Annotated in this window: 52 protein-coding genes (1 of these 52 running past the window's edge); 18 read left to right on the top strand and 34 right to left on the bottom strand. The window is 54.7% G+C overall.

Translation table 11 applies throughout. From position 1 onward, the window contains the following. Together BMW31_RS02845 and BMW31_RS02840 are read left to right on the top strand one after the other, a co-directional pair. Positions 1–88, top strand: partial view of a DUF1573 domain-containing protein gene (locus BMW31_RS02845; protein ID WP_091820840.1) — the 3' portion only. 977 nt of this gene lie to the left of the window's left edge; the window shows 88 of its 1,065 coding nt (coding positions 978–1,065); its start codon lies beyond the left edge, outside the window; its stop codon occupies positions 86–88. Then, on the top strand, positions 85–951 hold the full coding sequence (locus tag BMW31_RS02840) for a 4-hydroxy-3-methylbut-2-enyl diphosphate reductase (protein ID WP_091820838.1): 867 nt from the start codon (positions 85–87) through the stop codon (positions 949–951). The genes BMW31_RS02845 and BMW31_RS02840 overlap by 4 nt, the downstream gene beginning before the upstream one ends. Before the next feature lie 596 nt (positions 952–1,547). Here BMW31_RS02840 and BMW31_RS02835 read toward each other — a convergent pair. The 7 genes from BMW31_RS02835 to BMW31_RS02805 all read right to left on the bottom strand — a co-directional run bounded on the left by BMW31_RS02835 (position 1,548) and on the right by BMW31_RS02805 (position 7,608). Continuing rightward, on the bottom strand, positions 1,548–2,525 hold the full coding sequence (locus BMW31_RS02835; RefSeq protein ID WP_091820836.1) for a sensor histidine kinase: 978 nt from the start codon (positions 2,523–2,525) through the stop codon (positions 1,548–1,550). A gap of 8 nt (positions 2,526–2,533) precedes the next feature. Continuing rightward, positions 2,534–3,193 carry a response regulator transcription factor gene (locus BMW31_RS02830; RefSeq protein WP_091820834.1) on the bottom strand — a complete coding sequence of 220 codons (660 nt, stop codon included), beginning with the start codon at positions 3,191–3,193 and terminating at the stop codon, positions 2,534–2,536. Positions 3,194–3,281: 88 nt separating this feature from the next. Then, complete coding sequence (locus BMW31_RS02825; protein ID WP_091820832.1) at positions 3,282–3,719, bottom strand: pyridoxamine 5'-phosphate oxidase family protein; 438 nt, start codon at positions 3,717–3,719, stop codon at positions 3,282–3,284. Beyond that, a complete protein-coding gene (locus BMW31_RS02820) occupies positions 3,719–4,174 on the bottom strand; it encodes a ferritin-like domain-containing protein (protein ID WP_091820830.1) in 456 nt (151 codons plus the stop codon). Before BMW31_RS02820 ends, BMW31_RS02825 begins: the two co-directional genes overlap by 1 nt. Before the next feature lie 704 nt (positions 4,175–4,878). Next, positions 4,879–5,358, bottom strand: a complete 480-nt coding sequence (locus BMW31_RS02815) for a dihydrofolate reductase (RefSeq protein WP_091820828.1) — start codon at positions 5,356–5,358, stop codon at positions 4,879–4,881. A 36-nt stretch (positions 5,359–5,394) separates the two neighbouring features. Continuing rightward, entirely contained in the window at positions 5,395–6,189 is a 795-nt protein-coding gene (locus BMW31_RS02810; protein ID WP_091820826.1) for a thymidylate synthase, read from the bottom strand. A gap of 21 nt (positions 6,190–6,210) precedes the next feature. Beyond that, positions 6,211–7,608, bottom strand: a complete 1,398-nt coding sequence (locus BMW31_RS02805; RefSeq protein WP_091820823.1) for a methyltransferase RsmF C-terminal domain-like protein — start codon at positions 7,606–7,608, stop codon at positions 6,211–6,213. A 141-nt stretch (positions 7,609–7,749) separates the two neighbouring features. On the opposite strand from BMW31_RS02805, the gene BMW31_RS02800 reads away from it, so the two are divergent. The 3 genes from BMW31_RS02800 (at position 7,750) to BMW31_RS02790 (ending at position 9,359) form a co-directional block, all read left to right on the top strand. After that, positions 7,750–8,415 (top strand): DUF6249 domain-containing protein, encoded by a 666-nt coding sequence (locus BMW31_RS02800; RefSeq protein WP_091821034.1) that lies wholly within the window; start codon positions 7,750–7,752, stop codon positions 8,413–8,415. 73 nt (positions 8,416–8,488) lie between these two features. After that, complete coding sequence (locus BMW31_RS02795; RefSeq protein WP_091820820.1) at positions 8,489–9,028, top strand: RNA polymerase sigma factor; 540 nt, start codon at positions 8,489–8,491, stop codon at positions 9,026–9,028. Further along, positions 9,018–9,359 carry a DUF5056 domain-containing protein gene (locus tag BMW31_RS02790; protein ID WP_091820818.1) on the top strand — a complete coding sequence of 114 codons (342 nt, stop codon included), beginning with the start codon at positions 9,018–9,020 and terminating at the stop codon, positions 9,357–9,359. The genes BMW31_RS02795 and BMW31_RS02790 overlap by 11 nt, the downstream gene beginning before the upstream one ends. 218 nt (positions 9,360–9,577) lie before the next feature. On the opposite strand, the gene BMW31_RS02785 is transcribed toward BMW31_RS02790, so the two are convergent. The 4 genes from BMW31_RS02785 to BMW31_RS02770 form a co-directional block, all read right to left on the bottom strand. Further along, a complete protein-coding gene (locus tag BMW31_RS02785) occupies positions 9,578–11,644 on the bottom strand; it encodes a PorE family type IX secretion system protein (RefSeq protein WP_091820817.1) in 2,067 nt (688 codons plus the stop codon). Between the two features lie 50 nt (positions 11,645–11,694). Next, the gene (locus BMW31_RS02780; RefSeq protein ID WP_091820815.1) at positions 11,695–12,768 is read right to left on the bottom strand and encodes an acyltransferase; all 1,074 of its coding nucleotides are present in this window, start codon (positions 12,766–12,768) and stop codon (positions 11,695–11,697) included. A 45-nt stretch (positions 12,769–12,813) separates the two neighbouring features. Continuing rightward, a complete protein-coding gene (locus BMW31_RS02775; RefSeq protein ID WP_091820813.1) occupies positions 12,814–14,925 on the bottom strand; it encodes a DNA topoisomerase 3 in 2,112 nt (703 codons plus the stop codon). A 70-nt stretch (positions 14,926–14,995) separates the two neighbouring features. Next, positions 14,996–15,631, bottom strand: a complete 636-nt coding sequence (locus BMW31_RS02770) for a lactate utilization protein (protein ID WP_091821033.1) — start codon at positions 15,629–15,631, stop codon at positions 14,996–14,998. A gap of 520 nt (positions 15,632–16,151) precedes the next feature. On the opposite strand from BMW31_RS02770, the gene BMW31_RS02765 reads away from it, so the two are divergent. Genes BMW31_RS02765 through BMW31_RS02755 form a run of 3 tightly spaced genes read left to right on the top strand, consistent with a single transcriptional unit; the run spans position 16,152 to position 18,837 of the window. After that, positions 16,152–16,889 carry a (Fe-S)-binding protein gene (locus BMW31_RS02765; protein WP_091820811.1) on the top strand — a complete coding sequence of 246 codons (738 nt, stop codon included), beginning with the start codon at positions 16,152–16,154 and terminating at the stop codon, positions 16,887–16,889. After that, the gene (locus tag BMW31_RS02760) at positions 16,886–18,259 is read left to right on the top strand and encodes a lactate utilization protein B (protein ID WP_091820810.1); all 1,374 of its coding nucleotides are present in this window, start codon (positions 16,886–16,888) and stop codon (positions 18,257–18,259) included. Before BMW31_RS02765 ends, BMW31_RS02760 begins: the two co-directional genes overlap by 4 nt. Then, on the top strand, positions 18,256–18,837 hold the full coding sequence (locus BMW31_RS02755; protein ID WP_091820808.1) for a LutC/YkgG family protein: 582 nt from the start codon (positions 18,256–18,258) through the stop codon (positions 18,835–18,837). Before BMW31_RS02760 ends, BMW31_RS02755 begins: the two co-directional genes overlap by 4 nt. A 559-nt stretch (positions 18,838–19,396) precedes the next feature. On the opposite strand, the gene BMW31_RS02750 is transcribed toward BMW31_RS02755, so the two are convergent. From BMW31_RS02750 to BMW31_RS02705, 10 genes are read right to left on the bottom strand one after another with little or no spacing between them, the layout of a single operon-like run. Then, positions 19,397–20,497: a DegT/DnrJ/EryC1/StrS family aminotransferase gene (locus tag BMW31_RS02750; RefSeq protein WP_091820806.1), complete on the bottom strand. Its 1,101-nt coding sequence runs from the start codon at positions 20,495–20,497 to the stop codon at positions 19,397–19,399. Positions 20,498–20,503: 6 nt separating this feature from the next. Further along, positions 20,504–21,442 carry a GNAT family N-acetyltransferase gene (locus tag BMW31_RS02745; RefSeq protein WP_091820802.1) on the bottom strand — a complete coding sequence of 313 codons (939 nt, stop codon included), beginning with the start codon at positions 21,440–21,442 and terminating at the stop codon, positions 20,504–20,506. After that, entirely contained in the window at positions 21,442–21,843 is a 402-nt protein-coding gene (locus tag BMW31_RS02740; RefSeq protein WP_091820800.1) for a sugar 3,4-ketoisomerase, read from the bottom strand. Before BMW31_RS02740 ends, BMW31_RS02745 begins: the two co-directional genes overlap by 1 nt. Beyond that, positions 21,840–23,021 (bottom strand): formate-dependent phosphoribosylglycinamide formyltransferase, encoded by a 1,182-nt coding sequence (gene purT / locus BMW31_RS02735; protein ID WP_091820798.1) that lies wholly within the window; start codon positions 23,019–23,021, stop codon positions 21,840–21,842. The genes BMW31_RS02740 and purT overlap by 4 nt, the downstream gene beginning before the upstream one ends. 1 nt (position 23,022) lies before the next feature. After that, complete coding sequence (locus tag BMW31_RS02730) at positions 23,023–23,322, bottom strand: hypothetical protein (RefSeq protein WP_143049134.1); 300 nt, start codon at positions 23,320–23,322, stop codon at positions 23,023–23,025. Further along, entirely contained in the window at positions 23,306–24,472 is a 1,167-nt protein-coding gene (gene rfbB / locus BMW31_RS02725; protein WP_091820794.1) for a dTDP-glucose 4,6-dehydratase, read from the bottom strand. Before rfbB ends, BMW31_RS02730 begins: the two co-directional genes overlap by 17 nt. Before the next feature lie 12 nt (positions 24,473–24,484). After that, positions 24,485–24,694, bottom strand: a complete 210-nt coding sequence (locus BMW31_RS02720) for a hypothetical protein (protein ID WP_091820792.1) — start codon at positions 24,692–24,694, stop codon at positions 24,485–24,487. Next, positions 24,691–25,203 (bottom strand): metallophosphoesterase family protein, encoded by a 513-nt coding sequence (locus BMW31_RS02715; protein ID WP_091820790.1) that lies wholly within the window; start codon positions 25,201–25,203, stop codon positions 24,691–24,693. The genes BMW31_RS02720 and BMW31_RS02715 overlap by 4 nt, the downstream gene beginning before the upstream one ends. An 8-nt stretch (positions 25,204–25,211) precedes the next feature. Then, positions 25,212–25,838, bottom strand: coding sequence for a cytidylate kinase-like family protein (locus BMW31_RS02710; RefSeq protein ID WP_091820788.1), 627 nt, complete (start codon positions 25,836–25,838; stop codon positions 25,212–25,214). After that, positions 25,813–27,198 carry an MATE family efflux transporter gene (locus BMW31_RS02705; protein WP_091820786.1) on the bottom strand — a complete coding sequence of 462 codons (1,386 nt, stop codon included), beginning with the start codon at positions 27,196–27,198 and terminating at the stop codon, positions 25,813–25,815. The genes BMW31_RS02710 and BMW31_RS02705 overlap by 26 nt, the downstream gene beginning before the upstream one ends. A gap of 523 nt (positions 27,199–27,721) precedes the next feature. Between BMW31_RS02705 and BMW31_RS02700 the strand changes: the two genes are divergently transcribed. From BMW31_RS02700 to trmB, 5 genes are all read left to right on the top strand, one after another. After that, positions 27,722–29,131 (top strand): S8 family serine peptidase, encoded by a 1,410-nt coding sequence (locus BMW31_RS02700; RefSeq protein ID WP_091820784.1) that lies wholly within the window; start codon positions 27,722–27,724, stop codon positions 29,129–29,131. Positions 29,132–29,146: 15 nt separating this feature from the next. Then, on the top strand, positions 29,147–30,373 hold the full coding sequence (gene xseA / locus BMW31_RS02695; protein ID WP_091820782.1) for an exodeoxyribonuclease VII large subunit: 1,227 nt from the start codon (positions 29,147–29,149) through the stop codon (positions 30,371–30,373). 6 nt (positions 30,374–30,379) lie between these two features. Beyond that, complete coding sequence (xseB, locus tag BMW31_RS02690) at positions 30,380–30,580, top strand: exodeoxyribonuclease VII small subunit (RefSeq protein ID WP_091820780.1); 201 nt, start codon at positions 30,380–30,382, stop codon at positions 30,578–30,580. A gap of 98 nt (positions 30,581–30,678) precedes the next feature. Then, a complete protein-coding gene (locus BMW31_RS02685) occupies positions 30,679–31,695 on the top strand; it encodes a branched-chain amino acid aminotransferase (protein WP_091820778.1) in 1,017 nt (338 codons plus the stop codon). 72 nt (positions 31,696–31,767) lie between these two features. Next, positions 31,768–32,538 (top strand): tRNA (guanosine(46)-N7)-methyltransferase TrmB, encoded by a 771-nt coding sequence (trmB, locus tag BMW31_RS02680; protein ID WP_091820776.1) that lies wholly within the window; start codon positions 31,768–31,770, stop codon positions 32,536–32,538. Between the two features lie 13 nt (positions 32,539–32,551). On the opposite strand, the gene BMW31_RS02675 is transcribed toward trmB, so the two are convergent. After that, positions 32,552–34,603, bottom strand: a complete 2,052-nt coding sequence (locus BMW31_RS02675) for a glycosyl hydrolase 115 family protein (protein ID WP_091820775.1) — start codon at positions 34,601–34,603, stop codon at positions 32,552–32,554. Positions 34,604–34,724: 121 nt separating this feature from the next. Here BMW31_RS02675 and BMW31_RS02670 point away from each other — a divergent pair, with 121 nt between their 5' ends. After that, the gene (locus tag BMW31_RS02670; RefSeq protein WP_091820773.1) at positions 34,725–35,828 is read left to right on the top strand and encodes an Mrp/NBP35 family ATP-binding protein; all 1,104 of its coding nucleotides are present in this window, start codon (positions 34,725–34,727) and stop codon (positions 35,826–35,828) included. A 338-nt stretch (positions 35,829–36,166) separates the two neighbouring features. On the opposite strand, the gene BMW31_RS02665 is transcribed toward BMW31_RS02670, so the two are convergent. The 5 genes from BMW31_RS02665 to BMW31_RS02645 form a co-directional block, all read right to left on the bottom strand. Then, the gene (locus BMW31_RS02665; RefSeq protein WP_091820772.1) at positions 36,167–37,462 is read right to left on the bottom strand and encodes an ABC transporter permease; all 1,296 of its coding nucleotides are present in this window, start codon (positions 37,460–37,462) and stop codon (positions 36,167–36,169) included. Between the two features lie 20 nt (positions 37,463–37,482). Next, positions 37,483–38,646, bottom strand: coding sequence for an ABC transporter permease (locus tag BMW31_RS02660; RefSeq protein ID WP_177166261.1), 1,164 nt, complete (start codon positions 38,644–38,646; stop codon positions 37,483–37,485). 87 nt (positions 38,647–38,733) lie between these two features. Continuing rightward, positions 38,734–39,720 carry an HlyD family secretion protein gene (locus tag BMW31_RS02655; RefSeq protein WP_091820770.1) on the bottom strand — a complete coding sequence of 329 codons (987 nt, stop codon included), beginning with the start codon at positions 39,718–39,720 and terminating at the stop codon, positions 38,734–38,736. A gap of 9 nt (positions 39,721–39,729) precedes the next feature. Next, complete coding sequence (locus BMW31_RS02650; protein WP_091820768.1) at positions 39,730–41,250, bottom strand: TolC family protein; 1,521 nt, start codon at positions 41,248–41,250, stop codon at positions 39,730–39,732. Continuing rightward, positions 41,251–42,123, bottom strand: coding sequence for a hypothetical protein (locus BMW31_RS02645; protein WP_091820766.1), 873 nt, complete (start codon positions 42,121–42,123; stop codon positions 41,251–41,253). It lies immediately after the preceding gene. A 178-nt stretch (positions 42,124–42,301) separates the two neighbouring features. On the opposite strand from BMW31_RS02645, the gene BMW31_RS02640 reads away from it, so the two are divergent. Genes BMW31_RS02640 through BMW31_RS02625 form a run of 4 tightly spaced genes read left to right on the top strand, consistent with a single transcriptional unit; the run spans position 42,302 to position 46,041 of the window. After that, positions 42,302–42,526 carry a DUF4492 domain-containing protein gene (locus tag BMW31_RS02640; RefSeq protein WP_091821030.1) on the top strand — a complete coding sequence of 75 codons (225 nt, stop codon included), beginning with the start codon at positions 42,302–42,304 and terminating at the stop codon, positions 42,524–42,526. A gap of 34 nt (positions 42,527–42,560) precedes the next feature. Continuing rightward, a complete protein-coding gene (locus BMW31_RS02635; RefSeq protein ID WP_091820763.1) occupies positions 42,561–44,174 on the top strand; it encodes a cytochrome ubiquinol oxidase subunit I in 1,614 nt (537 codons plus the stop codon). 14 nt (positions 44,175–44,188) lie between these two features. Continuing rightward, positions 44,189–45,331 carry a cytochrome d ubiquinol oxidase subunit II gene (locus BMW31_RS02630; RefSeq protein WP_091820761.1) on the top strand — a complete coding sequence of 381 codons (1,143 nt, stop codon included), beginning with the start codon at positions 44,189–44,191 and terminating at the stop codon, positions 45,329–45,331. A 26-nt stretch (positions 45,332–45,357) separates the two neighbouring features. Next, positions 45,358–46,041: a peptidylprolyl isomerase gene (locus BMW31_RS02625; protein ID WP_255404797.1), complete on the top strand. Its 684-nt coding sequence runs from the start codon at positions 45,358–45,360 to the stop codon at positions 46,039–46,041. A 190-nt stretch (positions 46,042–46,231) separates the two neighbouring features. Here the strand turns inward: BMW31_RS02625 and BMW31_RS02620 are convergent, their stop codons facing one another. The 7 genes from BMW31_RS02620 to BMW31_RS02585 form a co-directional block, all read right to left on the bottom strand. Next, positions 46,232–47,122: a class I SAM-dependent methyltransferase gene (locus BMW31_RS02620; protein ID WP_091820757.1), complete on the bottom strand. Its 891-nt coding sequence runs from the start codon at positions 47,120–47,122 to the stop codon at positions 46,232–46,234. A 107-nt stretch (positions 47,123–47,229) separates the two neighbouring features. After that, positions 47,230–48,879, bottom strand: coding sequence for a sigma-70 family RNA polymerase sigma factor (locus BMW31_RS02615; RefSeq protein WP_177166260.1), 1,650 nt, complete (start codon positions 48,877–48,879; stop codon positions 47,230–47,232). 725 nt (positions 48,880–49,604) lie between these two features. Continuing rightward, positions 49,605–52,013 carry an outer membrane beta-barrel family protein gene (locus BMW31_RS02605; RefSeq protein WP_177166259.1) on the bottom strand — a complete coding sequence of 803 codons (2,409 nt, stop codon included), beginning with the start codon at positions 52,011–52,013 and terminating at the stop codon, positions 49,605–49,607. Positions 52,014–52,308: 295 nt separating this feature from the next. Further along, positions 52,309–54,762 carry a hypothetical protein gene (locus BMW31_RS02600; RefSeq protein ID WP_143049132.1) on the bottom strand — a complete coding sequence of 818 codons (2,454 nt, stop codon included), beginning with the start codon at positions 54,760–54,762 and terminating at the stop codon, positions 52,309–52,311. 91 nt (positions 54,763–54,853) lie between these two features. Further along, complete coding sequence (locus tag BMW31_RS02595) at positions 54,854–55,657, bottom strand: GLPGLI family protein (protein WP_091820748.1); 804 nt, start codon at positions 55,655–55,657, stop codon at positions 54,854–54,856. Positions 55,658–55,930: 273 nt separating this feature from the next. Continuing rightward, positions 55,931–56,734, bottom strand: coding sequence for a GLPGLI family protein (locus BMW31_RS02590; RefSeq protein ID WP_091820746.1), 804 nt, complete (start codon positions 56,732–56,734; stop codon positions 55,931–55,933). Between the two features lie 204 nt (positions 56,735–56,938). Beyond that, positions 56,939–57,227 (bottom strand): IS30 family transposase (locus tag BMW31_RS02585; RefSeq protein WP_143049131.1); only part of this gene is annotated, 289 nt, incomplete at its 5' end.

Raw genomic sequence — 57,227 nt, 5'->3', positions numbered from 1 at the left:
GCGCCGCCGGCGTGCAAGGCCCCGCGTGCTCATGATAACCAACGACCCGGCACGCCCCAAGGTCGTTATCGTAATCCAGATAAAATGATTCAGATAGAAATAGACAATGGCAGCGGCTTCTGCTTCGGCGTGACCACGGCCATCAAGAAGGCCGAGGAAGAACTTGCCGCGGGCAAGACACTCTACTGCCTGGGCGACATCGTGCACAACGGAATGGAGGTAGAACGCCTCCATACACGCGGACTTGTGACCATCAACCACGAACAAATGAAGGAGCTACACGACGTCAAGGTACTGCTGCGGGCTCATGGAGAACCGCCGGAGACCTACGAACTGGCCAAGAGAAACAACATAGAAATCATTGATGCCACGTGTCCGGTGGTGCTGCAGTTGCAGCGGCGCATCAAGAAACAGTTCGACAGCAACCCGCAGGCGCAGCTCGTCATCTTCGGAAAGAACGGCCACGCCGAGGTGCTTGGCCTCGTTGGACAAACGCAGAGTAAAGCTATCGTCATCGAGAAGTTCGACGACGTGCGCCGTCTCGACTTCTCCCGCGACATCTACCTGTACTCGCAGACCACGAAGAATCTGGACGAATTCCACCGCATCATTGAGTATATACAAGACCATATCGCGCCAGGAGCCACCTTCCGGAGCTTCGATACCATCTGCAGACAGGTGGCTAACCGCATGCCCAACATAGCTCGCTTTGCCTCGAAGCACGACATCATTCTCTTTGTCAGCGGCCGCAAGAGCAGCAACGGCAAGGTTTTGTTCAACGAATGCAGGAGCGTGAACCCCAACAGTTACCAGATAGAACGGGCCGAGGAGATTGACATGGCCTGGCTGCAGGGCGTATCGACCATTGGCATCTGCGGCGCCACGAGCACGCCCAAGTGGCTCATGGAGGAGTGCCGGGACTACATCAGGCGCCGGGTAGGGTGCCAGTAGCCGGGCTCCTGCGGCTTAAAGACAGAGTAACAGAGTTCTAAAGACAGAGTAACAGAATAACTTCAAACAGCGAAAAATTATTCTGTTACTTTGTCTTTTTTGTTTTTCGACAGCGCTTCCTCCCTTTGGAAAGAGGCCCCGAAGAATGGGCCGTCACGCTGCAAAGTATGGCCTGCGCCTGCTGAACATCATCCCCTCCTAACCTCCCCTTTCCAAGGGGAGGAACCGCAGGGTGCATTTTAAATTATGAGTACGAACAATCAAGGGATAAACAGCAGAAAAGCAAACCGGTATCCTCCCCTTGGAAAGGGGAGGGTAGGAGGGGATGATAGGTCCAAAATTTATCCTTTCTGTAGTTAATCAACAAGCTATTGGAAATCAACCAGTTAAAGGCAATGACGTAAAAGGTATGCTTCAAGCCGATTGAAAGCATCCTTCAAGCGCCTTGAAGGTATGTTTCAAGAGGCTTGAAGCATAGCTTTTGCAACACAATAGATATTTCGGCTGTTTTCTGAAGCCATGCTCCAAGGAAACAAAAACACGTTTCAAACGGTTCGCCTTTTTGCAAAATACGAGAAAGGTGAACCGTTCTCCCGTCATTGCTTCTTGACATTTCGCCTGGCGGGAAGCCTTACTTGCACGATGGTGGGGCCTTCGCTGCTGCTCGTGAGCGACACTTTGCCGCCCAGCAGGTCAGTCATGCGGCGCACGATGGCCAGCCCCAGTCCGTAGCCTTTTACCTTCTGGCTGCCCGTGGCGATAGAACGGTAGAAGGGGTCGAACACCTGTTCGGCCTCTGCCTTGGGTATGCCCGGCCCCGAGTTTTCAACTTCCAGCAGCACGGAGTTCTTCTCCCGGGTGGCACGCAGGTTCACGTTTCCGCTCTCGTTGCAGTATTTGGCGGCGTTCGATATCAGGTTAGAGAGTATGGCCAGCATGGCCGAGCGGTCGGTCTGCATGGTGAGTGCGGCGGGCGATACGTCGACGCTTATCTTGATACGGCGCTGCATGAGCTGGTCGGCGTAGTTGCTGCAGGCCTCGGTCATGAGGTCAGAGACCGAGTAGTCGGCATATATCAGCTGCAGTTTGCCGCTTTCTACGCGCGTGAGGGTGAGCAGATTGTCCACCATCTCGTTCATTCGGTCCACTACCTGTATGCTCTCCGTAATCTTGCGGCGGTACTCCTCCTCCGTCCGTGGCTTGCGGATGAGCACTTCGAGCGACCCTTTGATAACGGCCAGCGGCGTGCGCAGCTCGTGTGAGGCGTAGCTGGTAAACGCCTTCTCGCGCTCCAGAGCCTGGGTAAGCGGCTGGATGCTCTCCCTTGCTGCATTGCGCGAGATGTAGTAAAGGGCAACGAGCGAGGCCACAGCACCGGCACAGATGGCGGCGCAGAGTATGAGCAGCATCTGGAAAATGTCGTTGTCGGTTACTGTTTGGCGTACAGCAACGTGCTTCACTTCCACGCCCACAACGACAAGAACGAAGAGGCAGAACAGTATCGTGATGCCTCCTGTGCGCAGCAATACCTTTCGGGCAATGCGTTCCTGGTATTTCTTTTGTTCTTCCATCATGTTTTCGGTTAGTCTTCTGCTATGAAGCCAACGCCGCGTACGGTCTTGATGTAGCCGTCGGCCTTCATGTCCAGCTTCTTTCGCAGGGCGTTCATGAACACGTCTATCACGCCGGTATCGTACTGGAAGTCGATACCCCACACGTTCTTGATGATGTCCTCGCGCGTGCAGACGTGTCCTTTGTGGCTGATGAAGTAGGCCAGCAGGTCGAATTCACGCCCCGTGAGTTTCACGTGTTTGCCGTTTCTGGTCACCTGATAGGTGGTTAGGTTCTGCTCAATGTCGCCCAACCGCAGCACGCGGTCGTCCTGCCGATTGCGGAAATGTATCTTGATGCGTTCGGCCAACTCATCGAACGAGAACGGCTTTTTGATGTAGTCGTTGGCGCCGGCACGCAGTCCGCTGATGGTTTCTTCTACTGTATCGCGGGCCGTAAGGAAGAGTATGGGCGTGGTGGTATCGCCGAGTCGGATGCGGTTGCATACCTCCAGGCCGTCCAGTACGGGCAACATCCAGTCCAGCAGGATGAGGTCGGGCCGCCATTCGGCATAAGCGTCGAGCGTTGCCTGCCCGTCGGTAGCCACGCGGGTCTGGTATCCTTCGTCCTCCAATCCTTCCTGCAGGAAGGTGTAAATACCCGGTTCGTCTTCCACTATGAGTATCTTCATGCTGCAAAGGTAATGATTAAGAATGAAAAGAGGTGCAAGTGAAGTATCTTATCACCCGCACCTCCATGAATCAAACGTCTGACTTTGTTTAAAAACTGTAGGTCTCTCCGCCCTCTGACAGGCCCTGGCTGATAACTGCAGTGGCATTGGTGACTTTCATCATCACGAAGTTCTGGTATCTTTCTCCGGCCACATCCTTCAGCGAAGGCATCTTCTCGGCCATGGCGTTGCGCACTTCCTGGCGGTCGTCCTCTGTCAGTTGGCAGGTAAGACGAAGCTGCTGGCCTTTGTTGAACGTTGCGATTTTGGCTTTGGGATTGCTTTTCAGCTGCTCCACGGCATTGGTTCTGCGGAATGCCATGATGTAGAGGTTGCCCTCGAAGAGCAGACTCGTGCCGTAAACACGCACGCGCGGCTGGCCGTCTTCTACTGTTGCAAGATAGTAGGTCTTGGCATTATCCAAGAATTCATATACTCTTTGTACAGCTTCCATGTTCTTAGTTCCTTTCTTGTTGGTTCTTTTCATTACAGCTGCCGGATGAGCCAGTTCTGCTCGCCGATGCAGTTGATGAGGCCAATCTGCTCCTGGCTCCAGTACAGGTCTTCCTCCTCGTCCTTTAGATAAACCTTCAGAATGTCGTATGTCGTTACGTCTTCCTTCACTTCTTCCATCTTTTGGCGCAGCAACTCAATGCCGTCAACGCTTACCTGGCAGTCGTTCTTGATGTATTCTATTGGGTTTTCTACCACCTGTTCAGGCTGAGTTGCCTCAATCTTTACCTGACCTCCGAGGTCCAGAATGCGCTGCATGAACTGGTCTACATAGCCTAACTCCTCGCTGGCGTGGTCGGCGTACTTGGTTGCCAGCTTGCTGAAGCCTAACGAACCGAATACTTTACCCTGCACGCGGTGGGCAAATGACTGGGCGTTTAGGCCTGTTGTAAAGAACTGTAATACTTCAATTGACTTTGTTGCATTCATGTTTTATTTCCTTTCTGTTATTTAAATTGTTTTCTATTGATGATGCAAAGGTACGCCGAAAGCGGCAAAGTAACCTTAAGATAGCCTTAACCTTTCCTTAAGATTTCATTAAAACGCAGTGCTGTCAGTACACACCTATTTATATATAGGCACTAAAAAAGAGAACCTCTTCTCCCGAAGAAGCCCTCTGCTAAAAAACAGTAATTAACTCAAAATTTATAATCTATTGTACTAACTTGCTTTATTTATGCTTGCAAATGTATGAAAAAGATTTGAAAGTTGAAAGCATTTGCGAAGAAAAATGCCGCTTCTTTAAGAAAAAACGTCATTATTCGGATTATTTGTTATAATCTTGCAGAGAGAATAAATTAAACTTCCAATGAGAGAGATATACCTGACCGGCGCTTGAAGATGAAGCCGTTGGCGCCCCTCTACCGTTTTTGATAAACGGCTTCGGTGGTTTTCTGTGGTCACCTTCGCCTTGTTTTCCGTCCGCTGAAGGTTACTTGTGCTGCACCATCAAATGCGGGAAAGAACTTTCGACACTTGTCGCATAATCGTTCGACAGGTGTCACACAATCGTGCGACAAGTGTCGAAAGTTCCTGAAGGATAGCTTTTAGCTCCTGATAAAAAGTGTTTGAGCACTTGCGCGGCCGTCTTTTCCGCTCTCAAAGTGCAGCTTCGCAGCAAGTGAATGGCGGCTTTACCTCACGTAGTCCACAAATGCGTAGCGGTAGGCATGCTTCTCGTCGGGCTCATGTTGCTCTCTGCCGGCCTCTTTCCAGTCATCATAGGGCGGGAAGAAGGCATCGGCCTGAGCCGGCGTATCGTCCACTTGGGTTAGGCAGAGACGGCTGGCAAGGCCCATGGCCTGCTCGTACACGCTGGCTCCACCTATTATATATATGTCCTCTTCGGCGTTGCAGTGGGCCAAGGCTTCATCGAGCGAGGCGTAACAGTCGCACCCCTCAAAGTGTTTCTTGCTCCTGCTAAGCACGATGTTGCGCCTGTTTGGCAGCGCTCCTTTGGGCAACGACTCGAACGTTTTGCGCCCCATGATGATGGTGTGGCCCGTGGTGAGCGCCTTGAAACGTTTGAGGTCGTTGGGCAACCAGTACAACAGGCGGTTCCGGTAGCCAATGGCACGGTTGCCGGCCACGGCTGCAATGATGGTGATGGTCATTGTTCTTGCTTCTTTTAAGTTTGTTTTTGACGGCCGTCAGACCGATACCTGGGCCGAAATGTGCGGCCACGGGTCGTAGTCAGTGAGCTCAAAATCCTCGTACTTGAAGTCGAATAGGCTCTTTACTTCGGGGTTCAGGTGCATGTGAGGCAGCGGTCGGGGCGTGCGGGAGAGCTGCAGTTGGGCCTGACTGATGTGGTTCAGGTAGAGGTGAGTGTCGCCCGTGGTGTGAATGAAGTCACCTGCCTTGAGCCCGGTTACCTGCGCCATCATCATGAGCAGCAAGGCATAAGAGGCGATGTTGAACGGAACGCCGAGGAAAGTGTCGGCCGATCGCTGGTAAAGTTGCAGGCTCAGGCGCCCTTGAGCCACGTAGAACTGGAACAGACAGTGGCAGGGCGGCAGCGCCATCTCATCGACTTCGGCCGGGTTCCAGGCCGAAACAATCATGCGACGGGAGTCGGGATTGCGGCGCAGAGTTTCTATTACGTTCTGTATCTGGTCAATGGTGCCGCCCTTGTAGTCGGGCCACGACCGCCATTGATGGCCGTACACGGGGCCAAGTTCGCCGTTCTCGTCGGCCCACTCGTTCCATATTCTCACGCCGTGTTCCTGCAGGAAGCGCACGTTCGTATCGCCTTTGAGGAACCAGAGCAGCTCGTAGATGATGGATTTGAGGTGCAGTTTCTTTGTTGTAAGCAGCGGGAAGCCGTCTTCGAGGTTAAACCTCATCTGGTGGCCGAACACGCTCTTGGTGCCTGTTCCGGTGCGGTCGCCTTTTTCAACGCCTTCGGTGAGGATGCGGTTCAGTAAATCGAGATATTGTTTCATTGTCTTTTTGGTTTTCTGTTCTTATTCAGTTGGGGTGCCGAGTCGCAGGATGCAGGGCTCTGCAGGTATGTGGCTGCTCTTTATCTTCCACTCGGCAGGGTAGAGATTGTTGGCCCTGTTGCCTATGTTTTTTACGAAGCCGAGGGGCTGGTGCTTGTAGGTGAGCAGCGTGAAGCCCGTGGGCACGCCGGCCGGCAGCGTGACCGCCTCCTTGCGCAGGTAGCTGATGGCCTCGCTGTAGCCTACGTCTGCGGTGGTGAAAGCATTGCGGTTGAACCTCGTGGAGAGTGCCAGGCGCTGGTCGGGAATGAGAGTCTTGCCCTTGCGTGAGCCCAAAGTGATGCCTGCCTGGATAACCCGCAGGTTCCGGCAGGCCTCGTTGTAGGTTGCTGCCCATCGCCGCGGAATGGCCGTCAGCGTGTCTTGCTTCTCGTAGAGTGTGTAGTCTTCGGGGTTCAGAATCCAGTCTGAGGCGAGCTTCCGGCCAGCTTCCTTCTGCTTGGCCGGATGCTGGGGCGCGGCGTCAGCAGGCTTTCCGGGCTTGCGGAGCACGGCCATGAAGAGCCCTTCGCCCTGCGTCAGGCCCGGGATGAAGCGGTACACGGGGCCTTGATGGGCAAGAGCACCGGTAATGTTCCATGCCTCTTCCACCTCTACTTCAACCAGTTTGGCCCCAAACTCCTCAATTATCCACGCCACGTTGTCCTCGTTTTCCCTGGCGTTAAACGTGCAGGTGGAGTAGAAAAGCAACCCACCGGGCTTCAGGGAGCTCCATACATCGGCTATGATGGTGCGTTGCAGCCTGCTACACTCGTCCACATGCTGCGGGTTCCACTCGCTTACGGCATTCTCATCCTTGCGGAACATGCCCTCGCCAGAGCAGGGCACGTCGGCCAGAACGACGTCGAACTGCAGCTTGCTGCGGCCGAAGTCGCGTGGAAAGTTATTGGTTACAACCACGTCCTCATGGCCAAACTTGCTCATGTTCTCGGCAAGTATGTTGGCGCGGGCACGCATCGGTTCGTTCGAGAACAGCAGACTGCCGGCCGGTAACACCGACAGCGCCGCAGTTGACTTGCCCCCCGGAGCTGCACAGAGGTCGAGCATGGTAACGGGAGTGGTGACGAGTTGCTGCACGGCATGGCAGAGAAACATGGACGAGGCCTCCTGAACATAGTACATGCCCGCATGCAGCAGCGGGTCGAAAGTAAAGTTAGGACGGCTCTGCAGGTAAGCTCCCAGCCGGCACCAGGGCACTCCGCCCGCCTTGCCGGCTATCTCCGCCCGCTCCGTACACTTGAACGGATTGAGCCGGATGCTTACCGGAGGCTCTTCGCCGAGCCCCTTTTCCAGCCGGCTGTATAGCTCCTGGCCCATCAGCCGGCAGGTGTAGGATGTAAATTCCTTAGGTAATGTCATGCCGTTTGGTCTTGGTGAGGCGGCAGCCGACGGCCTCCGCGCTCCAAATTGCTTGCAAATTTAAAAAAAAAATCGTTCCTTTGCAACTAAAACAGGCCCTGTTCCGTCTTACAGACAGAAAAAAGATAAAGGCACATGATTATGAAACAGTATCTTATAGCATTCGCACTGATGCTCACTCTCAGTGCAACCACCACCAGCGCAGCACCCAAGCACCGCCACCACACACCAACAACAGCGGTGGCGAAGCCCGACACCACGAAGGCCGATGAAGGCGTGGAGGCTTACTCGGACACAACGAGTACGGCGGCGGACACGGTGGTTTTGGACTCTGCTAACCAGTACTCGCAGCCAGGTTACTACAGTTACGACGACAGAGACTGGGAGGAAGACCTCGTGGAGCAAATCATCGGCGGCGGCTTAGGTTTCGGCGGAGTGCTCCTGGCCATCTGTATAGTGCTGGCGGTGCTCATCTTCCTGCTGGCTCCGTTCATCGTTCTGGCGCTCATCCTGCGCTATCTCATCAGGCGGCATAACGACCGCGTGATGCTTGCACAGAAGGCAATGGAGACCGGGCAGCCCATTCCGGAACCGTTGCAGCCGGTAGACAAGCAGACCGACGAGTACCTCTGGCGCCGTGGAGTGAAGAATGTGGCCGTTGGTGCGGGCCTGGCACTGATGTTCTCTATATGGGATGCCGACGCACTGGCTGGTGTAGGACTGCTCATACTGTGCTATGGGGCCGGCCAGATGTTCCTCGGACGCACCAGCCGTAAGAAGAATCAGAACGACAAACCCGAATTTTAGAGCGCATGGCGGGAGGCTACTAAGGTGACCTCCCGCCCCGGGCAAAGAAGAAACTGACCAAAACCAACGGATAGTGAACGCTCAAAACGATATCTCTCTCGTTACTCAGGTGGCTGTGTTTCATAACAGGCACGCTTTCGATCAGCTTGTCCGGAAGTACCAGTCACCTATCCGGCGCTTCTTTCTGAGCCAAACCTTGGGAGATACTCAGCTCAGCGACGACCTTGCACAGGACACTTTTGTCAAGGCGTACCTCAGCATCGGGAAGTTCAGAGGCCTCTCCAGCTTCTCCACCTGGCTGTATCGCATTGCCTACAACGTGCTGTACGACCACGTGAGAAGCCGCAAGCCGACGGAGGATATCGACGCTCCGGCCGTGGCGAGGCAGAACGCCGGCGGCGGCGACAGCAACCTGAAGATGGACATCTACGATGCACTGAAGATACTGACCGACAACGAGCGTACCTGCATCACGCTGCAACTGATGGAGGGACAGCCCATAGACAAGATAACGGAAATAACAGGCATGGCCTCCGGTACGGTTAAGTCGCACCTCTCGAGGGGCAAACAGAAGCTGGCAACCTATTTAAGACAGAACGGTTATGACAGATAACAACGATGAAAAACTGATAGCTCGGTTCTTTGAGGAGAACCGACCAGAGATAGCAGACAACGGTTTCAGCCGCCGGGTAATGCGCAGGCTGCCCGCCAGCAAGCGCAACCTGAGCAGGCTGTGGACGGCCCTGTGCTCGCTTGCCGGGCTGGCTTTCTTCCTGCTATTCAATGGATTTGCCGACCTGCGCGTGGCTTTGGGCAACGTGTTCGGCGACTTCGTGGGCGCTCTCTTTTCTGCCGAAGGGGCCAGCCTTTCGCCTCTGATGTTCCTCATAGCCCTCTTCACGCTCGGTGCCGTTACGGTTTTCAACCTGGCCAATGCCCGGTAAACGCTCAAAAAACATGCTATATGGAAGTCGTTGAGTATCAACGACTTCTTTTGTTTCTGTCATCCACGTTTCTTGAAGGTATCCTTCAGCGTCCTTGAACGATACCTTTAAGGCTGTTGAAGGATAGCTTCAAGCGCCTTGAAGGACACATCCAAGAAACCGACTGCAAAAAAGCAGGAAACCGGCTTGCCAATAGCAAGGTGCCTGATGCTGGTTCATCAGTTAAAAAAAACGTTAATCTCGTCGTCTTCCTTCTTCTCTGTTTCGGGCTTGCGGGTCTTGAAGTCCTTTTTCAGATTGCCCTTCTCGTCGAACATGCCGTAGGTAGTCCGCAGCACGGTGAACTCCGTCCGGCGGTTCAGTTGGTTGCATATTTCCTGGTGTTCGTCGTTCTGCTGTTTGATAAAGTCCTCTGTCAGCACGTCGTTTTCCTTGAGCCAAGGATATTTCTCCGTTACTTTCTTGCGAATGGTCTTGGGCTTTTCCTTGCCGTAACCTACGGGGGTAAGGCGGTCGCGGGCCACGCCGTGCTGCACGAGGTAGCTTACCACGGCCTCTGCCCGTCGCTGCGAGAGCCGCTTGTTGTATTCGGCGCTGCCCTTGTAGTCGCAGTGTGCGCTCAGTTCTATTGTTACATTGGGGTTCTGCGCCAGCAGCTTGACCAGCTCGTCGAGTGCCTGCTGCGACTCCGGACGCAGGGTTGCCTTGTCAAAATCGTAGAAGATGTTGTCTATCAACACGGGTGCCGTGATGGATGCAAGGGGGAACTGCAGCACTGTTTCTTCCGATTCGTCGGCCCGGCGGATGCTTATTTCCTCCTTGTGGTTGAGGAATCCCTTGCACGTTGCCAGTATCACGTAGTCTACGCCGGGCTTTACAACCTGCGTGAAGGAGCCGTCGGCCTTTACGTTAAGGCGTAAGTTGGTGCCGTCGTTGCCCACCATGAACACCTGTGCAGCGGGCAGTTCGTAGCCATCTATCTCGTAGACCCAGCCTTTAACGGTCTGAACAACCTCCGGATTCTCGAACCCGAAGATGTGGTCGAAGCCTCTCCCGTCGTTCCGGTTGGATGAAAAGAAGCCGCGGTTGTAGGCTCCCTCGAACGTCATTCCGAAGTCATCGCCCTGCGAATTGAGCGGGTAGCCGGGGTGTTCTATGCCATAATGCCCCGTTGCATCTACCCGGGCAATGAAGATATCGAGCCCTCCCAGGCCCGGATGGCCGTCGCTGGAGAAGTAGAAGTCGCCGTTCGGGCGGAAGGTAGGGAACTCCTCGTTGCCTTGAGTGTTCACGGGTTCGCCCAAATTCTCCACGCCCCCGAAGCCCGACGGCGTGATGCGGGCGCGCCAGATGTCGAGACCGCCCTTGCCTCCGGGCATATCGGAGGTGAAGTAAAGCCACTCGCCGTCGGGCGAGATGGCCGGATGGGCGAAAGTGGAGAGCGTGTCTCGGGTGAGTTTCAGGGGCGATGCCTTGCTCCAGGCGGCGTCAGCGCGGTTGGAAACAACAAGCTGCGCGTAGCGCGGAGATGCGGGGTCGGTGAGGCATTGGGTAAGATACATCTCGCGTTGGTCGGCAGAGAAGGAGCATGCTCCCTCGTCGTAGGCCGTGTTGAGTCCGCCCGTAACGGGCTGGGGTCTGGTCCATCGGCCTTGTTCATCTTTCTCCGAAACGAAGATGTCGCCTGCTTTGGTGCCCGTGATGCCGCTCATTTCATCGCCCGCAGCCTCGTTACGGGTCGACGTGAAGTAGAGTTGATTGTAGTTGTCGCCTGCCAGCATGGGCGAGTAATCATCCCTGCGCGAGTTGAAAACGTCCATTCGCTTCACGGTGTAACGGCTTCCCAGCTCCTTGATTTCGGGTGCCCGGAGAGCCGACTGCAGCCCTGCCTGTGCCAGTTCGTTATCGGGCAGCGAGTCGAGAACAAGTCGGAAGACCTGTCCGGCCTCCTTGTAATTGCCGTTCTTGAGCAGCTGCCGGCCGAACGAAAGCTGCCGGTTGATGTCTGCCTGGCCGTATCTGATGGCGTTGCGATAGGCAGCAATGGCCTTTGGTGCTTGGTTTATCTTCTCGTAACAGGCTGCCATCTTGAGGGCGACCTGGCCCCGTCGCTCCTTGTCTTTTGCCGGTAAACGGGTATAGGCACGCTTGTACTCGGCGGCAGCATCATAATATTCGCCCAGTGAGAGGTACTTGTCGCCTCTCTTCAGATTGCGGTCAACGCCGCAACTCGTCATGGCGGCCATGACAATAAGGATGAACAGAAGATGAAAACTGCGTTGCATGCTTTTTTATTTAACAAACGTCTGGGCGGCTCGAATATTGTAGCAGCCCGTCAGTCTACGCCAAGCCAGTACCTTGATTTGGGCAACCGGGCCAGTAACAGTACGATAACGTAGGTTGTAACGAACGTGCAAACGCTGATGAGTGGTATCTTTACCAGGATGGAAGCAAAGGAGCTGTCGAACAGGTCGTGGTAGAAGTTGAGCAGCATGATGTGTGCCAGGTAGATGGCATAGCTGCACACGGAGATGCTTGTAATGAGTCGGGCCCACCGATTGCCTGCATCCATCTTTACATGGCTCACCAGCGAGAACATGGCATACGTCATCATGGCCACGTTGACGGCACAGAAATCCCACGGAATCTCGGCCTCCACGGCTCCCGAAGCGTAGGGTATGCGGGCATTGAAGACAAGAGCCGTGGCGAGATAGCCCGCTACCAGCAGCGCCAGAGAGGCAAACGCAGACAAGTGACCGTACTTACGCACGTAGCTGCCCAGTACGAGATAGCCTCCGAACCCGGTGAAGTAATAGAGTGCGGGCGATACATTCCACGTGCATTCGCCCCACACCAGCGGCCACACGAGGTGGATGTAAGGCAGGAAAGTGGTAGCAGCCCAGATGCCGAGGTACACCTGCATCTCCCTTTTCGAGCTGTTGCGAACCCACGGGGAGAGTACAGGAACGAGCAGATACATGCCGATGAGCATGTAGATGTACCACAGGTGGCCCACCTCCACGCCCCAGTTAACGGGTATGTGGGCAATGTTGAGCAGGCACGCAGCAAGCGAGTCGCCCCGGTAGAACACGTAGTAAACGGCGTAAACGATGCAGAAGAATATCCACGGCCACAGTATCCGGGCGAAGCGCTTGCGGAAGAAGGTGCCCGTGCCGGTCTTCATCGGGAGCAGAAAATAGCCCGATATCATGACGAAAAGAGGCACGCAGATGCGCGACAAGCTGTTAAAGAAGCCCAGCGTGTAGGCATTCTCCGTAATCAGAGACAGGTTGTTGCCGATGTAGTAGTACTCGCTGGAGTGCTGCCAGAGCACCAGGAAGATGGCGATAACGCGCAACAAGTCGAGTGCTACGTTACGTTGGCCGGTGGTTTTTGTGTTGGTTTGCATTGTTTGTATGGTTTGTCAGTTTGATAATATGCTTGGAGTGTAAGTCTAATCCTGCTGCTTTTCGTCGAACGGTAGCTTGAAGTCGCAGCCGTTCTGCCAGTTACTGCAGCCGTAGGCCGTGCGCCCCTTGATGATGAAACCTCTGCCGCAGATGGGGCAGGGCTTGCCGATGAGGCTGTCGTCGGGCTTCATGGTCGATATGTCGAACGTGGGTTGCGGGTCGTTCTCCGTACCCTTGTCGGCCTTGTCGTTCGTTTTCTTCGGTGCTGCCTTCTTCTTCGGAGCCTTCTTCTTCAGGTCTTCTTCGGTGGTGATGGCGATGTGGAGGTTGCTGCCATCGGTCATCACGTCGTTCACTATCTGCGTTATCTGCTCCTTGAGTTCGTCTATGAACTGCGCCGGGTCATACTTGCGGTGCTCGATGTCGCGCAGTTTCTTCTCCCAGATGCCCGTCAGTTCGCAGCTTGTAAGCAGCTTTTCGTGGATGGTGTCAATCAGTTGGATGCCTGTGGGGGTGGCCAGCAGGTTCTTGCGTTCACGCCGGATGTAGTGGCGCTTGAACAGAGTTTCGATGATGCCTGCACGTGATGAGGGCCTTCCAATTCCGTTTTCCTTGAGTGCTGCACGCAGTTCTTCGTCTTCAACGAACTTTCCGGCGGTCTCCATGGCCCGCAGCAGCGTTGCTTCTGTGTAGTATTTGGGCGGCGTTGTTGTCTTTTCGGTCAGTGTGGGGGTGTGAGAACCGCTCTCGCCTTTGCTGAACGCGGGCAGTGTACGTTCCTCTTCGTCTCTCTTAACGTCCTCTTCGTCGTCCGTGCCGGCGCCGTCAGCATCCGTCTTTGCGGCTGCCGACTGGTAAACTACGCGCCATCCGGGGCTCAGAATCTCCTTTCCGCTCACCTTGAACTCCACTTCTTCCACCTGCCCGAGTACCGTTGTGGTTGAAAACTTGCAGTCCGGATAGAACACACTGATAAACCTTTTGGCTATGAGTTCAAAGACTTTCCACTCCATATCAGTGAGTCCGACAGGTGGAACGCCTGTAGGAATGATGGCGTGGTGGTCGGTCACCTTGCTCGTATCAAACACTTTCTTGCTCTTGGGCAGCTTTTTGCCGCCCAGCGGTTTCACGAGTTCGGCGAACGGTTGCTGCCCCTGGCGCTTCGTCTGGTACACACCGTTGAGTATGCCGGGGCACTTCGGGTAGATGTCATCACTCAGATACTGGGTGTCTACACGCGGATAAGTGGTCACCTTCTTCTCGTACAGGCTCTGTATCAGGTTGAGAGTAGTCTCTGCGGAGTAGCTGAACTTGCGGTTGCAGTCTACCTGCAGCGAGGTGAGGTCATAGAGATGAGGCGGTGCCTCGGTACCTTTCTTCTTCTGAACGTCGGTCACCGTGAACGGCTTGTCGGCAATGGTAGCGAAGGCTTTCTGGCCTTCCTCCTTGCTTGTAAACTTGCCTTTGGTGGCCGTAAACGTAGTGTCGCGGTACACGGTGGCCAGCATCCAGTAGGGCTCGGGCCTGAAGTTGTCAATCTCCTTCTGCCTGTTCACGATGAGGGCCAGCGTAGGCGTCTGCACCCTACCTATGCTCAGCACCTGCTGGTTCTGCCCGTATTTGAGCGTGTAGAGGCGGGTGGCGTTCATGCCCAGTATCCAGTCGCCGATAGCACGGCTAAGTCCGGCCAGGTAGAGGGGCTGATAGTTGTCCTGTTCCTTGAGTTCCCGGAAGCCCTGCTTGATGGCCTCATCGGTCATGGACGAAATCCACAGCCGCTTTACAGGGCACGTTGCCTGCGCTAGCTGCATAACCCAGCGCTGTATGAGTTCGCCCTCCTGGCCGGCATCTCCGCAGTTAATGATGCCGTCGGCGGCCTGCATGAGGCGGCGGATGATGCCGAACTGCTTGCGTATGCCGCCGTCGTCGATGAGCTTGATGCCAAAACGCTGCGGTATCATGGGCAGCGCCGCCAGGCTCCAGTGCTTCCAGTTCTCGCTGTAGTCGTTAGGTTCCTTGAGGCAGCACAGGTGGCCGAAGGTCCATGTTACTTGGTAACCGTTACCCTCCATGTAGCCTTCGTGCGATCGGTTGGCGCCTATGATGCGGGCTATATCTTTGGCCACGCTTGGTTTCTCGGCAATGCAAACTATCATCTCTTCAAAAACTTAGAACTGCAAAGTTACGCATTTTAATTGGGAAACCCGCTTTTCGGCGGGCATTAATTCAATAACCAACGGGCTCGGACGTGAGGAGCACGATGTGCCGTTTGGCCGGATGGCTCATGCGCTGGATAGAGATGTAGTTGCAGATGGAGTCGGGCGACTTGCAGTCGTGGCACACCCCGTCCGCCTGGCAGGGCGTGCGGAAGTCGAACCGGGCCATGTTCGTGGGCGCTGCCACGGAGCGGGCGCGCTTTACGGCGGCGTCAACGTCGCGGCAAACCTTGTTCAGTCCCACCACCAGAATAACGTGCTGCGGCCCCCAGGTGATGGCAGCCACACGGTTGCCGTTGCCGTCTACGTTCACGATAACGCCGTCTTCGCTCATCGCGTTCACGCTTGCAAGGTAGTAGTCGCACTCCATCGCCTTGCGGTAAATGCGCATTTTGTCCTCCTGCGTGTTCACGTCGTCGCGGTCGTACACCCGGTAGTCGCCCGCTTTAAGCATCTGCGTAATGCCCGTATCGCGTATGCTGGCCGAGCCGCCCCACGAGATGGTGCTGCCCGCAGGTATCAGTTCCTTCACCTTATTTAATAGGTCATCGTTGCTTCTGCAGTAATAGGCGTCGTAGTGACGCTGGTTCAGGCTCTTGATGAGCTTGGCGGCAAGCCGCTCGTTTCTCAGTTCTTTTGCATCCATCTTGCTTTTGTATTTATCGGTTTGGTTTGAAGTTACATCTTGTGTCGGCAGCATCTGGCTACCCGGCGTGAAGGCAAAGATAAGCATTATTTTTGAAAACGGCACCATCTTCGGTCTCTCTCTGGCCACTTTGTCACCTTTTCGGCATGCCCGGAGCTATGCTTCGCGAACTTTCGACAAGTGTCGCACAATCGTGTGACAGGTGTCGAATAATCGTGCGACACTTGTCAAAAGTTCCTGACACTATCTTTCGGCACCGCGAAGCCAATCTTTCAACACCCTCGCAGACAGCATTTTACACGCCCGTTTTACGCTTTACGTGCTGCCGGATGGTTTGATGCAGCTGCCCGAACGATGGCAAACCTTGCGGCCGCACGTGTATTGCGGGCGGCGGCAGACTGCCGGGAAGCCGGTAATGTTAAAGAAGTACAATCGTGAAACTTTTACAGTTGCGGGCATGACTGTTTGGAGTTTTTTACTTACATTTGCAGAAACAGAATTTTAGCGAACAGATTATAACATGAAAATCGGATTGTTTATCCCTTGCTACGTGGATGCCCTGTATCCCGAAGCGGGCGTTGCTGCCTACAAACTCCTGAAGTATCTGGGGCTTGATGTCGAATATCCGGAGAAGCAAACCTGCTGCGGACAGCCCATGGCGAATGCCGGTTTCGGGCGGATGTCGGTGCCCCTGGCCCGTAAGTTCGATGAGTTGTTCCGTGGCTACGACTATGTTGTGGCGCCGTCGGCATCGTGTGCGGCCTTTGTTAAGGAGTTCTACCCCCGTTTGCTGCAGGGAGAACACGAGTGTGTAACCTCAAATAAAATCATGGATATCGTGGAGTTTCTGCACGATGTGATGAAAGTTAGCTCGCTGCCCGGCAAGTTTCCCCACGTGGTGAGCGTTCACAACTCCTGCCACGGCGTGCGTGAGCTGGGGCTGTCGGCTCCTTCAGAGTGCCACGTACCGCAGTATAACAAGATTATAGACCTGCTGAAGCTCGTCGAGGGCATAACTGTCAAGGAGCCTGAACGCAAGGACGAGTGTTGTGGCTTCGGCGGAATGTTTGCCGTAGAGGAGCCCGATGTCTCCATCCGTATGGGCGAAGACAAGATTGCCAGGCACATGGCAACGGGCGCCGAGTACGTTACCGGGCCCGACAGTAGCTGCCTGATGCACATGGCGGGCATAGCTAAAAGGCAGCATAAGCCTATTCAGTTCATACACGTAGTACAGATTTTAGCAGCAGGATTATGAGCACGAAACATTCATTGGCAGCCCACGAGATACTCAAAGACAAAGAACGCGTGACGCGGCATGACCAGACTTTCTGGAGCGTTCGCATGAAGCGCGACCTCATGGCGTCGCATCTTCCCGAGTGGGAGGAACTGAGAAACCACGCCAGCGACATCAAGAAACACACCATTACGCACCTGGCCGACTATCTGGAGCAGTTTGCAACGAACCTGGAGAGCCGTGGCGTCATCGTTCATTGGGCCAAGGACGCCGACGAACTCAATGAGATGGTGTACGGAATACTTGAAACGCACAAGGTGACAAAGATGGTTAAGTCCAAATCTATGCTCACAGAAGAGTGCGGACTCAATGACTTCCTGATACAAAGGGGCATCGACGTGGTTGAAACCGACCTGGGTGAACGTATCCTCCAGCTCATGAACGAGCACCCGGCGCACATCGTCATGCCGGCCATTCACATCACCCGCGAGGAAGTGGGGCGCATGTTTGAGGAGAAAGGAATATCAAAGGAGACCGGCAACTACGACCCCACGTACCTTACCCGGTGTGCCCGCCACCACCTGCGCGAGGAGTTCATGGAAGCGCAGGCAGGCCTCACGGGCTGCAACTTCGGCGTAGCAAAGACCGGAGACATCGTAGTTTGCACCAATGAAGGTAATGCCGACATGAGCACTTCAATGCCTAAGCTGCACATAGTGACCATGGGACTGGAGAAACTCGTGCCCGATTACGAGAGTCTTGCTGTGTTCCAACGCCTGCTCTGCAGATGTGGAACGGGCCAGCCTACCACAACCTACACCTCTCACTTTCGTCAGGCACGCCCTGGAGGGGAAATGCACGTGGTGTTGCTCGATAACGGCCGGAGCGACATTGTTGCCGACCCGCAGCACTGGGAGACGCTGAAGTGCATCCGTTGCGGCGCCTGCATGAACACATGTCCTGTGTACCGCCGCTCTACGGGAGCCAGTTACACCTACTTCATACCCGGCCCCATCGGCGTAAATCTCGGCATGCTGAAGGACCCGCAGCAGCATTCGGAGAACGTATCGGCCTGCACGCTCTGCCTAAGTTGCGACACCGTGTGCCCTGCCGAGGTAGCTCCGGGCTCGCAGATTTACTATTGGAGGCAGAGTCTTGAGGCCATTGGCAAGGCCGACAAGCTGAAGAAGATGATGTCAACGGGCATGAAGATGCTCTACAGCAGCCCATCGCTCTACACCACTGCACTCAAGTTTGCGCCTCTGGCCAACTATATACCCGAGAAACTGACACATTTCAGCACGCTCAACCCGTGGGGAATAGGCCATGCAAAGCCCGTTTTTGCCAAGAAATCGTTCCATGAAATGTGGAAGAAAGGAGAACTAAAATGAACAAGGAAGAACTATTCAGCAAGCTGAAAGCCAACACCCGGGAGCAGTACGACATGCCCGACATGCACATCAACGGCATCACCTATCCCGATACTTGCCGCCAATTCAAGGAAATGACGGAAACTGTGGGCGGCAAGGTCGTGGAAGCCAAGAAAACCGACGACCTGAACCTCATCATCCGCAACATCTATCCGGAGGCGCAGACCTTTGCCTCCAACCTGCCGTTTATTGACATTGCGCAGAAGAATCCGGATACAGTAGCCGATGCCAAGGAGCTGAACGGAACCGACGTGGGCATCATCCAAGGCGAGCTGGGCGTAGCAGAAAACGCCTGCGTGTGGGTTCCGCAAACGATGAAAGAGAAGGCCGTGTGCTTCATTTCGGAGTATTTGGTCATCCTGCTCGACAGGCAGAACATCGTGAACAACATGCACGAGGCCTACAGCCGCATTGAGATGAACTCGGAATACAACTTCGGCACCTTCATCAGCGGCCCCTCGAAGACGGCCGACATAGAGCAGGCGCTCGTGATGGGGGCGCAGGCCGCCAGAGGCGTTACGGTGCTGTTGCTGGATTAAAGACCTGCATTTGCGGGTGCAGAATATAATCGCGGGGGTGCCAGAGGCATGCTCCGCGAATGTGCGACACTTGTTAGAGGATGCTTTAACAGGTGCCGCACTTTCGTTTAATAGGTGTAGAAAGCGCCGGACTGCATTGGTTTGAACTCCCGGCAGTTGATGTTCTGCTACCTTGAAGTATAGCTTCAGAAAGCAAGGTATAATACATTGTGTTACAAAAGCTATGCGTCAAGCTGCTTGAAGCATACCTTCAAGGCGCTTGAAGGATGCTTTCAAGAGGCTTGAAAGGCACCTTTTACTTCTCTGCTTGTAACTTGCTGATTTGTAATAGTTTGCAGTTTGTTTTTTGAAAGGATAGATTGGACCGTTATCATCCCCTCCTAACCTCCCCTTTCCAAGGGGAGGATACCGATTAGTCTTTCTGCTATTATTATCCTATTTGTAATTACCGGTGGATGAAAACGCAGCCAGCAGTTCCTCCCCTTGGAAAGGGGAGGTTAGGAGGGGATGATGTGTGGCAGGCTTAGGTTATACTTCGCAAAGTGCCATTCACTTTTTATTAAGGCCTAAACGAATTGATGGCCTGCACAATGTGGGCTGCTTCATCATCGGTGAGGGCGGGATGGCAGGGGATGCTCAGCTCCTGTTGGTGTATCAGCTCCGTAACGGGCAGATTCCTGTTGTGCCACTCCTTGTAGGCTCCTTGCTTGTGGGGAGGGATGGGGTAGTGAATGGCAGTGCCGATGCCAAGGTCTGCGAGATGGCGTTGCAGTGCATCGCGATAAGGGCAAAGGATGGGGAAAATGTGGTAAACGCAGTCGGCCGAGGCATCTGCAGGCAGGCTTACGGCCTCGTTACGGATGTTGCGATAGTAATAATCGGCAATCTCCCGCCGCCGCAGGTTGTCGCTGTCAAGGTACTGCAGCTTCACGTTCAGCACGGCGGCCTGCACCTCGTCCATCCTGCTGTTGATGCCTTTGTAAGGGAAGACGTATTTTTCGGACGAACCGTAGTTGCCCAGTGCGCGCACCACTTCGGCCAATTCGCCGTTGTTGGTGGTAACGGCGCCGGCATCGCCAAGGGCCCCGAGGTTCTTCGTAGGGTAGAAGCTGTGGGCTGCGGCATGGCCTATGCTGCCGGTTCTTCTGCCCTGGAACGTGCACCCATGAGCCTGCGCATTGTCCTCTACGAGCAGCAGATGGTGCCGTTTGCATATCGCTCCGATGGCTGCCGTGTAGGCGCAGCGCCCGTAGAGGTGAACGATGAGGATGGCGCGGGTGCGGGGCGTGACGGCGCTCTCTATGAGCGAGCCGTCAATTTGCAGCGTTCGGGCGTCGGGTTCCACCAATACGGGCTTCAGATTGTTGGCCGACAAGGCGAGAATACTGGCTATGTAGGTGTTTGCAGGCACAATGACTTCGTCGCCGCTTGACAAGAGTCCCAGCTCCATGTAAGCCTTGAAGATGAGCGTCAGGGCATCGAGTCCGTTGCCGCAGGCCACACATTGGGTGGTTCCTGTGTAGCGGGCGTAGGCTTCCTCGAACCGTGCGGTCTGCCGGCCGCGCAGGTAGCTGCCGCTTGCCAGGGTGGTGCCGACGGCTTCCTCAATCTCGTCCATGTACCTGGCGTTTATCTGCAGGAGTGGTAAATAAGGTATCATACGGTGTTATAAATCCCATTCGTAGGTGTCGTAAACCACGGCCCGGCCTCCATATCCTTCCTTGTTGCCGATGAGTCCGGGGTTCAGCATGCGCCCGTGGTCCTCTGTCGAGGTGCCGAAGTCCATGTACAGGCGTGTTGGATAGTCACAGCAGGCTATCTGACTGCAGATGGCTTCGGCGGCGCCGAGCCGCTTCCCCTCGCTGTTGGTTGATAGGTACTGGGTGTGAACCACCTGCGGCGAGAGGTAGAGGGTGATGCCCCCGATGATTGTACCATCGTGGTAGGCGCTGTATTGGATGATGTTTTGGGGAAAACGAGCCTGCAACAACTGTATTTCCTGCAGGCTGTGAACGGGGCGGGCGTGGTAGCGCTCGGCCAGATTGGCCTCGAGCAGCGGCCAGAACTCGGCCAAATCGGCGCCGCGCTTCACGGTAACGCCTTGGTTTTCGGCCTTCTTGAGCATGTAGCGATGGCCGTTGCGCCAGCGCACTTGCTGCTGTATGGGCAGGGTGGTGCTGATGCTGCGCTCCGCCAGTCGGGCGTGGCACTGTTGGAAAATGGCGTACAGGTCTTCTTCCGAAGGCAGCCGGTGGTAAATCCAGGGGATGGGTCGGTAGAGCACATGGAGATAGCCGTGGCCGCGCAAGTAGTCGTTCAGCTCGGCAAAGAGGGTGCAGGTGTCGGCTGCAGTGACGTGGGCATCCATGATGAGGCCACCGTACGTGAGCCCTGAGTGTGAGCAGAAAGTCTGCTGCACGCTGTGGGCGGGGAGCAGGGAGTGGAGCTTCCCGGCGCGGTAGAACATGAGCGAGCAGTCTGAGTAGCGGCAGGCATGGTAGTCCATGTAGTCTCTGTAGAACAGGAACGTGGCATTTCGCGCCGCAGAGACATAGGCGTCCCATTCCTGTTTGCGTTCGGCCGAGTATCTCCTTATCTCGAACATCAGCGCTGCTTGTATTTCAGAAACTCGTCGTAGTCGTAGATATAGTCCTCTTCATCAAACAATTCGGAGGCCAGCACCAGGCATACGGCGCCGCTGGAAAAATCGTCGAGCGTGCGCCAAGTGCCCGTATCGACAAGCAATCCCTGGTAAGGATGGTTCAGGAGGTAGGTGTGCGTGCTGGTTCCATCGGTGAGGGTAACGGTAAAGGAGCCGCCAACGGCCACGATGAATTCCCTGCAGCGGCGGTGTGCATGGCCTCCGCGGCTCTCTCCTGCAGGCACATCATATACCCAGTACACTCTCTTGACGTCGAAAGGTACGTGCTTCAGCTCTTCGGCCACGGTCAGATTGCCCCGTGGGTCGGCTATCTTGGGCAGATTGATGATGTGTCCCGGTTTCATTTCTTCATGTAAGGGTCGGTGCCGAGCACGCTTCTGGCAACGGCTTTGGCCTTGCTCCGCAGGGCATCCATGTTGTCGCCCACTTCGCTGTAGCACAAAACTACGCCCATTCGCCGGCCGATGTGAGCCTCGGGCTTGCCGAAGATGCGGATGCGGGTGCGGTCTTGTCGCAGGGCGTCGAGAAGGTTGTAGTTGAGCGGTTCGCGGCTTTCAACGGGCGAGAGGATGACGGCCGAGCAGCCGCAATGCTCCAGGTGGATGGCCGGGATGGGCCAACCCATGACGGCGCGCAGGTGGAGTTCGAACTCACTCAGGTTGGTGGTGTGGGCCAGGGTGACCATTCCCGTGTCGTGCGGACGCGGACTCAGCTCCGAGAAAACAACCTCTCCGCCCTTGGTAAGGAAGAACTCAACGCCCCAGATGCCGTAGCCCGTGAGTGCCTGGGTAACCTTGTCGGCCATCTGCTCGGCGCTTTTCAGGGCCTCGTCAGGCAGTTGGCAGGGTTGCCAACTTTCCCTATAGTCGCCTCCCCGCTGTACATGACCGATGGGAGGACAGAAGAGCGTGGGGCCGTTTTGCTGCGTGACGGTGAGCAGGGTGAACTCGGAGGCAAAGTCGATGAACTCTTCGATGATTACTTCCTTGACGTCGCCGCGGCCTTCCTCCATTGCTTCACGGAAGGCTTCGTGCAGCTCCGCGTCGTTGTGAACGTAGCTCTGGCCGTGGCCGCTGGAACTCATAAGAGGCTTGACCACGCAGGGGAAGCCGATGTCATCGGCCGCCTGCCTGAACTCCTCGAATGTTTTGGCATAGTGATATCTGGCCGTCCGCAGCCCCAGTTCCCTGGAGGCAAGGTCGCGTATGGCCCTGCGGTTCATGGTGTAGTTCACGGCGCGTGCCGACGGAACAACCTGTATGCCCTGTTGCTCGAACTCAATGAGCTTCTCGGTGCGTATGGCTTCAATCTCCGGAACAATGATATCGGGCCTGTGCTTCCTGACAACAGCCTCCAAGGCATCACCATCGAGCATGCTGAAAACTTCTCTTTCATCGGCTACCTGCATGGCCGGGGCGTTGTCGTAGCGGTCGCATGCGATGACGTAAAGCCCCGCCCGCTTGGCTGCGATGGTAAATTCCTTGCCCAATTCTCCTGCTCCGAGGAGCATTATCTTCTTCATTTTACTTATGTGTTGACGGTTTTATCATTTGCCACTCGGGCGTTACGGCCACCCTGCGCAGGCATGCGGCAATCTGGGTAGATACAGCTTCGGGTGTTGTTCCACGCCTGCGGGCCATTTCCTCGAGCGGAACAGCCGTGGTACCGAACAGTCCGTAGTGCTCTTTAAGTAGTTCCTCATCGGCTGGGGGCAGCAGTTGGAGGATGCGGCTCATGTAGTCTGCCATCTTGCGGTCGGTGATGTGAGCGGCCTTACCCATGTGAACAAGGTAGTCGTTTAGCTCTTTAGAGAGTGCGTCCATGGCGTTCCTGACCGTACATAGCATCGTAGTACTTCTGGTATTCGCCCGAAGTAACCTCCTGAATCCATGCCTGATGCTCCAGATTCCACTTGATTGTCTTCACTATTCCGTCAGCAAACTTGGTCTCGGGGAACCATCCCAGCTCGTTCTTTATCTTCGTGGGGTCGATTGCATAGCGCTTGTCGTGGCCCAGACGGTCGGCAACGTGCGTGATGAGGTCGTTGTTTATCCAGTCTATGCGGATATCTCCGTGGGCGTCGGTCTCCTGTTTCTTGAGCACGCTACGCAGTTCCTTGTTCTCTGCCATCATGTCATGAATGGTCTTGATGGTTAGCTTCACGATGTCGATATTCGTCATTTCGTTGTGGCCACCCACGTTGTACACTTCTCCCTCACGGCCTTCTCGCACCACCATGTCAATGGCTTTGCAGTGGTCTTCCACGTAAAGCCAGTCGCGAACGTTGAGCCCTTCGCCGTAAACGGGCAGCTTCTTGCCTTCGAGAATGTTGTTGATGATGAGCGGAATGAGCTTCTCCGGGAAGTGGTAAGGGCCGTAGTTGTTGGAGCAGCGGGTAATAGAAACGGGCATGTGGTAGGTGTCACGATAGGCCATTACGAACATGTCGGCGCTCGTCTTGCTTGCACTGTACGGGCTGTGTGGGCAGAGCGGCGTGCTTTCTGTGAAGAAGCCGTCGGCTCCGAGGCTGCCGTAAACCTCGTCGGTTGATACCTGATGATAGCGTTTTCCGGGCTTCCAGGTTGGATAACCCTGCTCATCCTTGCCCGTAACCCACGCCCGGCGGGCTGCGTCGAGCAAGTTCTGCGTGCCCAGGATGTTAACGGAGAGGAACAGCTGCGGGTCCTCTATCGAGCGGTCTACATGGCTCTCGGCCGCAAAGTTCACAACGTAATCGATGTCGTTCTCGGCAAACAGCCTGTCTGCCAGTGCCCTGTCGCGGATGTCACCCTTAACAAAGAAGCAGCGTTTGTTGTCGATGTCGTCCTTGATAGTTCCCAAGTTGCCGGCGTAGGTGAGGGCATCGAGGATGATAACCTTGATGTCCGTGTCCTTGTATTTCCTGTAGAGAAGGTACTTTACGTAGTTGGCACCGATGAAGCCGGCGGCTCCCGTGACCAGATAAGTCTTCATAAGCGTATGTATTTAATATGTATTTTCGTTGTTGATGCCGTCCTTCGGCGGAAGTTTCCTGATGATGTAAAAGATGATTACGCATGAGATGACGCCGAGATTTATCAGCAGCATGAGGAACATTGTTAGGCTGAAGAAGCCTGAAATGTACAGGACGGCGAGGGCGGCGAGCAGCAGAAACTCGACGATACTCCAGCTAATGATGGCTTTTTGTCGTGTCATAAAGGCTGTTTATTTGTCTTTCCTAATGTTATAACTTCGCAATCAGTGAATTTATTGCCTTCGATGGTCAATCTTACCAAAGTTCTTTCCGGATGCCACCCCATGTAGCCGGCAGCGCCGGGGTTGATGTGCAGCAGCCCCAGAGTTTTGTCATACTTCACCTTCAGGATGTGAGAGTGGCCGCTGATGAAGAGATTTGGCGGCGACGCATAGATGCGGCTCTGTATCGACCGGTCGTATTTGCCGGGATAGCCCCCTATGTGTTTCATCAGTACATCTACGTCCTCGCACCTGAATCGCAGCACTTCAGGGTAGCGTCTGCGCAGGTCGCCGCCGTCGCAGTTTCCGTACACGGCCCTGAAAACGGGCTTCATGGTCTCGAAGTTGTCAGCAACATCGGTGCTGCCTATATCGCCCGCATGCCATATTTCGTCGCACTGGCCGAAGTAAAGCTCGTATTTCTCGTCCCAGCAGCCATGCGTATCGCTGATGATACCAATCTTCTTCATCCCTTACCTTATTCTATATGGAACCTCAGTTTGATGAAGGCAGCGAGCAGACGCTCCGTTTCGTCGATGCCCACGAGGCTCGAATTGATGCACAGGTCGTAGCTCTCGCTGTAGCCCCAGCGCTTGCCGGTATAGTAATTGTAGTACGACGAGCGGGCATCCTCTTTCTGGCTGATGTACTTGCGGGCTGCCTCGGCGTCCATGTCATGGCGCTTGCACACCCTCGACACGCGCTCCTCAAGGTTGGCGGTGATAAAGATGTTGATGGTGTTCGCGTAATCGCGCAGCACGTAGTCGGCCGTGCGGCCCACGAAAACGCAGCTTCCGGCGTCGGCCGCCTTGCGTATGGCGTCGCACTGGAACTTGTATAGACTCTCCTGAGAGAAGTCGTTGGTGTAGAAATCACTTTCTCCCAGCAGCGGGACATGAAAGTGGAAGCGCGACCGGAGGAAGCCTTTCCGCTCGTCGTTCTGCTCGAAGAACTTCTCACTGAAGCCGCTCTCCTTGGCTGCCAGGTTCAATAACTCGCGGTCGTAGAACGTTGCACCGAAGTCTGCTGCCAGCTTCTGGGCGATGACGCGGCCGCCACTGCCAACCTGCCGGCCTATGTTAATGATTATCTTCTTGTGTTCCATGCGATGCTTCTTTATACTGATGGTTGAGTTTCTTCATATATACCGCCATGACGCAGGCAGCCACCGTGGCCGCTGTAAGGTCCGATACGGGCAGTGAGTACCAAACGCCGTCGATGCCGAAGAACCGCGGCAGCACCACGAGACACGGCAGCAGGAACAGCAGCTGGCGCGAGAGTGAGAGGAAGATGCTTATCTTCACCTTCCCGATACACTGGAAGAAGTTGGTTACAACCATCTGGAACCCGATGACGGGAAACATCACCTGGTTTATCCGGATGGCCTTCACGGACAGCGCCACCAGCGTATCATCGGTGGTGAACAGCCGTGCGCAGTATTCCGGTATCAGCATGGCGATGAGCCATCCCACTGTCATGACGGCCGTGGCACCGTAGATGGCCAGCCTTACTACGCGCATCATGCGGTCTGTCTGCTGGCTTCCGTAGTTGTAGCCCGCTATGGGCTGCATGCCCTGGTTAATGCCCATCACCACCATAATGAACACCGTCGCTATGCCGTTTGCAATGCCGTAGGAGCCTACACTCAGGTCGCCGCCGTAGCTTACAAGCTGGTTGTTCATGAATATTACGATGATGCAGGCGCACACATTCATCAGGAACGGCGACACGCCGATGCCCACTATCATCTTTACCAGGTTGCCCTTGAGCCGGTAGATGCCCCGCTTGAGGTGCAGCAACTGCCCTTTGTCGGCAAAGAGGTGCATCTGCCAGACGAGTGCCAGCGCCTGGGAAATCATGGTGGCAAAGGCCGCTCCGCGGATGCCCCAGTGCCACCACCAGATGAAGATGACGTCGAGCAGGATGTTCATGGCCACCGTGAAGATGGTGGCAAACATGGCCTGCTTGGGCTTGCTGGCCGCACGCAGCACGGCGTTCATGCCAAAGTACATGTGCGAGAACACGTTGCCGGCCAGTATTATCTGCATGAAGTCGCGGGCGTAGGGCAGCGTCTGGTCGCTTGCACCGAAGAACTTGAGGATAGGGTCAAGGAAGATGAGGCACAGCAGGCCTACGCTCAGGCCGATGATGAGGTTCAGCGTAACCGTGTTACCCAGCATGTTTTCGGCCGTCTGGTAGTCTTTCTGCCCCAGCTTTACCGATATGGCGGTCGACGAACCCACGCCTATGGCGGCTCCGAAGGCACCTGTAAGGTTCATGAAAGGGAAGGTGATGGCCAGGCCCGATATGGCCAGCGGGCCTACCACCTGCCCGATGAAGATGCGGTCGATGATATTGTAGAGCGACGAAGCCGTCATGGCGATGATGGCCGGTGTGGCATACTGCACGAGCAGCTTGCCCACGGGCTTCGTTCCGAGTTCGAGTGTAGCTTTCTTATTATCCATTCACGTCAACTGACTTTGTAGTGCTTTGATGCGGTTGGGCAGCACCGTACAAGGCGGTTGTCACACCGACGAGCGCCTTAAACTGCATGCAAAGATACAGCAAACTGATTGGAATAGCAAGAAAAACAGAATTTTTTACCTTATTAAATAGATATTGAGCCGGCGAGCGGCTGCGCTGAACGGATGCGGTTGCCGCTTCGCAAGTTCCCGTGGCCGTGCCTTCGGCGTCTTGAAGCTATGCTCCAGGAACTTTCGACAAGTGTCGCACATGAATTCGACACTTGTCGCACAATCGTGCGACACTTGTCGAAAGTTCCTGACCACATTGTTCATCACCCTGAAAAGAACGCCCCGCGACCTGCGGATGACGGGAGTAAGGATATGATTTCACGCCGTTTACAAATCCCGGCGGTTGTTTTACTGCGGCCCGAACTGCCGGATAACGGATAAAATGGAGGCATAATTTGCTTATTCAGTTATTTTCTACTACTTTTGCAAGAGAAATATTTAGCTGCAATTGTACATGAAGAAATCCATATTCAGCCTCCTTTTGCTTTTGGCCTTGCTCCTCCCGGGGGCGTTTTTCTGCCTTCCGGCCGGTGCCAAAGCCCCTCTCTCGGCCGGCTATACGCTCTACCGCATCTATCTGAAGGACAAGAAAGGCACGCCCTGCAGCCTGCGCCATCCGGAGCAGTTCTTGTCGGAGCGGGCGCTGCAACGCCGCAGCCATCAGGGCTTGGAGGTCGATGAGACCGACCTGCCCGTGTCGCCCGTCTACCTCTCGGCACTGCGCGAGGCCGGCTTTACTATCGTGAGCCGGAGCAAATGGAACAATACCGTGGTGGTGCGGTTCCCCTCGGCCACGGCCGAGAGTGCCATCCGCCTGCTCAACTTCGTGCGCGATGCCAAACGGCTCTACACCTACGATGGCGCTGCTGCTAAGCCCACGGGCCGCAGCTTCCTTAAAATCGTGGAGCCCAAGGACTCCTTTACCGCCACAACCGGTTACGGCAAGGGCGAAGCCCAGATACGAAACCTGAACGGAATACGGCTGCATGAGGCCGGATTTCGCGGTCAGGGCAAGCTCATAGCTATTCAGGATGCCGGTTTCATGAATGCAGATTCCATCGCATACCTGTCTAATGTCAACATCGTTGATACCCGGAGCTTCGTCTATCCGGTAAACAACAACCTCTACGACGACACCTCCGACCACGGTACAATGGTGCTCTCGTGCATGGCGGCCAATGTTCCGGGCCGGCTGGTGGGCACGGCTCCCGAGGCCCGGTACGTGCTGCTGCGCAGCGAATACACCCAGGCAGAGTCGCTGGCCGAGGAAGATTTCTGGGCCGCAGCGGCCGAATATGCCGACTCGCTGGGCGTTGACGTCATCAATTCATCGCTGGGCTACAACGTCTTCGACGACAAATCGACCAACCATCTCTACCGTGAGCAGGACGGCGAGACGGCACTCATCTCCCGTACTGCCTCCATGCTGGCCGGCAAGGGCATCATTCTGTGCAACAGCGCGGGCAACGACGGGGGTAACGCATGGAAGAAAATAAACTTCCCGGCCGATGCTAAGGAGATACTGACCGTGGGCGCGCTGGCCAACGACAGCACCAACGCGGTGTTCAGCTCGGTAGGACCGTCGGCCGACGGGCGCGTGAAACCGGACGTGATGGCCTACGGCAACCCCGCTGCAGTCATCAATGGGCGGGGGCACATCACGCGTGCCAACGGCACGTCTTTCTCCTCGCCCGTCACTGCGGGCATGGTGGCCAGCCTCTGGTCGGCCCTGCCCGGCAAGACAGCCCGTGAGATTATGGAGCTCGTCCGCCGCTCGTCGAGCCGCTTCGATGCCCCCGACAACATCTTCGGTTACGGCATACCTGACTATTGGAAGGCCTACGAAATGGGCCTGCAGCACTGATAAAACAACCTGACTATGCACCAGACACTGTCTTTATACGAGCTGAACGGACGCGTGCGCGAGGCCATCGAGACCGGCATGGACGGCGAGTACTGGGTGGAGGCCGAACTGTCGGACATCCACGAGCGCGGCCATTGCTACATGGAACTTATCCAAAAGGACGAGCGCAGCCGCACGCCCGTGGCCAAGGCCCGTGCCACCTGCTGGGCCAACCGGTGGCTGCTGGTGCGCTCGTACTTTGAACGCGTAACGGGACAGGAGCTGCACGCCGGCATGAAAGTGCTGCTGCAGGTGCGCGCCACCTTTCATGAAGCGTACGGATTTGCGTACAACGTGACCGACATAGACCCCACTTTCACCCTCGGCGACATGGCCCGGCGGCGGCAGGAGATTATCAACCAACTGAAGGAGGAGGGCGTATTCGAGCTACAAAAGGAACTGCAGATACCGCTGTTTGCACAGCGTATAGCCGTTATCTCGAGCGAGACGGCCGCCGGCTACGGCGACTTCTGCAACCAGCTTGCCAACAACGAGTACGGCTTCGCATTCACCACGCGCCTCTTTCCGGCCGTCATGCAGGGCGAAAGGGTAGAGGCAAGCGTCATTGCAGCCCTCGACCGCATCTTTGAAGTCGAAGACCAGTTCGACGTGGTGGTCATTATCAGGGGCGGAGGCGCCACTTCCGACATGAGCGGATTCGACACCCTGGCGCTGGCGGAGAACGTGGCAAACTTCCCGCTGCCCGTCATCACCGGCATCGGTCACGACCGCGACGAGAGCGTTCTCGACCTGATAGCCAACACGCGGGTAAAGACGCCCACGGCTGCTGCGGCCTTTCTCATCGACCATTTGGCCGTGGTCTACACGCGTATCGTAAAAGCACAGGAGGCTGTAGTAGACAGTGTGCGGCACAAAATGGAAGTGGAAAAGCTGCGATTAGGCCGGTTGGAGGACAAGATACCCGTGGCATTCTCCGTTGTTAGAACCCGTCAGGAGGCCCGTCTTGAACAGCTGAGGCTGCAACTCATAGCCGGCATGCGCGGTAAGCTGGCTGCGGAGCGTCACCGCGGGGCGCTGCTGGCCCAGCGGGTAGCAGCAGCCGACCCCGAAAAGCTGCTCGGCCGCGGCTACAGCATCACTCTGTACAAGGGTAGGGTGCTGCATGATGCACATTCGGTACAGCCGGGCGAGGAGATAGAAACCAAGTTGCAGAAAGGCAGTGTGAAATCAATCATAAAATAAAAGAATATGGCAAAGACGATGAAATACGAAGAGGCGGTGCGTGAGTTGGAAGCTATTGTGGACAAGCTGGAGAACGACGAGCTGGACATAGACTCCATGGCAGAGCGCCTGAAGGAAGCCCAGAAACTCATCAAACTGTGCAAGGACAAGCTCACCAAGACCGACGAAGAAATCAAAAAGTTGCTGAATGGTGACGAAAAACAATGATTTCGTAGAATAGCAGCTCACTTTGTTGCGGATAATACATTTTATTTGTACTTTTGCGTTTGGATATATTGGTGTTGAAAATATAATTTTTTAAGATTATGAAGAATATAGATTGGGCCAACCTGACATTCGGTTACGTGCCTACCGACTACAATGTACGCTGCTATTACCGCAACGGCAAGTGGGGTGAAGTAGAAGTTTGTTCTACCGACCAGATATCAATGTCGATTGCGGCAACCTGTCTGCACTACGGTCAGGAGGCTTTCGAAGGACTGAAAGCCTATCGTTGCCCGGACGGAAAGATACGCGTTTTCCGTATGGATGAGAACGCCGCACGTCTTCAGAGCACAAGTCGGGGCATCATGATGCCCGAGGTTTCGACCGCATTATTTGAGGAGATGGTGGCTAAAGTGGTTCGTCTGAACCAGGAGTACGTGCCTACCTACGAGAGCGGAGCAACGCTGTACATCCGTCCCTTGCTGCTTGGGGTAAGCGCGCAGGTGGGCGTTCATCCCTCACGTGACTACGTTTTTCTCATCTTCGTGACGCCAGTAGGCCCCTATTTCAAGGGCGGTTTCTCGTCAAATCCTTACGTAATCATCCGCGATTACGACCGTGCGGCTCCGCTGGGAACGGGCATCTACAAGGTGGGAGGCAACTATGCAGCCTCGCTCAAGGCCAATCATATTGCGCACGAGAAGGGTTACGCCAGCGAATTTTACCTCGACTCGAAGGAAAAGAAGTACATGGACGAGTGCGGAGCAGCCAACTTCTTCGGCATCAAGAACAACACTTACGTGACTCCGAAGTCAAGTTCCATCCTGCCGTCCATTACCAACAAGAGCCTGATGCAGCTGGCCGAAGACCTCGGAATGACCGTGGAACGCCGCCAGATACCCGAAGAAGAGCTGGCTACTTTTGAAGAGGCAGGAGCCTGCGGCACCGCTGCCGTCATCTCGCCGATATCCTATATCGACGACCTTGATAACGGGAAGCGCTACAATTACGGTGAAAAACCGGGCCCGTGGTCCAAGAAACTCTACGACACTCTTACCGGAATACAGTACGGATTGATAGAAGATAAGCACGGATGGACGACAGTCGTCGTGGAATAACTTATAAAAAAGGGGCGCTGCAGCGTCCCTTTTTTGTTTTATCCGGATTTATTCAGTAACTTTGCAGGCGTTATGGGTAAAGGTAAATTAGCTAAATTTGCAGAGATGGAGACATTCAGCAATGTCTTCCAGTATCCCTTCTCGGTTATCGACAACGTGCCTTTTGCCATGCAGGGGCACTGGGGCGAGCAGTATTTCGGCAACAATCATCCCATTGTCCTGGAGCTTGGATGCGGCAAGGGTGAGTACACCGTGGAGCTTGCCAGACTCTGTCCGGAGATGAACTTCATAGGAGTTGACATCAAGGGAGCCCGCATGTGGACCGGTGCCAAGCGTGCCTTGGAGGAAGGATTGCCCAATGTGGCATTCCTGCGGACGAACATCGAGATTATTGACCGCTTCTTCTCGGCCGGCGAAGTGCAGGAGATATGGCTCACCTTCAGCGATCCGCAGATGAAGAATGCCCGCAAACGCCTCACGTCCACTTACTTCATGGCGCGTTATCGCCGCTTTCTGGCCGACGGGGGAACCATCCATCTCAAGACCGACTCCAACTTCCTTTACACCTATACGTGGCACATGGTGCAGGCGAACGGCCTCCCGCTGCTTTTCAACACCGATGACCTGTATCATTCCGAAAGCCTCGATGCCGAGACGAAGAAGATACTCGGCATCCGCACTTACTATGAGCAGATGTGGATAGAGCGCGGTCTGAACATCCGCTACCTCAAGTTCAGCCTGCCTGCAGCGGGTGAACTGGTGGAGCCGGAGGTAGAGATACCGCTCGACGAGTACCGCAGTTACCACCGCCCCAAGCGCAGCGGACTGGCTACGAGCAAGTAAGCAGGGGCGTTGTTTATTTGGCACTGTTGACCGGGAACATGTAGAAGAGCCTGTCGACATCGTAATCTATCATCCACTGGTCGATGATGACACCTTCGCCAAGGGCGCGAACGGTGAGCTTGTGGCTTCCTCTCGGTATGCGATAATAGCGCAGGGAAACCACTGCCTGACCTCTTTTTACAGCTTCTTTCCATTCTTTCGAGCCTTTCTTGAGGTTGATGCTGAGCTCCGTCGGACTGTCTCCGTCGATGGAGACCGACACCTTCAGCTCATTGTCTTCGAGCGGATGAGTGGGTATGAGCGCCACCCGAAGCACGGCGCCGGTGCCCCTCTCGCCGTAGAAGTTGTAGGTGGCAAGCCCGTAAGGCGGCAGCTTTACGGCCTTGGTGCTGTGCCCCAGGAAAGGTATCTGCTCCGCTCCTTGCGATATGCTCCGGTAGTCAGTGGCGTTCTGAACCACGCTCTTGTCGGCGTCCAGACGTGAGTAGATAACCTCGTTGCTGTTGGAATACTCCTTGATTTCCTTTGCCGAGAGCTTGTCGGGCAAGTTTGGCTGGCCGAAAATGGTTGAGTTGGTCTCCGTGTTGAGCACCCCTTTCCACTTGCCGTCGGCCATGTCGTCGTACTGCCGGGCCAGTGCAAGAACCTCCTGCCAGGCATTCCAGCTGCGCACGGCCGAGGAGAGCGCCTCCTCGTCGTGGTGAAACGACTGCGGACGGGCTATGTGCCGCGCCTCCTGAGCCTGCAGTTCCTTGGTTGCAACGGCCGCAGCGGTGCAGACGGGATACTTGATGAGGGCGAAGAAAGCATCCTTGCGGTTCGGTGCGATGGATTTTTCTGCCTGCTCTACGGCCCGTTTCAGGTTTCCGTAATCCTTGATGTAGCGTTCCAGCTCGTTGCCGAACTCATCGGCGGCAAACAGTTCCGTGTCCATGTATTCGGGCTTGCGGATGCCTGCGAGGTGGTAGAACTGCTTCACAAGGGGCATGATGTTGCGTGCCGCCGTGCTGCCCAGCTGCTCCTGCAGCCAGAGGGCGAGGTGGCTCTGCACATCGGTTACGGCCGCCGGATTCCACGCCATGTCCATGAAAAGCTGCAGTGCATAGGCCGCAGTCTTGGGACTGTGCAGCTCGGCTACCCACATCCTGGTGCAGCGGAACTTTACGGCAGCCTCCAGTTGTGTATGTATCAGTCCCGGCTGAATGGTGGAATACCAGGTGTTGTCGCCCTGACTGAGGTGGTAGTAGAGCCCACCCTCCTGTCCTTTATGCAGCTCCTGCGGCGGCAGCAGATAGCCGAAGCCGTCGTCCTGCAGGTTGATGGCAAAGCCGCCGTCCTTTTTCTCCTTGTGTCCCTTGGTCTTCTTGGCAGTCTGGAGCAGCGGACGGGAGGGCGAGGAGCCCACGTGCATGTCGTATTTCTCAACCAGTGCGGCACTCAGGTCATGCTGGTTTTCGGGCCAGATGGTATTGGCCTTGAGGCGCAACATGAGCCTGAAGATGTCCTCGTAGCCATAGGGACGGTGGCGGATGTCGGCATCGCTGAGCGCAATACCGCGGTACTCAACCTGTGGAACCTGTATGGTCCGGAAGCCGTCTTTCAGTGCCAGGAACCTTTTTCGTTCGGGTTTTACGTCTCCCCACCATGTCCAGGCCGACACGCCGGCCATGTGCGAGAGTTCGAGTATGCCGTAGGCAGTGCCGCGGGCGTTGCTGCCGATGATGACAACGCGCCCGCCGCGGTTGCCCATATAGTAGGCATCGCTCTTTGTAATAATCTGATTGATGGGGTAGCTGCCCTTGCTCAGCCTGTCAAACTCCTTGTCGTTGAGCTTGTCGAGCTGGTAAATCTGTATGCTGCCGTTGCTTTTCTGCACGGCCTTTTGCCCCGTTAGGGCCTGCATGTCGTCTGCAAACATGTGCAGTGCAGCCTCCACCACGGGCGACAGGGCTTCCTGCGTGGTGTAGCTTACGGGGCCCGTGCCGTTGTACCAGACGGCATCCTTGGCCTGCAGGTTAATGGATACGATAAGAGAGAGGGCTATGAGAAGGGTCCTTACGTTCATTTTCTGACTAAATTTATGATATCTGCAAAGTTACCAAATATTTGCTGCATGGGGAAATAAATTAGTTTTTATTTGCGTTTCCGGCCAAATATGGGTAATTTTGCAGCAAACATCAAGCATTATGACACTATATCCCAAACTGATTACCGATGCACTGGCAACGGTTATTTACCCCGGAACAAAGAAGAACCTGATAGAGAGCGAGATGCTGGCCGACAGCATCCGCATAGACGGAATGAAGGTTCAGCTGACGCTCATCTTCCCCCGCGAGACCGACCCTTTCCTCAAGTCGACCGTCAAGGCCGCCGAGGCAGCCATCCATTACCACGTCTCCAAGGATGTTGAGGTGACGATAGAAACCGAGTACAAATCGGCTCCGCGCCCTGAACCGGGCAAGTTGCTGCCCCAGGTGAAGAACGTCATCGCCATCAGCTCGGGCAAGGGAGGCGTTGGCAAGAGCACAGTAGCCATTAACCTGGCCATCGCCCTGGCCCGCCTGGGCTACAAGGTAGGACTGCTGGACACCGACATCTTCGGCCCGTCGATGCCCAAGATGTTCGGCGTAGAGAACGAACGGCCCTACGGAGTGGAAAAAGACGGCCGCCAACTCATTGAACCCATCGAAAAATACGGCGTGAAGATGATGTCCATCGGCTTCTTCGTAGACGCCGATACAGCCCTCGTGTGGCGCGGCGGCATGGCCACCTCGGCCCTCAAACAGCTCATAGCCGACGTTGACTGGGGCGAACTTGACTTCTTCATCCTCGACACTCCGCCGGGCACGAGCGACATTCACCTCACCATCCTCCAAACGCTGAGCGTTACGGGAGCCATCATCGTGAGCACGCCACAGCAGGTGGCGCTGGCCGATGCACGCAAAGGCATAGACATGTACCGTAACGACAAGGTCAACGTACCTATCCTCGGACTGGTGGAGAACATGGCTTGGTTCACCCCGGCTGAGCTGCCCGAGAACAGGTACTACATCTTCGGGCGCGACGGAGTGAAGCAACTGGCGCAGGAGATGGACTGTCCGCTGCTGGCTCAGATACCCATTGTGCAGAGCATACGCGAAGGAAGTGACGACGGAAAGCCCGTGGCCACCAACGCAGACAGCATGAGCGGACAGGCCTTCCTCAGCCTTGCGCAGGCCGTGGTAACGGTTACCAACCGCCGCAACAAGGAAATGGGACCTACCAAAATCATCAAGGTAAACAACCAGTAGGAGCCCGACAAACCCGGCAAAAGCACGTAACGAAGAAGCGTAGCTGCATGAACAGGAACCATCCTGGTGCAGCTACGCTTTCTTGTTTTTACGGGTCGGGTTTGCAGGAGCTATGCTTCAAGCCCCTTGAAGGTATCGTTCGGGCGCCTTGAACACATCCTTCAAGCGCCTTGACCGGCATCTCTTTCGCAGTGCCCTGCCACAGGCCGTTCCGGCAGAGGCCGAAAAGGACAGGCGGCGGGGTGGCCCGTAGCGCGGCAGAAGCTGCAAGCATGCAGGGTTTCAGGCGGTTGTGGCCGCCGCTGTCAGCAAAAAACGGAAAGAAAAACATTCTCACCTTATGCCTCCTCGCTGGCTGCAGGCAGGCCTGCCTTGGCGGCACGGCGCTCCCGTACCTGCTGGGCCTTGCTGCGGAGTACCTCCAGGCGGCCGATGGCATGGCTGCGCGTGTGGATAATCTGGTAACGGTAAACGAGGCAGGTGAGGAAGAAGTAGAGCAGCGTCTGCACCCACAGCGCCACGTACTCGGTCCGGATGTCGGCCAGGGTTGCCCCCATCGAGCTGATGCCCAGGAAGCCTCTTACGCCGTAGGTGGAGGGAAAGAGCATGGCTATACCCTGCCAGATGCCGGGAATGTTGGACTCCGGCCAGCTGATGCCCGTCATGAACAGCAGGGGCACCGAGGTGAAGACTACCAGCAGCATCACGTTCTCGCGATAGCGAACCAGGCACGACATGGCCATGCCGAAGAAGGTGCAGGCCAGCAGATAGGGAAGCATGAGCCCCAGCAGGGTGCCGGCCGTAACCATTGAGGTGTAGCCGAAGAAGCGCGGAACGCACAGAGAGATGTAGGCGCCCATGACGGCGTAAATCATGAAATAGCACGACGACTTGCCCAGCACGATGCGGAAAATGCCGTTGTAGTGGCGGCTGATGGGCACCAGGTCCTTGTAGCGGTTGTTCTCGCGGGCCGTTCCGGCCGAGAGGCCGATGCCGAGCAACAGCGTTTGTTGCAGGATGAGCATGAGCACACCGGGAATGATGGCGTTGCCGTAGCCGCCCGTTGAGTTGAAAATCTGCACCTCGTCGTAGTCCAGCGGCTTGCTGCTTATCTCCTCGTCGCGGTTGGTAAAGCCTCCCTGTTGTTCCAACTGGATGCCCGTGTTCAGCTCCGATGCCACGGCCTGGGCGGTCTGGAAGATGGCCTTGTAAGTGAGCATGAGGCTCATGTCGCAGTAAACGCCCACGCTGCTCTGCTCTTTACGGTAGAGCCGAGTTTCAAAGTCGGGCGGAAAGTAGAGTATTCCGTGCACCTCCTGCCGCTGGATGAGCTCCTGCGCCTCGGGCAGGTTGTTGCAGTGGTAGGCCACCTTGGTATCGGAACCGGCATCGAAGGAGCGGATGAACTGGCGGCTCTTGTGGCTGTGCGACAGGTCGACCACGGCCACGGGCACATCGCGCACCACCTCGTTGTTGTAAATCCAGGAGTACAGCAAGGGGTAGAACAGGGGCACGAGGACGCAGAAGATGAGCACGCCCTCATCGGTAATGGCAGAGCGCATCTCCTTGGACCAGATGTAGCACATGTCCTTGATGCCTTCTTTTATTCTGTACAGCAGACTCTCGTTGTTCATTTCGTAACTCCGTTTTCCGTTTAGGGAATGTAGACATAGACCAGCATCGCCTTCTTGATGTTCCATATCGTGAGGATGGGCAGGGCGAAGAACAGCAGCAGGGCGCCCACGTGCAGCCACGATTCCGTGAGCGGGAAGCCGTTAAAGATGTTCATCTGGTATATCATGTAATAGTGACGCAAGGGGAAAAGCTGGGCCAGAGCCTCTATCATGGGGTTCATGGCAAACACGGGATAGGTGGCTCCGCAGGCCGAGAAGCTGACCACCGACCAGAGCGAACACACGCTCATGGCCATGCGCAGCGACGGCATGAGCCCGAAGACAAAGATGCCGAAGCCCTGACACGACAGCACACTGAGCAGCCCCAGGAGCAGAATGGGCACCACGCCGCCGGGATGGGGGAAGTCCAGAAAGTGGTAGATGTAGATTTCGTAGCCGTAGAAGATAATGAGGAAGATGAGCGTTTGGGGCAGCATCTTGCCGGCTATGGCCACGTGGATGTTGTTGTCGGCCATACGCATCCACTCCCTGGAGCGCTTGAACTTGAGCTCCGTACCGATGGAGTAGGGCGTGATGAGGAAGATGAACAGCATCAGTATGCCCGGCACCATGGCCGTGGAGAGGTAGATGTTGTAGTTGGCCCAGGGGTTGCCCACCATGTGCAGGTCAACGACAATGGGCTGCAGGAAGGTGCGGATTTCGCTCTCCGTCTTGCCAACGGCCGAGAGCTGTGCCGAGCCAAAGGCTGCCGAGCCTAACGTGGAGATGGTTTTAAGGTCCTTGAACAGCATGTTGCCGGCCAGCAAGGCCACGCTGCTGTAGTAAAAAGATATCTTGGGCTGCTGCTTGGAGAGCAATTCGTCGGTGGTGCCTTTAGGTATCAACAGGAAAGCATATATCTCGCTGCGCTGTACGGCCTGCCGGGCGTCGTTCATGTTGGGATAGTGCGCCACTACGTGCGACGACTGGAAGCCGTCCAGCTTGCGTATCAGGGCGCGCGTGGTGGGCGTGTTGTCCTGGTCTACCACGCCCACGGGCATCTCCACGGGCTGCCCTTCGTTCATCAGAGTGGTGAAGAACGCTATGACTAAAACGGGGAATATGACCATGCAGAACCCGTAAATGGGGTTCTTGCACATAATGGCACATTCGCGTAGGGCTATATGATATATTCTCTTCAACATGCTAACCGAGGCTCAGCCGCAGCCGGGCCGCTGGTACTGTTTGATGGTTCCGGATGGCGGAATGCCGGTTATGGGGTTGCGGGGGCGTTAGTCTTTCACGATGAGCGACATGCCCGGACGCAGCCCCTCGAACTTTTGTATGGGGCGGGCTTTCACCTCAAAGGTCTTGAGATCGTACTGTCCGTTGGCCTTGGTGGCTTTCCAGACGGCGTAGGAGCCTTGATCCTTGATGTAGAAAACCTTGAGTCTGACATCTTTGTTGAATGCTGGCGTAAAGGCGGTGAACTCACTGCCCACCTTGAGACCGTTGAGCTGGTCTTCTCGGATGTTGAAAGTTCCCCACATGTCGCTCATTACGGAGATGCTCATGATGGGCGAGCCCAGTCCTACGAGCTCGCCAACCTTGGGGTAGACGTCGCTCACCTCGCCTTCAACCTGCGATATCTGGACGGTCTCCCTGAGCAGCGAACTCACCACGTCTACGGCACTGCGAGCTGCCTGGGCCTGCTTGGCGGCAGCGCGTTTCTCTTCCTCCCGTGCGCCGCTTCGGGCCAAGTCGTATTGGCTCTTGGCAGCTTTCACCTGCGCTTCCGTGGCCTTGTAGGCGGCAAAGGCTTCATCGCGCTTCTGTCCGCTGATGACACCTTCGTCGAACAAATGCTGCATGCGGGTGTATGTCTTTTGTGCTATCTCCTGGGCGGCCATGGCCTGCTGCATGAGCTGGAAGGCTCCCTGGATTTGTTCCTTGCGGGCTCCGTTGTCGGCCATGTCGCTCAACGCGGCGGCTGCATCGCCCGTGGCCTGGGCTGCCTTCTTCTGTGCGTCAACCTCGGGAACTTCCAGTATGGCGAGCGTATCGCCCACATGAACGTAGTCTCCCTCCTTGACACGCAGCTCGAGCACGCGCCCCGGGAGTTTGCTCGACACCCGGTACTCGCTTACTTCCACTTCTCCCTGAATGACTTCCGGCTCACGGCCGAGGGTGAAAAAGCCTATCACTGCCACAATTACCACTACTGCCGCAAAACCTAAGACGGCCAGCAGGATGTTGTTATGCTGTGTTTTTGCTGACATAATATATAATTATTGTAATATACCAAGTGCTTTCTGCAAGTTGACTTGCGTTAGTTTGACATCTATTTCGGCGTCTATGCGCTGGCTGAGAGCCATCTGCCAGGCTGTTTGTGCAGCCATCACGTCGGTTATCTCCATAACTCCCTCCTTGAAACCTACGTTCGCGCAGCGCAGATTTTCTTCTGCACTGAGCAGGTTCTGGGATGCCATGGCGTACTTCTTCTGTGCTTCCTTGACCTTGAAGCGGCTCTGCGAGACCTGCAGCTCTATCTTCTCCTGCGCGTCCTGCAGTTCGGAGAGAGCGATGTTGGTGGCTGCCTTCGAGGCGCGAACCTTGTACCTGCCCTCGAACCAGTTCCATACGGGTACCTGAACGAGTACGCCCACGTTCCAAACACCGGCAAAATGGCGGCTGAAACCGTCGAAAACATTGGGGTTGGAAATCATGTAACCGCCCGTGAGAGCCACGTGGGGAAGGTACTGGGCGCGTACGAGCTTGGTGGCTTCTTGGCTCATGTCGACGGCATTTTGCAGCATCCGCACTTCCGGCCGGGCTGTTGAGATGCTGTCGGAAGCGTATTCCGGCACCGCCGCATCTGCAATCAGCTGCCGGTTGTTCTCGTCGGCCAAGGTGATATTGGAGTCCATCGGCAGTCCGCAAAGCTGGCATAAGAGCATCTTGGCCAGTGCAAGGCCGTCTTCAACCTGCGTTATCTGCATGTCGGCTTCATTCACCTTGACGTCTACCTTGAGGCCGTCGGCACGGGTGGCAACGCCTTCGCGTATCATTTTATGCACGTCGTCGTTGAGCTTCTTCACCAGGTCACGATAGCTTACGGCCAGGTTCTGCTTCTCCCGGAGCGACACCACCATCCAGTAAGCCTGGTCTATATTATATAAGGTAGACTGGGTCTTGAAGTCAAGGTCGTTGGAAGCCAGCTGCATTCCGATGTCGGCCATGCGGTTCATGGCTGTGATGGCGCCGCCCATGAAGATGGGTTGACGCAGCATGACGGCTCCTGCCCAGATGTTCTTGGTGTCGGTTCTGAAGGCATCAACTACACTCTGACCCACTTGATTGCCTGCCTGGGCAACCTGAGAGCCTATCTGCGTGATGGGTCCTGACTGCTGTTGAAGCAGTGCACCCAGCTGTTGGGCGGCTTGGGGCGACAGCAATCCCTGCTGCACAAGGCCCGTTATGACCGAGTTCAGGTTGTTGCTAAGAGCCGACCCCACGCCAGTAACGGCGTTGGTTCCCAGATTGGTGAGGGCTGATTTCTGGCTGTTGTTGAGCAAAGAGACTTCTTTGCTGAAGAATTCGTAGCCTCCCAAAGCATCAACTTTAGGCAAGTATTTAGTCCGGGCGGCTTTCTTGATGTTGGCAGCTACCTCCTGATTGAGTCTTGAAACACGCAGTTGCTTGTTGTTTCTCAAGGCTAAGGCACGGCAGCTGTCAAGCGTCAGCACCTGCTGGGCATAGAGTCCGGAAGCTGCAAGCCACAAACCAAAAGCTAAAAAGACTTTCTTCATTTATTTAAAAGTAAAACTCTTAGAACCTATCATGTTGCCGTCGGCAAAGATGCTTACGCTGTAAGTGCCGCCGACAAGAGCCTGCGTAACATTCCAGTACATGGTGACGGGGGTCTCCTGGCCGCCGTATTCAACGGTCTTCTTCATGGATGCCTGGATTGTTCGGTTCTCATAAGGGAACGAACCGGCGTTGCCGAGCACCTCGCCTGTGGGGGTTGTGATGCGTACATAGATGTCGCGCATGCCATTCTGGGCCGTTACGTTCTTGGCGAGAGAGAAGTTTACCTGCAGATTCTTGCACTTACTGATGAGTTCGGTCGACTTTCCGCGCTTGTTCTTGGCCGTCATGCTGATGCTGATGGCATCCAGCTGGGCGGCTATAGCCACTTTCTCTGACAGCGAAGCCTTCTCGGTATTGAGGCCTTGTATCTGCCGCGTGGCCTCTTCATACTGCCCCCTGACTTGTGTGTTCTCTGCACGCAGGTTCTCGTTGAGGCGGTTCAGTGAGTCAATCTCGATGACATAGCTGCGCAGTACGGCTCGTACGGTAGCCAGTTCTTTCTTTAGTCGGGCTATTTCACGGGCGTCGGTGCTCTTCGTTTCCTTAAGTTCTTGGAGCAGGCGCTGCGTCTTTTCCTGTTCTGCTGTTAGCTGGGCGACGATGGAGTCGTTGTTAATCTGGGTCTTCATCTCGCTGTATTGGTTGGCAAACTGCTGGTACTCGTTTTCCATTTCTTTCTTGTCGAGGGCGGCGAGTTCCTGCATGGCCTGGTTTTCTTGCTTCTGCCGGTTCAGATTGAAGAGCAGATACGCGATGCCGCCAACCAACAGCAGCATGATGGCAACCAAGGGAATGATGACTTTCTTCTTCATACTTGTACTTTACTATGCCAACTGGCAATGTGTTGCAAAATTAGAATTTTTATCTTAATTGGCCAAGTTTTTCGGTTTGCTATGTCTTTAATATATTAAAATTTAGCATTTTTGAGGAAAAAAAGGACAATATTCATAGAATTTATTTATATTTGCAAACATTACAAAAGCAATGCTTATGCAGAGGAACAGTTTCCTATACCGAGTGTTCGACCTTTACTATGACGGTTTCAGACACATGACCTTGGGAAAAACCTTGTGGACGGTCATCTTGATAAAGCTGTTTATCATGTTTGCCATCCTGAAGTTTTTCTTCTTTCCGAACTTTCTGAAAGAGCAGGCACCTGCCGACAAGGAGGCCGAATTCGTGTCTGAAGAACTGATTGGGAGGGCGCAACCTTAACCAGTGCATCAATCAAACACAAATCTTAATCATTATGTTTCATCATCTTTTATTAGACATCACGTCGGGCACCATCGACTGGTCGCGTGCGCAGTTTGGGCTCACGGCCGCCTACCATTGGCTGTTCGTACCGCTCACCTTGGGACTGGCCATCGTCATGGGCATAGCCGAAACGTGCTACTACCGTACCAAGAAGCGCTTCTGGAAGGACACGGCACGCTTCTGGCAGAAGCTCTTCGGCGTCAATTTTGCCATGGGTGTGGCCACCGGACTCATACTGGAGTTTGAGTTCGGAACCAACTGGAGCAACTATTCCTGGTTCGTTGGCGACATCTTCGGCGCGCCTTTGGCCATTGAGGGCATCGTGGCTTTCTTCATGGAGTCTACCTTCGTAGCCGTCATGTTCTTTGGTTGGAAGAAGGTGTCGCCCGGCTTCCACCTTGCTTCTACATGGTTAACGGGCATCGGAGCCACAATTTCGGCCTGGTGGATTTTGGTTGCCAACGCGTGGATGCAGTATCCCGTTGGCTGCGAATTCAACCCGTCTACCATGCGTTTCGAGATGAATTCCTTTCTTGATGTGGCGCTGTCGCCGTTTGCAGTCGACAAGTTTTTCCACACGGTAACCTCTTCGTGGATTGTCGGAGCCGTGTTCACGGTAGCCGTGAGCAGCTGGTACCTGCTGAAGAAGCGTGAACACAAGCTGGCTGTAGAGAGCATCAAGATAGGTGCGTGGGTAGGACTCATAGCCTCACTGTTGGCTGCCTTTACCGGTGATAACAGCGCTTACAACGTTGCCAAGGTGCAGCCCATGAAGCTGGCGGCCATGGAAGCCCTCTACGAAGGCGGCACCGACCAGAGCCTTACGGGCGTGGCATGGGTGAATCCGCTCCGCCAACCCGACTATATGAACGAGAAGGAAGCCCCGTTGCGCATAGCAGTTCCCTACGGACTCTCCTTTCTCGCCACCCGCGATTTGCACGGACATGTGCCCGGAGTGAAAGATATCATCAACGGATACGTGAAGCCCGACGGCACCTGTGAGCCGTCCCTGCAGCAGAAGATTGTACGGGGAAAGATGGCGATAGCCGCCTTGCAGCAGTTCCGCAGGCTGGAGCAACAGGCTGCAGGCAAGCCAACACAGGCCCAACAGGCCGCGATGCAGAAGCAGCGCACCGTCGTCAAGGACAATATCAAGTACTTCGGCTACGGCTACATATCCCATGCAGACCAGACGGTGCCCTACATTCCCGTTACGTTCTGGGCCTTCCGCATCATGGTGGGCCTGGGTTGCCTGTTCATCCTCTTCTTTGCCGTAGTCTTGTTCGTGGTCTACAAGCGCGACCTCACGCAGCAGCGCTGGCTCCTCGTGGCCGGAGTAGCCTTGCTGCCGCTGGCCTACATAGCCAGCGAAGCAGGCTGGATGGTGGCCGAGATGGGTCGGCAGCCGTGGACCATACAGGACATGTTGCCCACGTGGGCGGCCGTTTCCGACATCCGCGCAGGCTCCGTAGCGCTCACGTTCTTCCTCTTCCTCTTCCTCTTTACCACGATGCTGGCCGTTGAAATCAACATCCTGTGCAAGCAAATCAAGAAAGGACCGGAGCATACCACTACGGAGAATGACAATACAAATCAACAACTCTAACAAACGATACTGACATGACATACAGTTTTTTGCAGCATTACTGGTGGTTCCTGATATCCTTATTGGGTGCGCTACTGGTGTTCCTCATGTTCGTACAGGGCGCAAACTCGCTCATCTTCAGCCTCGGCAAGAACCCTGAAGAGCGGCGCATGCTGATGAACTCCACCGGACGGAAGTGGGAATTCACCTTTACCACGCTCGTAACCTTTGGCGGAGCGTTCTTCGCCTCGTTCCCCCTGTTCTACAGCACGAGCTTCGGCGGAGCCTACTGGCTGTGGATGATTATCCTCTTCTCGTTCGTTCTGCAGGCCGTGAGCTATGAGTTCCAGAACAAGCTGGGCAACTTCCTCGGCGCCCGGACGTTCCAGGTGTGCCTCGTTCTCAACGGAGTGCTGGGGCCGCTGTTGCTGGGCGGCGCCGTAGCCACCTTCTTCAACGGTTCCAACTTCGTGGTCAATAAGATGAACCTAACCGACAGTCTGCAGCCCGTCATCAGCCACTGGGCCAACTCAAGCAATGGTCTCGACGCACTGCTCGACCCGTGGAACGTTGTCTTCGGTCTCGCCGTGTTCTTCTTAGCCAGAATTTTAGGCACGCTCTACATCCACAACAACGTGAACGACGACATCATCCGCGGCCGCGTGCGCCGCCAGCTTGGGGTCAACACGACCTGCTTCCTGGCGCTGTTCCTCGCTTTCCTGGTGCGCACACTGCTCAAGGACGGCTTTGCCTACGACCCCGTTTCGGGCGTCATCATGACCGAACCGATGAAGTACCTGCACAACCTGACCGATATGTGGTATCTCTCCGCGGTTCTGCTCGCAGGCGTTGCGCTGCTGCTTTACGGCATTGTGCGCACTGCGGTGAATGTACGCTACACCTCGGGCATCTGGCCTGCCGGCATTGGAGTGGTGCTCGTGGTGCTGGTGTTGTTCCTTTGCGCCGGCTGGAACCACACGGCCTACTATCCTTCTAACGTCGATTTGCAGAGCTCACTCACCATCGTAAACAGCTCCAGCAGCCTCTTCACGCTCAAGACTATGGCCGTGGTGTCGCTCCTCATTCCGTTCGTGCTGGCCTATATCGCCTACGCATGGCATGCCATGGACAAAAAGAAGATTGACCGTGACGAGATAGCGCACGGCGATGCCTACTGAATTGTACGACAGATATGAGAGTTTTGATGAAAACAACAGCCGTGGTCATCTTTTTGACCACGCTCAACCTCAACCTCATGGCACAGCAAGACAGCCTGCGCCATGAGGTTTTGATAGAAACGTCGATGGGCAACATCCGTGTGCAGCTGTACAACGAGACGCCCCGCCACCGCGATAACTTCCTCCGGCTGGTGCGCAGCGGCTACTACGACGGCAACCTCTTCCATCGTGTCATACAGAATTTCATGATACAAACCGGCGACTCCACCACCCGTCATGCGGCCTCCGGAGCCGAGGTGGGGGCCTGGTCACCGGCTTACGAACTGCCTGCCGAAATTTGTTTTCCGCAGCTCTTTCACAAGCGCGGAGCGTTGGCAGCGGCACGCGAGGGCGACGACGTGAACCCCGAACGCCGCTCCTCGGCCAGCCAGTTCTACATTGTGTACGGCCAGCGGTTCACCGAGCAGATGCTCGACCGGGTGCAGCAGCGCCTCGACTCTGCCACGGCCGGCCGCGTGGTGCTTACGCCACAGTTGCGCCGAGTTTACAGCGAGCAGGGCGGTACGCCCCATCTCGACGGGCAGTACACCGTCTTCGGCGAGGTGGTTGAGGGCATGGACGTGGTGAAACAGATACAGTGGGTGGAGACCGACGGCCGCGACCGCCCCTTGCTGGATGTGCGCATCGTCCGTGCCACGGTGCTGCGTTGAGCCTTTTCCGTTGCTTTCGTCTCCGCCACTCGCCCGGAGCGCGCTTAAAAAGGTTTCATCCGCGCTCCCCGTCCGTCCGTTTTCGCAGTGTTGATGATATGCTTCAGGAACTTTCGACAGGTGTCACACATGAATTCGACACCTGTCACACAATCGTGCGACAAGTGTCGAAAGTTCCTGAAGCTTAGTTTTAACATGTAATGAACACCCCATGCGGCCGGCGAAAGCAAGCCTGCGGGGTGCCAAAGGCATCCCGACGGCTGTCGGAAACCTGATTTTCAACGTCGGCGGACGGTTGAAGCTGCAGCAAATAAAAGCATGAAGTGGAGAAGAAATTGCGTACGTATCTGATGGCGGACAATGCTGCCGGCAGCTTTCTCGGGGTGAGGTTGAACTTCTGTTTGTAGTGAGGATTGACGAGCCACAGCTGCCTTTGCCCGATGCGGAGACTGCAGCGGCGGGTCGTAAGCTCAAATCTTTCTATGGAGGTGCGGCACTCCTTGATGCTCATCAGCTCCCGGACAGCGTCTGCCCGCTCGTGTCCCACGTGTTTGAGCAACCACACATAGGCCGTGTTTGGCAGCAGATGGAAGTAGGGAATGTGGGAACAAAAGCGGCTCCTGCATATCTGCTGATGGCCTCCGAAAGGCATTTGCCATGCGGGAAAGGCAACAAAGAGCACGCCCCCTTGGGCCATGAACTCCCTGACGTGTGCCAGGAAAGCCTCTTTACAGGCAACATGCTCGATGACATCATGCAGGATGATGATGTCGAATTTATCCCTCTCACTGCCCGGCAGCGGATATTCAAGGAAGTCGCAATGCGAGAACACCGCATTCGCATGTCCCGAGAAGAAGCTCTGGGCCTGCTCTGTCCGCTGCCTGTCTATGTCAACGCCCGTTACCTTACAGCCTCTTCGGGCAAAAGGGAGCAGGTTTCCTCCCTCGCCGCATCCTATTTCGAGCACGCGCTCCCGGCCCGTAACGGGCTTGAGGAGGTTGATATAAGGAAGGTAATAGTTCTCTGATGTCTCTGCTGTTTCACGGAAGTACTGCTTCCTGTCGGTATGTCTTCTTTGCATAGAAGTATATTTTAGTCTGTGTGGCGGGGCCTGAAAGCCTGCTGCCTTTACAGGTAGAGCCCGCTAAAGGCAAAAGGCTTTCGGGCACAGAGTTAAAATATACAAAATCAATAGCTGATGATGATGCCCACGGGTAACGTGAAGTTGAGGCGGTGGTTGTCGAAGACGGTCTGCACCTTGCTATCCTTCGGGAAGCGGTAATACAAGCTCGGCTCGATGAAAAGGCCCACGGATGGCGACAGATTGTATTGCAGTCCGAGGCCCGTTTGTACCGACCACCTGACCGGGACTGCCCGTTTTGGCGATTCCTTATAGGCCACCTTGCCGTTAACAACGTACGTCACGTCGGTGCGGACATAGACGGGAACTTCCATCCTGATGCCGCCCGAGAGGAATACCGTAAGTCTGTTGCCGCGGTGCAGGGCGTAGTCTACCTTTGCCGGAATAACGATGTTCCTCACCGTTTGCCTTTCCCGGGTGTGGTAAGCGCCTTCTCCCGTCGTTGTTGTGCTGCCCAGTTTCAGGTAGCCTACGCCCGTACCGAAGCTCCAGCGGCTGCCCAGAGCGTGGCTCGCCATGACCTCTACCGACAGCGGAAGGTCGAACTCTCTGTGCTGCCTGATGCTTCCGCTGTTGTGGGAAGCAATGGCCAGCAGGCTTTGCCCAGGCTGATTGTCGTTGTCGATGTACGACTGCGACAGATAAAGTGCGTAATGCTCCCAGTCCTTAAAGCTCTCCAGCGGCGGCTGCAGTTCCGAGGACATGTCGCCTTTGGCCAACTCGTAATAGGACGGAAGTCCCGTCGAACCGGCTCCCGGGTTTCCGTTCAGGTTTACGGCAATGCCCAGCTGCCAGCCATTCTGCAGCCCGTGGCGGGGCAGAACGGGAAGACTGTAATCCTTGTTAGTATATTCAAAGGTGGACGGAGCCGGCATCGGGCGGTGCGATTTCACGGAATCGGCTTCGGTCTTTGCCGTGTCCACGGTTGCCGTTACAGCCGTTTCAGCTGCAACAGTGCTGCCGGGAGCGGGGCTTGCAATCGCTGCCGGCGCCGGCTTCTGCCGTATCGGAAGCCTCGTAGCCAGCGCTTTCTCCCTCGTTTCCGACATTGCGGGCAGGCCGTTCTGCTTTTTCCCGACGCTTCGGCGGACAACTGCGGGCTGCCTGCTCTCTTTCTTTCTCAACAGCAAACCAAAGGGAATGGCCGTTACGAGCAGCAGTATAATCACTTTTTTGCTGTCGGACAGCATCTTGCGCAGCCGCTTTCGGGCAAAGAAGAGCATGGACGAAGATGTGTGAGGCTCTATGTCCAGCAATCGCGAAATCTCCTTGTGCGACAGCCCTTCGAGTACATAAAGCCTGAAAACCCTGCGGTATCCGTTGGGCAGACGGTTGACCATGTCGTTAAGCTGGTCAAGTGACAGCGTGCCGAGTGCCTCCTCCTCCGGCTCCGCAGGCATGCAGTCCCGTATGTCATCCAGCGAGAGAGCGCGGCTTTTTCTCGTCTTTTCGTATTCGTAAGCCAGGTTTGTAACGATTCTGTTCATCCATCCGGCAATGCGGCGGTTGTCTTTCAGCGAGTGGAGTGAGGTGAAGATGATGATGAAAGCATCGTGAACGATATCTTCTGCGGCCTGCCTTTCGTGTACGATACGCCTGCATGTGGCAGTAAGTTTGGGCCCGTAGGTGTTGTACAACATGCCCATTGCTTCGTTGTCCCCTTGCTTGCATCTTTCTACCAGGAGTTCGGTGTTCATATTCCAAATGCCCATTTATGTATAGATAAAATACGGGCGGAATACTTGCTCGGTGCCTGTTTCTTTTAAGTTTTATTCACTTTTGGGCGCTGCCAGTGGCCACTCTGCATGGCGTTAGGGTGCGGGAGAGCCGGAGAAGCACGGATTTCCCCGGCCTCCCGATGCAAGGAAGCGGAAACGGAAATGATGTGATGAAACTTTACAAATACCCTCTCCAGTTTCGCGTATTTGCCACCAACCGTCCGTTAGGTCGCAAATACGCGCTAAAATCGCCGTTTTTGTAACTCGTTGAGCATCAGGATTTTACCCTATAAGCATAGCTCCTGACCATACGGAGATGGCCTCACTATCATAGTGAGATGGCTTCACTGCTGTAGTGAGATGGCCTCACTACGATAAGGAGATGGCCTCCTTACGTTAAAGAGCATAGCTCCTTACGCTTAAAAGCATAGCTCCAAGGGTGTAAAAGCATAGCTCCAAGGGTGTAAAAGGCCATCTCCGTCGTTTCAGGAGGTGGTTTCCGGGGGGTGAAAAGGCCAAAAGCAGCTCTTCCGTTCGCTATTTCGAGCGGAATTGTTGCACTGTTTTTTAGCATGTTTTCTTTACAATCAGGCTTGCAATGGCAGGCCTGCAGACCGGTAAAAGGAGGCAACTGCGGGGGCGTGAACCGGCCGGAAACGCACGGAAAGCATGTCCCGTGGCTCTTCAGGAACCTGTTGCAGGCCTCATCGTACGCCCGTTTCCTGGTCCGTACTGCGGAGGGTATTGTCGCGTTTGATGTTTCTCGGCTTGCCGCTTCGCAGTGTATAAGATACGTCTATGCCAAAGGAGCGGGCGGTCATGTAGTTGGTTTGCCGGCTTGCGAAGCCCTGGTATTGCTTCCGGATGCGCAGGGTTTCGTATTTGTTGAACGGCGAATTGACCGTTATCTTCACGTTCAGAGCGTTTTTCAGGAACGACCTGCTGACGTAGCATGAGTACAGCGAGAAGGCATCCGACTTGCTCCAGGCGTCCGGACGGTTCTTGTAGTTGCCGTACTGCAGGCCTACGGCCCACTGTTTGATGCTCAAATTGCCCATAAAGGTAAGGTTGTATTCCCACCAATGCTGGTTCAGGTCCCAGTCGGAGCTCTTCATCCGGCCGTAAGTCAGGTTGCCCGTGGCCGTAAGTGACAGCATGCTGACGGGCCGGTAGTTGATGTATATGTTGCCGCCCGTGGCTCTGATGTAGTCAATGTTCCTGTATGTATCTGTCAGGAGCGTAGAACCCTGCTCCTGATAGGAATAAGGTACGACAGCATCGTTGAGCTGCTGGAAGCTCAGGTCGTACGACATGAACAGCTTGGGGCCAAAGCTCATGAGGCCGGCACCCAGCGTTTGTGTGTGCGGATATAGCAGGTTGGGGTTGCCTTTGCCGGCTGCATAGGAGGAGTAAACGGCCGTAAAGGGATTGAGCATCGTGATGTCGGGGCGCTGGATGCCGCCGGAGTAGTTGAGTGAGAGCTGCGTGCTCTTGCTTATTCGGTAGCTCAGGCCAAGGTGCGGGATGAGGATGTTGTCGTGAGAGGTCACACCTTGGGCATGGTTCAGCTTCATGTTCAGGCTGGCGTATTCCCATCTTAGGCTGGCGTTCAGGCTCAGTTTGCCGAAGAGGCCTGTGTAGGAGGCGTAGAGGGAGGATATGTTCTGCGTGTAGTCCATGTCCTCTTTCGGGGCGTCGACATGTATGGGAGCCGTCCACTCGTTGTTCAGCCACTCGTAGAGCGATGCCTTTGTGTGCCCTGAGCGGAATATCTGTTTGCCGCCCAGGTGCAGTTCGTGCCCCTTTCCTGCGGGCAGCAGCAGGTCGGCCATCAGTGTGTGTTCGTTCAGTCCGCCGTTGGTGGCGCGCTTGTAACGCTCGTTTCCGCTTCCCGCAGCCCCCGTGTAATCCTGCTGATAGTTGCGCTTGTCGGGATTGTAGGTATAGCGGTAGCCTGCAGAGAAGTTCTCCTTGTTCTTGTTGGTGGGCAGGAAGTGCCGGTAAACCGCGTTTGTTTCGGCTGTTCCGGTCCAGTTGCTGTTGTCGTTAACGAACCGGGTATGAATGGTGTTTTGGCCGGGCATGGTCAGTGACTGTTCCCACTGCGTGCTCAGATTGGTCTGTTTGAAGAGCCCGTGCCCGTCGAGATACAGCGAGTTCAGGCTGTCTATGGTCCATGTAAGCAACCCCCTGACCGTGTGAGTGTTCCAGTCACCGTCTCCTTTTCCTTCCATGAAGACCTTGCGGTTGCTGTCCGTAAAGCTGTTCTCAGTCTCTATGGGCTGGTTGCGCTGCCCTTCATTGTGGAAATCGTAGCCTACCGAAAAGTCAACATTGCCCTTGGTTCCCGTGAAAGTTGCACCGGCATGGCCCTTGGGTTGGGTGGCGGCGCCGGTGTAGGCCGTGAGTGTATAACCCGTCAGATGGTGTTTCTCGGTTACGATGTTGATGATGGCGTCTCCTGCATCGGCATCGTACCGGCCGTCGATGTTCGTGATAACCTCTACTTTTGATATGGTCGAGGCGGGTATTCCCTGCAGTATTTCCTTAGGATTGGTCATGGCTATGCGGTACGGGCGGCCGTTCATGTAGATGGAGTAGCGCGAACTTCCCTTTACGGTGATGTTGTTGTTGGGGTCGACATTGATTAACGGCACCTGTTGCAGTGCCGACAAAAGGGTAGAACTCTGTACAGATTTGTCGGCCGACATATCATATACGATGCCTTCGTGCGTCATCTTGATGTGTTCCCGCCTGCCTACAACCGTTACTTCTGTAAGAGTTTTGCTCTCGGAAGCCATGTACACAGGGATTACAGCGTAGCTGCCAGCTACTACTTCCTTGCTGTAATCTCTGTAACCCACGCAACTTGCCCTCATCACATACCTGCCCGGAGCCGTGCGGAACACGATGCTTCCGCTGTCGTTGGTGCAGCTGAACAGGGTGTCGGTTGGACTTAATAAGGCTATGTTGACAAAGGGAATTGTCTCGTGTGTGAGACTGTCGTATACTATAAACTTGGTATATGCCTTCCCGTTGGCCTGTGCATGGCAGCACATGGCGTGGAGTAAAAGGAACAGCAGTATGGTTTCGCCTCTTGATAAGATTCTCATTTGCATAAGTGGGTGTAGTTTTAAGGATGCTGTCATCCCTCTATGTGCCCGGAGCTTGTGCCCTGCAACATGGGTATGGAGCTTCTTTGCTTGTTCATGTTACGGTGACAAATTTACGCAAATTGATTTTATTTGGCGACTAAATCAGTTTTCTTTTTACTAAAAAGCGTTATATTGTTTTAAATCGTTACATGGAGTGTAGGCTCATCTCGGCAACTTCCGCAGGTAGAAACAGCCTTTCCGTCTTCTATTCCAGACGGAAATATCGCATGTTTTCCTTATGATCCTGCTTGATTCAGTTAATGTCGAAACTCCATTTAACGATGAATTCGCGCGGTCGCAGACGGTTAGCGGTGCAGGTTTGCAGGGTGTTGGTAAGCTGGATACGCTCTATCCGGTCTTTTCCGACGATGTTGTTAACCTCTACCGAGAGCTCGGAATGGCTGTTCTTGTAACTCAGCGCGACGTCGCAGAAGTAGTTCCTGCCAAGCGTTTTGTCGTTGGTGTAGAGCAGTTCGTTGTTCCAGGTCATCATGATTTTGGGTGTGAAGAAGAAGTAGAAGCCTAATTCATGCTTCCAGTTCAGGGTCTTTCCGGCCGAGAGAGCTTTGCTGGTGAGGTTCTTCTGCCGTGTAATGGTTACCGAAGAGCTGCCTTCGAGCGACAGCAGCGGCCACGGGCGGAGCGAGTAGTTGGTGCCGATGGTGGTGGTGTACATGCGGGCATCGTTCAGTTTGTGGGCTATCAGGAGCTGATAGTCGCTGCGTTGGGCCCTGACACTTGTGGCAATGTAGGCCTTTGCCCATGAGAACGACTTGCTGATGCGGGCCGTAATGCCCGCGGTGGCGGATGTGTAGCTGCTGTCGGTGGCCATTATCGTGTAGACCGACTGGTTGAGACGGTATTCGTACAGGGTGCTGCCGGCGGTGCGGCTGTAGGTTGGCTGAATGTAGAAGAACATGCCGGAGAGCGGGTTGGCATATTCATAGGAGACGGCGAAGGTCGTGGCTCGGGTGGATGACGTCTTGCCCTTGTTCATCATCCGCGTGCGATAGTCGGTAAAGAGCGGCGTATCGAAAATGAATTCTGCCGTCAGCGGGGCGTGGGTGGCGGTTACTGAGGCCGAGAGAGTTGACATGGCGGAGATTTGCCAGTGGTACGAAAGCCTTGGGTCTAACCATAGATGCCGGTCGTGCGACTGCTTGTACGACTGGTGTACCAGTAATGTCTTGGCATAGACGGCCAGCCGGTGGCTGCCGAAATTGAGTGTCATGGAAGGCGTGCAGTACAGCGTGCGGCAGATATAGGGGCTTTGGTGCGAGGTCTGAGGTCCCGTTTCTACGCCAATGTACTGGTGATCGTAGGTTGCTCCTACGGTGTTCTCGATGTTGAAACGGCCGATGGGTACGGCGCAGTTCAGTTCCGATTTGATGTTCAGGTAGCGCTGTGAGAGCTTTTCTGTTTCGCCTTGCGCGGTGAACAGACGGCCAGGCAGGTTGTGATAGGTGATGTTGGTGTTCCATTTGTACACGCGCTTGGCCTGTGTGGTGTGCGACAGGTGTAGCTCGTCGGCTATGTATTGCTTGTGCGGCTTTATCATCTGGCGGGTGTCTGTGCCGTTGAGGCGCATGCTGCCCGTACTCTTGTTGAAGTCCATGTACCCTCTCAGGTTGTTGTTCACGAATGTGTTGTCGCCGTTGTATTGATAGTTAGCTTCGCCTTTCCACTGGCTCCGCGTATTCGTGATGTCGTCTTCTTCGAGTATGGTGGGCATGCCTTCGATGGTGAGATAGGTTTCGGAACTCTTTTTCCACAGGTCGCTCTTATCGAGAAAGATGTTTCCCTGCAGGCGCAGTTCCGACTCCTTTCCCGTCTTCCACAGCCAGTTGCCGGCCATAAGGTGGCTGCGGTTGAACTCATGGCGCTCTTGTTTCATGTTTGGAACGCTGACCTCCATGAGCGAGAGCAGTCCGTCTTCACTTTCAATCATGCTTTGGCTTTGCATGACTAAATCCCTTACCTCGGTGCTGATGTCTTTCCCCGTGTTGTTATTTTTATACAGCATCAGGGTTTGGAACTGCTTGTTGAAGTACAATCCCAATGCCCGGTTGTCGTAAATAAAGCGCTGCCCGTAGCCTGCTCCTAAGTCCATGGTGCCGCTCCAAACGGCTTTGGCATCGTCGGTGAGTACCAGGTTGAGTGCAGCCTGGTCGCTGAACTGTACGCCGTGCAGCGATTTTACGGGCTGATGGTTCTGCAGCACCTGTACGTTCTGTATCTTGTCGGCCGGTATGTTCTTGTTGGCAACCCCGTATTGGGAGCCCATGAGGTCGAGTCCTTCAATGTAGAACTTGTTGATGGCCTTGCCTTGGAATTTAACAGAGCCGTCGCTCGACACCTCCATGCCCGGCATCTTGGCTATTACATCGCCTATGCTGCGGTCCTGCCCCTGACGGAAACCGGCCACGGAGTAAGTGAGCGTGTCGCCGCTGGCCTGTATGCGCTTGGCCCTTACGGTTACTTCCTTGAGCGTGAACTTGTCTTTCCGGAGTACAATGGTCATGCTGTCCTTCATCTCTCCGGGCGGTATTACCTTGGTTTGGTAGCCTAAATAGCTTACCTTAAACGCCTGCAACGTGTTCTCTTTCAGCGTGTCGGGTACAGAGAGGCTGTACTGCCCCTGCTCGTTCGTCGTGGTATAGGCCAGTATCCGCTCTGCTCTGTCTATGCCTACAAGGGTAGCTTGCACCAGGGGAGCCCCGTCACTCCCCTTTACCGTGCCGGTGAATACTTGTGCACGGGAACTGATACTTATCAGGCAAAGGAGTGTTATAGGGATGTTAGTTTTCAAGGAAAACCGGAATTCTCTTCTTGTAAACAATTGGTTTGCCATCTCTTCCTATTGGGTGGTCAATGATGCCAAACCGTTTGACGTATTCCACGGGGTTGGCAGCGCTTTCTTCTTTCAGGCGTTTTAACTCCTGCTTGGTGCATTTGATGCTTTTATCCAGCGACGGGATGGACACCGTACCCTCCCCTTGCCTGATTTCGAAACATTCGAAAGAGAAGATGCCGGAGTCATCATGAGCATAGAGAATGAGCCCCGGCAGTCCTTGCAGCTTCCACGGGCCAGCCTGAACGGGGATGGAACTTGTGAAGCACGCCGTCCATTTGCGGTTTCCGTACGTGCAGGTGGCAAACTGGCACGGCATATTCAAAATTGTGGTGTCGCGGGGTTGGATGGTCCACGTTATGGGAGCGATGGGTTCTTTATAATAGAAACTTTTATATTCTCTGTCAGCGATCGTCCTCTGACCTTGTATAGGGTAATTGTTAAATACATATTCAAATGACCGTGGAGTAGGATATTGCCCTATGAGCCTCAAAGCCTCCTGAACACTCCCATGCGCTTTCGTGACGCTGTCAGCAATTTCCTCTCTTCTTTTTTGCCATCTTCCGTAGTATGCCGTACGGTGTTGGCCGATTTCAAGCACCTTTTCCTCCGTTTCCAGATCCTTTTGGTCGGTGTACGACTTGAAACTGTACAGGTAGTAGGCACGCATGCGTACAGAGTCAACTTCTTGCCCCTGCACATTTGTGCTAAGTGTAGCAAGCAGTGTAAATAAGAAGAATTTATTATACATCTGTACAAAGGTTTACTAAGTTCTGATTTCATGATGAATTTAAACGAGGCATGGGGAGCATTCCTCCCCTGTCTTTTATATGAGTGATAGATTAAAGCACGTCAAATATATTGAATATAATTGATAGTTGCAAATAAAAAACGGTTCTTTTATAATTTTTATACAACATATATGTGAGCATTGGAATGGGAAAGCAGTGTAGGTAGCCAGAGCTTTTGGCTCCTTGTAACATGAACATCAACACATGTTAGACACCAAAGTGCAATAAGAAAGTCATTCTTCCAGAAGAACCGGAATTCTCTTTTTATAAACAATCGGTTTGCCATCTCTTCCTATTGGGTGGTCAATGATGCCAAACCGTTTGACGTATTCCACGGGGTTGGCAGCACTTTCTTCTTTCAGGCGTTTTAGCTCCTGCTTGGTGCATTTGATGTATTTGGTCATAGAGGGAGTGAACACCGTACCCTCTCCTTGCCTGATTTTAAAACACTCAAAGGCGAAGATGCCGGAGTCATCATGAGCATAGAGAATGAGCCCCGGCAGTCCTTGCAGCTTCCACGGGCCAGCCTGAACGGGAATGGAAGTGGTAAAGCAGGCTGTCCATTTTCGGTTGCCATACGTACATGTGGCAAACTGGCAGGGCATATCTAAAATTGTGGTATCGCGGGGTTGAATAGTCCACGTCATTGGAGCGATGGGTTCTTCATAATAGAAAGGCTTAAAAACTCTATCAGTAATTGTTCTCTGACCTTGTGAAGGGTAATTGTTAAATAAATACCCAAATGATCGGGGAGTAGGATATTGGCTGGTGACCCTCAACATCTCCTCAAGACCTCCATGTGCTTTCGCGACGCTATCTCTTAATTCATCTCTTTTTCTTTGCCATCTTCCGTAATATGCCGTACGGTGTTGGCCAATTTCAAGCACCTTTTCCTCCGTTTTCAAATCCTTTTGGTCGGTGTACGACTTGAAACTGTACAGGTAGTAGGCACGCATGCGTACAGAGTCAACTTCTTGCCCCTGCACATTTGTGCTAAGTGTAGCAAGCAGTGTAAATAAGAAGAATTTATTATACATCTGTACAAAAGTTTCTAAGTTCTGATTTCATGATGAATTATAAACGAGGCATGGGGAGCATTCCTCCCCTGTCTTTTACATGAGTGATAGATTAAAGCATGTCAAATATATTGAATATAATTGATAGTTGCAAATAAAAAACGGTTCTTTAATAATTTTTATACAATAAATATTCAAGGGCGGATTCCATAAGCAAGTGCAAAGTTAGGCAATTCTTTCCTTAATGAGGTCTTTAGGCTTCCCAAATCCGTTTTTCTTTCTTGGCCTGTTGTTCAATTTTTCCATCACGTGTCTGATATACTGCTTTGTTATTCCCCTGAAATCCGTCTTCTTGGGTATATACTGCCTGATGAGTCCGTTCATGTTCTCTATGGCCCCCTTCTCCCATGACGAGTATGGATGTGCGAAGTAAACGGTCGTGTCCAGTTCCCTTGCGATGATTTGGTGTGCGGCAAACTCAGTGCCGTTGTCAGTCGTTATGGTCCTTACGGGC

The sequence above is a fragment of the Prevotella sp. kh1p2 genome (assembly GCF_900111525.1).
In the GTDB taxonomy this organism is placed as follows: Bacteria; Bacteroidota; Bacteroidia; order Bacteroidales; family Bacteroidaceae; genus Prevotella.
The sequence above is the reverse complement of the archived record's forward strand: the minus strand, read 5'-3'. Positions and strand labels throughout refer to the sequence as shown.

Bases quoted from the DNA above. Each gene is read 5' to 3' on its own strand.
- xseA (WP_091820782.1), top strand. From the start codon at position 29,147: ATGCACCAGACACTGTCTTTATACGAGCTGAACGGACGCGTGCGCGAG.
- BMW31_RS02790 (WP_091820818.1), top strand. From the start codon at position 9,018: ATGACAGATAACAACGATGAAAAACTGATAGCTCGGTTCTTTGAGGAG.
- BMW31_RS02835 (WP_091820836.1), bottom strand. From the start codon at position 2,525: ATGATGGAAGAACAAAAGAAATACCAGGAACGCATTGCCCGAAAGGTA.
- BMW31_RS02715 (WP_091820790.1), bottom strand. From the start codon at position 25,203: ATGAAGAAGATTGGTATCATCAGCGATACGCATGGCTGCTGGGACGAG.
- BMW31_RS02685 (WP_091820778.1), top strand. From the start codon at position 30,679: ATGAAGAATATAGATTGGGCCAACCTGACATTCGGTTACGTGCCTACC.
- BMW31_RS02720 (WP_091820792.1), bottom strand. From the start codon at position 24,694: ATGACACGACAAAAAGCCATCATTAGCTGGAGTATCGTCGAGTTTCTG.
- BMW31_RS02650 (WP_091820768.1), bottom strand. From the start codon at position 41,250: ATGAAGAAAGTCTTTTTAGCTTTTGGTTTGTGGCTTGCAGCTTCCGGA.
- BMW31_RS02675 (WP_091820775.1), bottom strand. From the start codon at position 34,603: ATGAACGTAAGGACCCTTCTCATAGCCCTCTCTCTTATCGTATCCATT.
- BMW31_RS02590 (WP_091820746.1), bottom strand. From the start codon at position 56,734: ATGTATAATAAATTCTTCTTATTTACACTGCTTGCTACACTTAGCACA.
- BMW31_RS02740 (WP_091820800.1), bottom strand. From the start codon at position 21,843: ATGAAACCGGGACACATCATCAATCTGCCCAAGATAGCCGACCCACGG.
- trmB (WP_091820776.1), top strand. From the start codon at position 31,768: ATGGGTAAAGGTAAATTAGCTAAATTTGCAGAGATGGAGACATTCAGC.
- BMW31_RS02815 (WP_091820828.1), bottom strand. From the start codon at position 5,358: ATGACCATCACCATCATTGCAGCCGTGGCCGGCAACCGTGCCATTGGC.
- BMW31_RS02595 (WP_091820748.1), bottom strand. From the start codon at position 55,657: ATGTATAATAAATTCTTCTTATTTACACTGCTTGCTACACTTAGCACA.
- BMW31_RS02670 (WP_091820773.1), top strand. From the start codon at position 34,725: ATGACACTATATCCCAAACTGATTACCGATGCACTGGCAACGGTTATT.
- BMW31_RS02645 (WP_091820766.1), bottom strand. From the start codon at position 42,123: ATGAAGAAGAAAGTCATCATTCCCTTGGTTGCCATCATGCTGCTGTTG.
- BMW31_RS02765 (WP_091820811.1), top strand. From the start codon at position 16,152: ATGAAAATCGGATTGTTTATCCCTTGCTACGTGGATGCCCTGTATCCC.
- BMW31_RS02640 (WP_091821030.1), top strand. From the start codon at position 42,302: ATGCAGAGGAACAGTTTCCTATACCGAGTGTTCGACCTTTACTATGAC.
- BMW31_RS02775 (WP_091820813.1), bottom strand. From the start codon at position 14,925: ATGATAGTTTGCATTGCCGAGAAACCAAGCGTGGCCAAAGATATAGCC.
- BMW31_RS02760 (WP_091820810.1), top strand. From the start codon at position 16,886: ATGAGCACGAAACATTCATTGGCAGCCCACGAGATACTCAAAGACAAA.
- BMW31_RS02710 (WP_091820788.1), bottom strand. From the start codon at position 25,838: ATGGAACACAAGAAGATAATCATTAACATAGGCCGGCAGGTTGGCAGT.
- BMW31_RS02625 (WP_255404797.1), top strand. From the start codon at position 45,358: ATGAAAACAACAGCCGTGGTCATCTTTTTGACCACGCTCAACCTCAAC.
- BMW31_RS02820 (WP_091820830.1), bottom strand. From the start codon at position 4,174: ATGAATGCAACAAAGTCAATTGAAGTATTACAGTTCTTTACAACAGGC.
- BMW31_RS02705 (WP_091820786.1), bottom strand. From the start codon at position 27,198: ATGGATAATAAGAAAGCTACACTCGAACTCGGAACGAAGCCCGTGGGC.
- rfbB (WP_091820794.1), bottom strand. From the start codon at position 24,472: ATGAAGACTTATCTGGTCACGGGAGCCGCCGGCTTCATCGGTGCCAAC.
- BMW31_RS02700 (WP_091820784.1), top strand. From the start codon at position 27,722: ATGAAGAAATCCATATTCAGCCTCCTTTTGCTTTTGGCCTTGCTCCTC.
- BMW31_RS02730 (WP_143049134.1), bottom strand. From the start codon at position 23,322: ATGGACGCACTCTCTAAAGAGCTAAACGACTACCTTGTTCACATGGGT.
- BMW31_RS02605 (WP_177166259.1), bottom strand. From the start codon at position 52,013: ATGAGAATCTTATCAAGAGGCGAAACCATACTGCTGTTCCTTTTACTC.
- BMW31_RS02750 (WP_091820806.1), bottom strand. From the start codon at position 20,497: ATGATACCTTATTTACCACTCCTGCAGATAAACGCCAGGTACATGGAC.
- BMW31_RS02840 (WP_091820838.1), top strand. From the start codon at position 85: ATGATTCAGATAGAAATAGACAATGGCAGCGGCTTCTGCTTCGGCGTG.
- BMW31_RS02620 (WP_091820757.1), bottom strand. From the start codon at position 47,122: ATGCAAAGAAGACATACCGACAGGAAGCAGTACTTCCGTGAAACAGCA.
- BMW31_RS02825 (WP_091820832.1), bottom strand. From the start codon at position 3,719: ATGAAAAGAACCAACAAGAAAGGAACTAAGAACATGGAAGCTGTACAA.
- BMW31_RS02660 (WP_177166261.1), bottom strand. From the start codon at position 38,646: ATGTTGAAGAGAATATATCATATAGCCCTACGCGAATGTGCCATTATG.
- BMW31_RS02785 (WP_091820817.1), bottom strand. From the start codon at position 11,644: ATGCAACGCAGTTTTCATCTTCTGTTCATCCTTATTGTCATGGCCGCC.
- purT (WP_091820798.1), bottom strand. From the start codon at position 23,021: ATGAAGAAGATAATGCTCCTCGGAGCAGGAGAATTGGGCAAGGAATTT.
- BMW31_RS02745 (WP_091820802.1), bottom strand. From the start codon at position 21,442: ATGTTCGAGATAAGGAGATACTCGGCCGAACGCAAACAGGAATGGGAC.
- BMW31_RS02830 (WP_091820834.1), bottom strand. From the start codon at position 3,193: ATGAAGATACTCATAGTGGAAGACGAACCGGGTATTTACACCTTCCTG.
- BMW31_RS02805 (WP_091820823.1), bottom strand. From the start codon at position 7,608: ATGACATTACCTAAGGAATTTACATCCTACACCTGCCGGCTGATGGGC.
- BMW31_RS02635 (WP_091820763.1), top strand. From the start codon at position 42,561: ATGTTTCATCATCTTTTATTAGACATCACGTCGGGCACCATCGACTGG.
- BMW31_RS02665 (WP_091820772.1), bottom strand. From the start codon at position 37,462: ATGAACAACGAGAGTCTGCTGTACAGAATAAAAGAAGGCATCAAGGAC.
- BMW31_RS02655 (WP_091820770.1), bottom strand. From the start codon at position 39,720: ATGTCAGCAAAAACACAGCATAACAACATCCTGCTGGCCGTCTTAGGT.
- BMW31_RS02770 (WP_091821033.1), bottom strand. From the start codon at position 15,631: ATGGATGCAAAAGAACTGAGAAACGAGCGGCTTGCCGCCAAGCTCATC.
- BMW31_RS02615 (WP_177166260.1), bottom strand. From the start codon at position 48,879: ATGAACACCGAACTCCTGGTAGAAAGATGCAAGCAAGGGGACAACGAA.
- BMW31_RS02755 (WP_091820808.1), top strand. From the start codon at position 18,256: ATGAACAAGGAAGAACTATTCAGCAAGCTGAAAGCCAACACCCGGGAG.
- BMW31_RS02800 (WP_091821034.1), top strand. From the start codon at position 7,750: ATGAAACAGTATCTTATAGCATTCGCACTGATGCTCACTCTCAGTGCA.
- BMW31_RS02810 (WP_091820826.1), bottom strand. From the start codon at position 6,189: ATGAAACAATATCTCGATTTACTGAACCGCATCCTCACCGAAGGCGTT.
- BMW31_RS02780 (WP_091820815.1), bottom strand. From the start codon at position 12,768: ATGCAAACCAACACAAAAACCACCGGCCAACGTAACGTAGCACTCGAC.
- BMW31_RS02630 (WP_091820761.1), top strand. From the start codon at position 44,189: ATGACATACAGTTTTTTGCAGCATTACTGGTGGTTCCTGATATCCTTA.
- xseB (WP_091820780.1), top strand. From the start codon at position 30,380: ATGGCAAAGACGATGAAATACGAAGAGGCGGTGCGTGAGTTGGAAGCT.